The 51,767-nt window shown below is 43.8% G+C and carries 40 protein-coding genes, 2 tRNA genes, 1 other RNA gene, 1 pseudogene and 1 other annotated feature; of the genes and pseudogenes, 6 read left to right on the plus strand and 38 right to left on the minus strand.

The window, feature by feature from the left end; translation table 11 throughout:
- Positions 1-108 precede the first annotated feature (108 nt).
- The 6 genes from KVG29_RS09660 to KVG29_RS09685 form a co-directional block, all read right to left on the minus strand.
- A complete protein-coding gene (locus KVG29_RS09660; protein ID WP_252228219.1) occupies positions 109-1,488 on the minus strand; it encodes a family 16 glycosylhydrolase in 1,380 nt (459 codons plus the stop codon).
- Positions 1,489-1,605: 117 nt separating this feature from the next.
- Positions 1,606-3,141, minus strand: coding sequence for a response regulator (locus KVG29_RS09665; protein WP_252228220.1), 1,536 nt, complete (start codon positions 3,139-3,141; stop codon positions 1,606-1,608).
- Positions 3,142-3,166: 25 nt separating this feature from the next.
- Entirely contained in the window at positions 3,167-4,996 is a 1,830-nt protein-coding gene (locus tag KVG29_RS12520) for a sensor histidine kinase (protein ID WP_252228221.1), read from the minus strand.
- Positions 4,997-5,133: 137 nt separating this feature from the next.
- On the minus strand, positions 5,134-6,822 hold the full coding sequence (locus KVG29_RS09675; protein ID WP_252228222.1) for an extracellular solute-binding protein: 1,689 nt from the start codon (positions 6,820-6,822) through the stop codon (positions 5,134-5,136).
- A gap of 85 nt (positions 6,823-6,907) precedes the next feature.
- Complete coding sequence (locus KVG29_RS09680; RefSeq protein ID WP_252228223.1) at positions 6,908-7,804, minus strand: carbohydrate ABC transporter permease; 897 nt, start codon at positions 7,802-7,804, stop codon at positions 6,908-6,910.
- 11 nt (positions 7,805-7,815) lie between these two features.
- Positions 7,816-8,772: an ABC transporter permease gene (locus KVG29_RS09685; RefSeq protein WP_252228225.1), complete on the minus strand. Its 957-nt coding sequence runs from the start codon at positions 8,770-8,772 to the stop codon at positions 7,816-7,818.
- Between the two features lie 223 nt (positions 8,773-8,995).
- Here KVG29_RS09685 and KVG29_RS09690 point away from each other — a divergent pair, with 223 nt between their 5' ends.
- Together KVG29_RS09690 and KVG29_RS09695 are read left to right on the plus strand one after the other, a co-directional pair.
- A complete protein-coding gene (locus KVG29_RS09690) occupies positions 8,996-9,871 on the plus strand; it encodes a hypothetical protein (protein ID WP_252228226.1) in 876 nt (291 codons plus the stop codon).
- Between the two features lie 24 nt (positions 9,872-9,895).
- Positions 9,896-10,855, plus strand: a pseudogene (locus KVG29_RS09695) (glycoside hydrolase family 172 protein); the annotation flags it as partial.
- A gap of 58 nt (positions 10,856-10,913) precedes the next feature.
- On the opposite strand, the gene KVG29_RS09700 reads toward KVG29_RS09695, so the two are convergent.
- The 12 genes from KVG29_RS09700 to KVG29_RS09755 form a co-directional block, all read right to left on the minus strand.
- On the minus strand, positions 10,914-11,387 hold the full coding sequence (locus KVG29_RS09700) for a nitroreductase family protein (RefSeq protein ID WP_252228228.1): 474 nt from the start codon (positions 11,385-11,387) through the stop codon (positions 10,914-10,916).
- A gap of 165 nt (positions 11,388-11,552) precedes the next feature.
- The gene (gene glpK / locus KVG29_RS09705; RefSeq protein ID WP_252228229.1) at positions 11,553-13,052 is read right to left on the minus strand and encodes a glycerol kinase GlpK; all 1,500 of its coding nucleotides are present in this window, start codon (positions 13,050-13,052) and stop codon (positions 11,553-11,555) included.
- Between the two features lie 31 nt (positions 13,053-13,083).
- Entirely contained in the window at positions 13,084-13,647 is a 564-nt protein-coding gene (locus tag KVG29_RS09710; RefSeq protein ID WP_252228231.1) for a glycerol-3-phosphate responsive antiterminator, read from the minus strand.
- Positions 13,648-13,865: 218 nt separating this feature from the next.
- Entirely contained in the window at positions 13,866-15,527 is a 1,662-nt protein-coding gene (locus tag KVG29_RS09715) for an AMP-binding protein (protein WP_252228233.1), read from the minus strand.
- Between the two features lie 87 nt (positions 15,528-15,614).
- Positions 15,615-15,867: a binding site (T-box leader), on the minus strand.
- A 197-nt stretch (positions 15,868-16,064) separates the two neighbouring features.
- Positions 16,065-16,140, minus strand: a tRNA-Glu gene (locus tag KVG29_RS09720).
- Between the two features lie 9 nt (positions 16,141-16,149).
- Positions 16,150-16,223 (minus strand) — tRNA-Gln (locus tag KVG29_RS09725).
- 137 nt (positions 16,224-16,360) lie between these two features.
- Positions 16,361-16,541: non-coding RNA, 6S RNA (gene ssrS, locus KVG29_RS09730), on the minus strand.
- A 191-nt stretch (positions 16,542-16,732) separates the two neighbouring features.
- Complete coding sequence (locus KVG29_RS09735; RefSeq protein WP_252228234.1) at positions 16,733-16,957, minus strand: hypothetical protein; 225 nt, start codon at positions 16,955-16,957, stop codon at positions 16,733-16,735.
- 39 nt (positions 16,958-16,996) lie between these two features.
- Positions 16,997-17,197, minus strand: a complete 201-nt coding sequence (locus KVG29_RS09740; protein WP_252228235.1) for a hypothetical protein — start codon at positions 17,195-17,197, stop codon at positions 16,997-16,999.
- A gap of 72 nt (positions 17,198-17,269) precedes the next feature.
- On the minus strand, positions 17,270-18,268 hold the full coding sequence (locus tag KVG29_RS09745; protein ID WP_252228236.1) for an acyl-CoA dehydratase activase: 999 nt from the start codon (positions 18,266-18,268) through the stop codon (positions 17,270-17,272).
- Complete coding sequence (locus tag KVG29_RS09750; protein WP_420840551.1) at positions 18,237-19,358, minus strand: CoA protein activase; 1,122 nt, start codon at positions 19,356-19,358, stop codon at positions 18,237-18,239. Before KVG29_RS09750 ends, KVG29_RS09745 begins: the two co-directional genes overlap by 32 nt.
- Complete coding sequence (locus KVG29_RS09755) at positions 19,306-20,304, minus strand: acyl-CoA dehydratase activase-related protein (RefSeq protein WP_252228238.1); 999 nt, start codon at positions 20,302-20,304, stop codon at positions 19,306-19,308. Before KVG29_RS09755 ends, KVG29_RS09750 begins: the two co-directional genes overlap by 53 nt.
- Before the next feature lie 318 nt (positions 20,305-20,622).
- Here KVG29_RS09755 and KVG29_RS09760 point away from each other — a divergent pair, with 318 nt between their 5' ends.
- Both KVG29_RS09760 and KVG29_RS09765 read left to right on the plus strand, forming a co-directional pair.
- On the plus strand, positions 20,623-20,850 hold the full coding sequence (locus KVG29_RS09760) for an HPr family phosphocarrier protein (protein WP_025746889.1): 228 nt from the start codon (positions 20,623-20,625) through the stop codon (positions 20,848-20,850).
- Positions 20,851-20,986: 136 nt separating this feature from the next.
- A complete protein-coding gene (locus tag KVG29_RS09765) occupies positions 20,987-21,511 on the plus strand; it encodes a DUF4364 family protein (protein ID WP_252228239.1) in 525 nt (174 codons plus the stop codon).
- Positions 21,512-21,579: 68 nt separating this feature from the next.
- Here the strand turns inward: KVG29_RS09765 and clpB are convergent, their stop codons facing one another.
- The 6 genes from clpB to KVG29_RS09795 all read right to left on the minus strand — a co-directional run bounded on the left by clpB (position 21,580) and on the right by KVG29_RS09795 (position 30,345).
- The gene (gene clpB / locus KVG29_RS09770) at positions 21,580-24,219 is read right to left on the minus strand and encodes an ATP-dependent chaperone ClpB (RefSeq protein WP_252228266.1); all 2,640 of its coding nucleotides are present in this window, start codon (positions 24,217-24,219) and stop codon (positions 21,580-21,582) included.
- Positions 24,219-25,172, minus strand: a complete 954-nt coding sequence (locus KVG29_RS09775; RefSeq protein WP_252228240.1) for a J domain-containing protein — start codon at positions 25,170-25,172, stop codon at positions 24,219-24,221. Before KVG29_RS09775 ends, clpB begins: the two co-directional genes overlap by 1 nt.
- Positions 25,173-25,427: 255 nt before the next feature.
- Positions 25,428-27,152 (minus strand): ABC-ATPase domain-containing protein, encoded by a 1,725-nt coding sequence (locus tag KVG29_RS09780; protein WP_252228242.1) that lies wholly within the window; start codon positions 27,150-27,152, stop codon positions 25,428-25,430.
- Positions 27,153-27,159: 7 nt separating this feature from the next.
- Positions 27,160-28,341: a tRNA uracil 4-sulfurtransferase ThiI gene (thiI, locus tag KVG29_RS09785; protein WP_252228244.1), complete on the minus strand. Its 1,182-nt coding sequence runs from the start codon at positions 28,339-28,341 to the stop codon at positions 27,160-27,162.
- Between the two features lie 5 nt (positions 28,342-28,346).
- Complete coding sequence (locus KVG29_RS09790; protein ID WP_252228246.1) at positions 28,347-29,504, minus strand: cysteine desulfurase family protein; 1,158 nt, start codon at positions 29,502-29,504, stop codon at positions 28,347-28,349.
- A gap of 304 nt (positions 29,505-29,808) precedes the next feature.
- Positions 29,809-30,345, minus strand: a complete 537-nt coding sequence (locus KVG29_RS09795; protein ID WP_252228247.1) for a DUF6106 family protein — start codon at positions 30,343-30,345, stop codon at positions 29,809-29,811.
- Positions 30,346-30,523: 178 nt separating this feature from the next.
- Here KVG29_RS09795 and KVG29_RS09800 point away from each other — a divergent pair, with 178 nt between their 5' ends.
- Positions 30,524-32,059 (plus strand): hypothetical protein, encoded by a 1,536-nt coding sequence (locus tag KVG29_RS09800; protein WP_252228248.1) that lies wholly within the window; start codon positions 30,524-30,526, stop codon positions 32,057-32,059.
- A 72-nt stretch (positions 32,060-32,131) separates the two neighbouring features.
- On the opposite strand, the gene KVG29_RS09805 is transcribed toward KVG29_RS09800, so the two are convergent.
- The 3 genes from KVG29_RS09805 to KVG29_RS09815 form a co-directional block, all read right to left on the minus strand.
- Entirely contained in the window at positions 32,132-33,361 is a 1,230-nt protein-coding gene (locus KVG29_RS09805) for a S1C family serine protease (RefSeq protein ID WP_252228249.1), read from the minus strand.
- Between the two features lie 102 nt (positions 33,362-33,463).
- The gene (locus KVG29_RS09810) at positions 33,464-34,906 is read right to left on the minus strand and encodes a sensor histidine kinase (protein ID WP_252228250.1); all 1,443 of its coding nucleotides are present in this window, start codon (positions 34,904-34,906) and stop codon (positions 33,464-33,466) included.
- Complete coding sequence (locus tag KVG29_RS09815; RefSeq protein WP_252228251.1) at positions 34,907-35,593, minus strand: response regulator transcription factor; 687 nt, start codon at positions 35,591-35,593, stop codon at positions 34,907-34,909.
- A gap of 244 nt (positions 35,594-35,837) precedes the next feature.
- On the opposite strand from KVG29_RS09815, the gene KVG29_RS09820 reads away from it, so the two are divergent.
- Positions 35,838-37,943 (plus strand): methyl-accepting chemotaxis protein, encoded by a 2,106-nt coding sequence (locus KVG29_RS09820; protein ID WP_252228252.1) that lies wholly within the window; start codon positions 35,838-35,840, stop codon positions 37,941-37,943.
- 64 nt (positions 37,944-38,007) lie between these two features.
- Here the strand turns inward: KVG29_RS09820 and KVG29_RS09825 are convergent, their stop codons facing one another.
- The 11 genes from KVG29_RS09825 to KVG29_RS09875 form a co-directional block, all read right to left on the minus strand.
- Positions 38,008-38,457 (minus strand): hypothetical protein, encoded by a 450-nt coding sequence (locus KVG29_RS09825; protein ID WP_252228253.1) that lies wholly within the window; start codon positions 38,455-38,457, stop codon positions 38,008-38,010.
- Positions 38,458-38,487: 30 nt separating this feature from the next.
- On the minus strand, positions 38,488-40,035 hold the full coding sequence (xylB, locus tag KVG29_RS09830; RefSeq protein WP_252228255.1) for a xylulokinase: 1,548 nt from the start codon (positions 40,033-40,035) through the stop codon (positions 38,488-38,490).
- Positions 40,036-40,261: 226 nt separating this feature from the next.
- A complete protein-coding gene (locus KVG29_RS09835; protein ID WP_276576510.1) occupies positions 40,262-41,332 on the minus strand; it encodes an NAD(P)-dependent alcohol dehydrogenase in 1,071 nt (356 codons plus the stop codon).
- A gap of 112 nt (positions 41,333-41,444) precedes the next feature.
- Entirely contained in the window at positions 41,445-43,799 is a 2,355-nt protein-coding gene (locus tag KVG29_RS09840) for a glycoside hydrolase family 3 N-terminal domain-containing protein (RefSeq protein WP_252228256.1), read from the minus strand.
- A 90-nt stretch (positions 43,800-43,889) separates the two neighbouring features.
- The gene (locus tag KVG29_RS09845; RefSeq protein WP_252228258.1) at positions 43,890-44,033 is read right to left on the minus strand and encodes a hypothetical protein; all 144 of its coding nucleotides are present in this window, start codon (positions 44,031-44,033) and stop codon (positions 43,890-43,892) included.
- Between the two features lie 125 nt (positions 44,034-44,158).
- Complete coding sequence (uxuA, locus tag KVG29_RS09850) at positions 44,159-45,250, minus strand: mannonate dehydratase (RefSeq protein ID WP_252228260.1); 1,092 nt, start codon at positions 45,248-45,250, stop codon at positions 44,159-44,161.
- Between the two features lie 148 nt (positions 45,251-45,398).
- Positions 45,399-46,469, minus strand: coding sequence for a Gfo/Idh/MocA family protein (locus KVG29_RS09855; RefSeq protein WP_252228262.1), 1,071 nt, complete (start codon positions 46,467-46,469; stop codon positions 45,399-45,401).
- A gap of 26 nt (positions 46,470-46,495) precedes the next feature.
- Positions 46,496-47,653: a Gfo/Idh/MocA family protein gene (locus KVG29_RS09860; RefSeq protein WP_252228263.1), complete on the minus strand. Its 1,158-nt coding sequence runs from the start codon at positions 47,651-47,653 to the stop codon at positions 46,496-46,498.
- Positions 47,654-47,914: 261 nt separating this feature from the next.
- Positions 47,915-49,534 (minus strand): extracellular solute-binding protein, encoded by a 1,620-nt coding sequence (locus KVG29_RS09865; RefSeq protein ID WP_252228264.1) that lies wholly within the window; start codon positions 49,532-49,534, stop codon positions 47,915-47,917.
- A gap of 53 nt (positions 49,535-49,587) precedes the next feature.
- Positions 49,588-50,460, minus strand: coding sequence for a carbohydrate ABC transporter permease (locus tag KVG29_RS09870; protein WP_252228265.1), 873 nt, complete (start codon positions 50,458-50,460; stop codon positions 49,588-49,590).
- Between the two features lie 75 nt (positions 50,461-50,535).
- Positions 50,536-51,492, minus strand: coding sequence for an ABC transporter permease (locus KVG29_RS09875; protein ID WP_338084639.1), 957 nt, complete (start codon positions 51,490-51,492; stop codon positions 50,536-50,538).
- Between the last annotated feature and the right edge of the window lie 275 nt (positions 51,493-51,767).

Raw genomic sequence — 51,767 nt, forward strand, 5'->3', positions numbered from 1 at the left:
AATAGATCCACTCCCTAGCATTTATTTCCCTCCGATTCTTTGTAGGATTAATCAGAGGGATAATTCGCCAGGGGGTGGGTCAATTCCTTTTCGTTGCTCCTGGGTCAATTATACACCGGCGGTGACATCTACTTCCATCCTTGCCGGGAATAAATCATCAGGCGGCACACGCCCTCCATCAAAGTTTCCACCAATCGCAAGGTTAAGAATTATATAAAACTCCTGATCAAAAGGTGCTGGAAACGAATACTTGGCAGCTTGATTTTCTCCTTGGCTATACCAATTATTTAATGTGAGATAAAGTTCTCCATCTACATACCAGCGAATTTCCCCCGGCTCCCATTCTATTGCATATTCATGAAAATCAGTTATATCCTGGCCTTCGGGAAAAACATATTTTCCTCCATTATTAGTATTATTGGGCCAGCTTCCGCCATAATGAATGGTCCCCCACACTTCATTGGGGATTCTTCCTCGTGCTTCCATAATATCTATCTCGCCTGAAGCTGCCCAGCCACCGTACACACTTTTTGCCGGCATTAGCCAGAAAGCCGGCCAAAATCCTTGACCCGCAGGAAGCTTTATTCTTGCTTCAAACCTGCCGTATTTTTTTGTAAATGTTTTAGCAGTATATAATCTACCTGACGTATAGTTCATACCGCCAAAGCTTTCCTTCCTAGCTTCTATAATAAGTTTACCATCTTCCACAAAGACATTTTCTTTGCGGTAATACTGCTGTTCATTGTTTCCCCATCCAATAAGGCCGTATTGTTCACCCGTTCCTTCCTGGAAATCCCATTTATTTAAATCAACGCCATTTTCATTTAAGTTTTCCCCTGTACCATCAAATTCATCCGACCATACAAGTGTCCAGTCACCTTTCTGAATTGGCTGTTCTGGATTCCCTGGTTCCATAGGATCATCTCCCGTTTCATCATAAATTTCAAATCTCACATTGTCGATAAATATGTTATAAGGCGTATTAAATATTTCTTCATCAGGCTCTCTTCCCAATCCAAACATAAACTTGTAACTACCATCTGAAGGCACTTCTATAATCGCTTCATAGGTTTTCATTGCATTGTCCACAACAAACTCCAGTATTTCCGTACCCGAATTTACAAGCTCCACATACACTGTTCTTTTTATATCAGATCGCATATCAAAGGATATCTTATAAGTACCCGCAGCAACTTCAATCGGCTCTTGATACAGCTGTATGTGCCACCATGCCCAGCCCACCTGTTTAATCTCTACCTTTAATTCACCGTTCTCAACTGAAAAATCGGCCAATCCCGCCCAAGATTCATAAACTCCCTGGTTATGGATTTTCCATCCTTCAAGTCCTTCTTCAAAACCGCCGTTTAAGATTAAATTTTGTTGTGTGTCCAAATTTAATTGATCTGCATAAGTATTTCCCTTTAAAAAGAGAGATGCTATTAAAAATGCAAAAGTCAAAAGTAGCGAGACGCAAGCCTTATTCTTCATACAGCTCCCCCCATTTTATTCTCTTGTGTTGCGAAAATTATACATTAACCCACAAATAAAAGAAAAGGCATGAAATTTTAGATTGGGGTATATTTTTTTGCGATTTCTTTGAGATAATTATTCTTCCCAGAAACATCTTCTATACTGGGATGGAGTGATTCCCGTAATCTTTTTAAAGCTTTTAGCAAATCGTTTGGGATCTTGGAATCCTACTTTAAAAGCAATATCTGTAACCTTATCTTCAGTATTTTTTAACAATTCTTTTGCTTTATCTATACGTGTCTTTAATAAAAAGTCCATAAAACTCATTCCAGTTGTCTTTTTGAAAATATGGGAAAAATAGTAATAATTAAGCGAAACGTAATTAGCAACAACAGCCAAATTTAAATCCTCATTATAATGTTTTTTAATATATCGTATAGCCATATCTACCTTATATTCTATATTTTCATATAAAGATTTTACATTACGAATGTACTCGTTAAGTTCTAATATATAGGATTTAACAAAATTAAAATACTCCTCTATGGATTCAAAACAATACGGATTCCATACATTTGAATATTTACTCTCAAACTCTTTTCGTTTTTCTAGATTCAAAACCATAAGGCTGCTGTTAATTTTATGTTTAAACATATCAATGAAATTATTAAAATAATCAATACATGCCTTATAAAAAATCGATATATCAAATACTTCATCTAATTGCTTTTCTATTTCTTTATTACTCTCAATACCTAGCATATTACAAATCTTTTCAATTTTATCTACAGGAATAATATAATTATCAGTGCGTTTGAGTATATCCTCATAATAGATTACTCTACTTCCCTTTATAAATATTCTATACTTTAGCGCCTCTTTAGCTTGTATATAGGCTTTTCTTATATCGGTTAAGCTATTCCCTAGAGCACTAACCGCCACAATATAATTTTGATTACTAGAGTTCATTATACAATCTTTCAAAAGACCTTCCCAATTAATCCTGTCATTAGTAACTAATATAAGTTCATCATCTGCACCACGCAAACATAAAGCTTTTATATGCTTTTCCCTTAAAAATTTTTCAAGTGTATTTATATCTATACTGTTCACGATACTATTATTTCTAGAAGTAATAATACTTATATAAAATGGGTCATAAAATAAATCAATTTCCAAATCCTCCAGAACTTCACGAATCTCTTGCTCTACCAAATTATCGCTTAAAAATATGTAATGTAACTGATTCAGACATAGTTTCTTAATACGCTGGCTCTTCTTTTCTATATTTTCGCGCTGTATTATTTCATTTTTTACCTTATTTAGTACATTAAATAATTCATATCGATCAACCGGCTTCAAGAGATAAGCTTTAGCTCCGTATTTGATGGCTTCTACAGCATAATTAAAATCATCGTATCCGCTTAATATTATTATCGCTGGCGAATACGGTAACATTTGCATTTCTTTCATGAGCTCAATACCGTTCATTTTAGGCATGCGTATATCCAAAATAACCAAATCATACTTCTCCTGGCTAAGGCGCTCTAGAGCCTCACGACCATTTGCACATTCGGAGATTTCATTTATGCCAATACCAGATTTTTGAATCATAGCCTTAAGTCCAGACCTTATATATTTTTCATCATCGACAATCAGTACTTTTTTCATGGCAAATGGCTTAACCTCCCAAAAATTAACTACATAAATACGAATTTCTTATATACGGAAACACCAATCGCACTTTTGTATATTTTCCTTCTATACTGTCTATTGTAATACCATACTGAGGTCCATATGCAAGTTTAATCCTTTGATCCACGTTCTTCAACCCTATACCTCGCGAATGCTCATTTTCTTGTTGATTACTTTCATTTTCTGTTGATAAAACCTCTTTCAATCGTTTCAAATCAACTGGTTTAATACCTTTTCCGTCATCGAAAACTTCTACAATCAAGTGTTCTTCTTGAATCCAAGCCGTTATTTTTATAATTCCCCCCTGACCTTTAGGCTGAATACCGTGAATGACCGCATTTTCTACAATAGGTTGAATAGACATCTTACAGATTTCACAATTTAATAGTTCTTCGTCTACATTATAAACACATGAAATTTCATAATCATATCTTATATTTATTAATTTGATATAATTGTCTATGTAAGCAAGTTCATCACCTAAAGAAACCTTGTCTTTTTTCCAGCTCATGCTGTAACGCATTAATCTTCCTAAAGATGTAAGTGCATCTGCTACTTCATAGATACCATCAATTTCGGCCATCATCTTAATATTTTCCAATACATTATACAAAAAATGTGCATTGATCTGAGAATGTAGAGCCTTCAATTCGGTTTCTTTACTGATAAGCTCTTTTTTTACAACTATCGATATCAATTCTTTTATCCTTGCCATCATTTTATTAAAACATTGAGCAAGTTCAGCGACTTCATCACAGCCGTAAACAGGAATATCCACATCCAAGTTGCCAGCTTGTACCTTTTTCATGCAATTTACGATAATACGCATTTTTTTCAAAATAACTGATGTAAAGGTATAAGTGACAGCCGAGAAAACAATAAACCCACCTAATGTCACTAAAACAAGTAAGTTTCGGGTTCTATTGAGTCTATTCACCATATTCTCAATAGATACAATTCTATAAATCGTGCTGCTTATGGGATGTATAGTTGTATAGACCATAATAACGGGTTTATTATTAATTTTAAGTATATGTACTCCTTCTTCTTGATTATTAGCCTGCATAATCAACAAGGATTTTAATTCGTCAGCTTTTATTCCTATTCTATCTAAAAATGTATCACCATAGAAGAACATATCCTGATTATCTTGAATTACTGCAAATCCCCCATCAGAATTCGCAGTATTAGTATTCATGTTGCCAAAAAATTGACTGACCAACATGCTAATTTCAAGTGCTCCAAGATATTGATTCCCGGGTCCCCATATTTTACGATACATAGTTGTAACCCTACTACGTTCAGAATTCGCAATATTAAATGGTTGAAAGATATGATCAAGTTCCCAATACACTTCTCTGTCCCACTGTTCTTTGGTAACATACCAGTGTTCATGCAATACACGCTTATCATGATAAATTAACGGCCATATTTCCGGAAAATCATCCCTGTTAATAAATAATCTCAACCGGTAAATATCCGGGTTTGTATATAGTAACCTTTCAATCTGAGTTAGAAAAATATTCTTGAATTCTATAAACTCCTGAGTATCAAAACCATTATCTCTTGAAATAAATTCCAGTAACTCTTTGTTACTAGCAATAAATTGGGAAACTCTCTGGCAAATTTCAATATTACGATATATCTGAAACTTTATTTCCTGCAGATTTTGGACCTCATTTTTTATAAAGTCCTCCTGAGTAGTCTGCTTTATTTTATGAAAGGTGTACATGGCATATAAAATTAACGGAATGGCTAAAATAAATATATAAGAAACTATAAGTTTCTTGCTCAAAGAAAACTTCTGCCAACTTAGCAGACTCTTCACCACAATGATTCCGCCCTTTCAAAAATATTTGTTATTTCATCTTTTTTACTGCAACAACATTATATATTCTGAAAAACAAAATTTCCATACTGATGTATAAAAGAGGGAAGAACTCTGTTTTGTGTTCTTCCCTCTTTTTGTTATTTTATCCCTAATTTTTTCTTATTTTCCTCCAGTTTTTGCATCTGCCAAGCTAATAATTTTTCATATCCTGCCTCAGCTCTCTTTTTCAGAAAATCTTGATATATTTGATCAAATTCCTCATCAGATTTTGCAAGGAGAAGTTTTGGTAGAGTCTGCCCCCATAGGTCAGCTATCCTGCTAGCAATGATCCCTTCTTCACTATCACTTGGTGGGATTAAATTATCATATATTGCATAACTAACAGCCTTTCCATATGTCCACTCTTCCAATTGTCTGACAGCCGGCCCGGGTTCTGGTGCCCACCTCATCTGTATTAAACTATTACCCAACATCCAAAGAGGATCCTGTCCTACAACCTTATCAAACTGTTCGCGATTGTTTCGAGCCATTTCAGCATATTCTGGAAGATATTGTTCTTTCCCGTCTATGATATCCCATGTTTCACCTTGTCTACCCAAATACATATCACGTTGTCCCTCTTCGCTTAACCAATAGCTCACAAAACGAATAGCGCGATCAGGATGTTTACAATTCTTTGTAATCATAGTTAGGGTCCATCCTGATATCCCTGGCCCCGCTAATTTAGGAGGATCTAGATTGCTATTGGCCGGCCCATCCACTGCAATATATATACTATTGGGATCTCTTTCATATAATGCCTGTTGAGCCGCCACAAAATCCGTCCTCTGATAAAGCATAGCAAAATACCTGCCTTGAGCAATTTTCTCTTCCATTTGAGCTCGTTTATCTATAAATATATCAGGAGAGAGCAATCCCATTTCGTTTGCTTTTCTAAAAGTCTTCAGCCAGCGGATATATTCAGGGTCCTCCCTGAAATCATATAACTTTCCGTCTTTTTCTCTAGGTATAGCCAAAAAATTGGCCAAATATGATTCAAGGGAATAGTTTCCGGTATCTGTAAACTCATGCAACCCTATTGGAATTAAAGGTTGGCCATTAACCTCAGGAAATTTCTCTTTAGCAGCCTTCAAAGCTGCCAAAAATCCCTCAGGAGTTCTCATATCAGGTTTACCCAAAGCCTCATACATATCTTTCCTAACAACAAAAGTCTGATTAGAAGGAATTTTTTCATATTTATCATAATCTTCCGGGGCTACAGCAAAGTTGGGATAACCATAAGTTTTGCCATCATCCTGCTCATACCACTTTAAAACCTGTGGAGAAGCCACTTCGTAGAAATATGGGTCATATTTATCAGCCAATTCATTGAGAGAATAAACTAGACCTCCATCTATCATTTTACGTACTCCATCTTCCCACCATCCAAGCGTTACAAAATCCGGTAGCGTATTTGATGCAATCATGGTGTTTAATTTTTCGTTTTCATTTCCTGCTGGTACAATAAAATTAATAGATACTCCTGTTTTTTCCTGTACATATTTTGATATTAAAGTCTCTCCCCAATTATAGTTATACCATGAAAAATGAACATACCAATCAAATGTAACCGGCGATGTATCCTTTTTCCACCCAGGTTCAACCACTTTTTCGGAACCTTCTGAATCTTCAGAAGCTTTTTCTTGTGCAGCACTGTTTCCATTTTCACTAGAAACTTCTTCTTCACTATCGTTCTCTTTTTTATCAGAAGTACACCCAACAAAAAGCGAAGCCAATAATAGGATTACAGAGATACAAGCAATTAACTTTAAATAAACTTTTTTCATTAGACTACAACCTCCCTTTGATGATTTTTTAAGGTTTTATCTGGTATTAAAATATTTCACGTAAATGATTATTTCATACTAATCATCACCCCTTTATAGACCCTAAAAGCATGCCTTTAACAAAATACTTTTGTAAAAAAGGATATACACAAATCACAGGGGCAGTAGTTACTATCATGGTAGCCAATCTAATCGTATGTGATGTTACACTAGTTGTTCGTATGCCAGCCGGCATATTCTGAAGCATGTGAACCGAAGTAGTCTCTGCAATTACTCTGTAAAGAAAAGTCTGAATAGGCTGTAAATCTGGATTGTTTATAAAAATAACACCAGCAAAATAATCGTTCCAGTGATACACACCAGTAAACAATGCAATTGTTGCAAGCACAGGCTTCGAAAGCGGTATTATAATTTTAAAGAAGATATAGAAGTCATTTGCTCCGTCTATTTTAGCCGATTCTTCCAAAGCATCCGGTATTTCCCTGAAAAAAGCTTGAAAGATTAAAAGATTATAAAAGTTAAACATTGCTGGAATTATATATACTACAAAACGATCCAACAATCCTAGACTTCTATAAAGCAAAAACGTCGGAATTAATCCTCCACTAAAAAACAAAGTAACTGTTCCCATGGCCATAAAATACTTTCTACCCATAAGATATCTTTTTGACAGACCATAAGCAACCATAGACGTAAAAAATACATGAACGACTGTCCCAATAATCGTTCTGAAAAAGCTTACACCAAAAGCCCTAAAAATTTTAGAATCAGCAAAAACCGCTTTGTAACTATCCAGGCTAAAAACTCGAGGCCACCAATAAATTCCCCCGAGCATGGCATCAGTCCCATCATTTAAAGAATTTACTAATGTATACCATACAGGGTACAACATCATAAAACAAATAACTATCATGATAATTGTATTAACAATATCAAAGACAACTTCACCCTTAGTCCGTCTTGCCAAAAATTTTCTTCTCATACAACTTCCTCCTAGAATAACGATTTTCCTGTAAGTTTTCTGGTTACCCAGTTTGCTAGCAAGAGAAGCATTAAAGCAATAACTGACTTAAACAAGCCGACAGCTGTAGCATAAGAAAACCTCGCAGACTGTATTCCCATTCTATACACAAATATGTCAATAACCTCGCTACTCGATGCATTTAATGAATTCCGAAGAACAAGTATCTGATCAAAATTGGAATTAAGAAGACCGCTAACTGCTAATATAAACAAAATTGCGATAGTCCCCGAAATGCTTGGTAAGGTAATGCTCCACATCCGTCTAAATCGACCTGCCCCATCAACAATGGCAGATTCATACAATTCAACATCAACTCCGGAGATGGCAGCCAAATAAATTATGCTGTTCCACCCCAATCCCTTCCATATATCCGAAATTGTAGCTATCCACCAAAAATATTTTGGTTCCCCTAAAAAAGCAACTGGTTTATCCAATATACCCATATTTACCAATAACTCATTAATCATTCCGCTCTCGGACAACCACGTAATCATAATACCTCCTAAAACAACCCACGATAAAAAATGAGGAAGATATGAAATAGTCTGAACAGTACGCTTGAAAGTAGAATTTCTGATTTCATTTAAAAACAAGGCAAAAATAATTGGTAAAGGAAATCCAAAAACAAGCTTTAACAAGCTTATTCCCACAGTATTTTTCATGATAATGGGGAACCAGTCATCTTTAAAAAAATCTGAAAAATGTTTCAGTCCTGCCCATGGAGCCTCAAAAAATGACGAAATAATATTATAATCCTTGAAGGCAATTATTATTCCATACATAGGAATATAATTAAATATTAACATCCAAATTATGCCTGGAATTACCATCATGTAAAGGTATTTCTGTTCTTTCAATTTGCGAAAGAATCGTTTACTATTGCAGAAAATTGTGGCATTGTTTGATGCTGTAGATTTCACTCCCATTGAATGTTTGCCCCCTCTGCTTAATATTCGCTATTTATTGTAAAACAAAGTAATTCAAAACTAAAGTACAGCGATTTGTTTTTGGTGTCAATTTTTTAGTTGTCTTAAATGATTCATATTTTGAATCTCATAGCAAGATAATAAATAACATAATAGACCTTTGACTCCAAAGGAAATACTAATAATCGAGGTGATAGTGGTGCAAAAGCTTGGTCGTAAAACATTGGTAGTCATGTTGGCGATAATACTACTGATATTATCTTCGACATCATGCTCCCGAATGCTGGGCCAAAACAATAACAAGCAGCAAGGGCAAAACGAGCAACAGCAGCAGAAAAAGGATCTGCCCTCGGCCCTCACCGAAATGGAAAAGGAGACCGACAATATGATCCAGCAAATCCAAAAAATAAGGGACCAGCGCGCTCAAATGGTACGACAGCAAACGAGCGCTTCTCAAAAACATAATGGCGGAAATAAATCCCAGCAGGAACAGCAAAAGTCTAACCAGCGGCCTCAAAAACAAGGACAACAAAAGCAGGGACAACAAAAACAACAGAAGAGCCAAAATCAGGATGTACAGCAAACTCAGCTAACCATAAACTGGCAAGATTTTGAGAAGAGAATCAAAGCCCTGAATGAGCTTTGGAACAGCTACGAGCCACAGGCAAAAAAGGACGGCGCTCCTGATGTGTTGATTTCCCAGTTTGAGAAGCAGCTCAATACGCTCACCAGCACCATTATGGCGCGCAACGAAGAAGAAACGCTGGTTGCCGCCAACGGACTATACCAGTATTATCCTCAATTTTTCAATCTGTACAGGCACAAGGCTCCCCCCGAGATCAAGGAGATTAAATACTACCTGCAGGAAATCGTGATCAACGCCGAAGCCGGCAAATGGGAGGATGCTGCCGCTTTGCTAGAAAATATGGAGAAGGCATGGCAAACCGCTAAATCCCGCATGCAAAAGCCGGACCATGAGCTCAATGAGAGAATAGACCACGCAATGCAGGATTTCTCGCAGGTAGTCAAGCAAAAAGACCTTCAACTTGTAAAAATAAAGGGTGAAATACTGCTTAAAAATGTAGAAAAGGTAAAATAGTAGGGCGGCGGTGCAAGGGCGGAAGAAGGTTTAGGAGCCCATGCAGCCAGGGAGCTGGGAAAAGGGTGGAAAATTTCACCTGCTGTAAAGATACAGCCAGGTGAAACGTTTGTGCTGGCAGACATTGAAGGCCCCGGGGCTATACAACACATCTGGATGACCCCTACAGGACATTGGCGCCACAGTATATTACGGATATACTGGGACGACCAAGATATCCCATCGGTAGAATGCCCGGTAGGCGACTTCTTTGCATGCGGGTGGGGCGAATACGCTCAAGTTTCCTCCTTAGCCGTTTGTGTAAATCCTGGTAGCGGTTTCAACTGTTACTGGGAGATGCCCTTCAGAAAGAGATGCAAGATGACCATGACAAACATTGGGCTTCAGGAGATGGTTTTATACTACCAGATTGACTACGCCCTAACAGAGGTACCTGAAGATGCGGCATACTTCCACGCGCAGTTCCGCAGAAAAAATCCTCTCCCCTATAAAGAGGTATATACCATCTTGGATTGGGTAAAAGACAAAGGACATTATGTAGGCACCTATCTGGCTTGGGGCGTCAACAACAACGGCTGGTGGGGCGAAGGAGAGATAAAGTTCTACATAGATGGCGACGATGAATATCCTACCATCTGTGGCACCGGCACTGAGGATTATTTCGGCGGTTCATACAACTTTGAAAACCCAAAAACACACCAATATCAGGAATTCACCACACCATATTCGGGCTTACCCCAAATCATTAGACCAGATGGCCTTTACCGTTCACAGATGAGATTTGGGCTTTACAGATGGCATATCATGGACCCCATAAGATTTGAAAGTGACATCAGGGTTACGATACAAGCACTGGGCTGGAGGTCCGGTGGGAGGTATCTACCGCTGCAGGATGATATCGCATCGGTAGCATACTGGTATCAAACGCTTCCCACAGCCAAATTCCCAGAACTGCCCGATAGGGATTACCTGGAGGTTATCTGATGCCACAAATCTTAAATAAAACGGCGAATGTTCAACATTGAACATTCGCCGTTTCTGTTTACATGACCTTCACCAATTCTTCTAATGTTTTTCTAGGCCTGGCCGGTGGGCTTTCATCTGGGTATCCTATTGGAACCAATATGGGTACATCCATGTTGCGCTCTATACCCAAAATCTCTTTGACCGCATCCCTATCAAACCAACCAACCCAGCAGGTACCCAGGCCTTCATTGGTGGCTGCCAACACCAGGTGGTCAACCGCAATGGCCGTGTCAAACGCCCTGCCAGGTTCACAGCATGCAACCATGATAATTGGAGCATCATACAAAAAGTCTTGATGACACGCACGCTGCACAATCTCTCGCCTAACTCTTTCATCCTTTACAAATATGAACCTATACGGTTGACGATTATTTCCCGAAGGAGCAAGCCTTAATGCCTGGTAAAGTCTCTGAAGCTTGTCCTCAGGAATTGGGTCCTTTTTATACTTCCTGATAGCCCTTCTCTTTGAAATTACCTCCATAAACTCCATATTTTTCGTACCTCCAATCCTCTTTTCACAATATAAGCGGTTATTATATAGCGTAACGTCCTCCCCTCAATAAATTGAAGGGCATCCTTAAACGAATGCACGCAGGGGTTTATCCCCGCGCTTCGGTTCACTAAACACCCCTTTATTGGAATAGCTATAAAACAGTCAGTCCGCATCCATCCAACTCATGCTGCGCTGCACCGCTTTCTTCCATCCAGCATATTTCTTAGCCTTTTCTTCGGCGCTCATATTGGGATAAAATACCCTCTCTTCCACGCACAGGGCTTTGAGCGCATCTTTATCCTTCCATACCCCTGCTCCGAGGCCTGCCAAAAAAGCAGCACCCTGAGCGGTGACTTCGATGTTTTGCGGCCGAATAACCGGCACACCAAGGATATCAGCTTGAAATTGCATAAGAAAGTTGTTGGCACACGCTCCACCGTCTACTTTTAATGCTTTTAGCGGAATGCCGGAATCTTGCTTCATAGCCTCTATAACGTCCATGGTTTGATATGCTATGGACTCCAAAGCGGCCCTCACTATATGATCACGGTTCACCCCGCGGGTGATACCCAAAATAGCGCCCCGTGCATACATATCCCAGTAAGGTGCTCCCAACCCCACGAAGGCAGGCACTACATACACACCATTGGTGTCCTTCAATCTATTGGCATACGTTTCACTCTCAGCGGCATTTTCAATCAATTTCAGCTCATCCCTGAGCCACTGTATAACCGCACCCGCAATAAAAACGCTGCCTTCCAGGGCATACTCAACCTCTCCTTCAATGCCCCATGCAATGGTGGTCAGCAGGTTATTGTTTGATGCAATTCGGCTTTTACCGGTATTCATCAGTATAAAACAACCTGTTCCATAAGTATTTTTCACCATACCTCTCTCAAAGCATGCCTGACCGAAAAGGGCGGCCTGCTGATCTCCCGCCACTCCCGTTATAGGGATTTCCCTCCCCAAAAGTTTAGTGTCGGTTATACCAAAAAATCCGCTGGATTCCTTAACTTCAGGAAGCATTGTAGGCGGGATATCCAGTTCTTTCAGCAGCTCGTCATCCCAACACAGCTCATTGATATTATATAGCATGGTCCTAGAAGCGTTTGTGTAATCGGTGGCAAATACCTTGCCTCCCGTCAGCTTCCATACAAGCCATGTGTCCATTGTGCCGGCCAACAGATCTCCAGCCTGTGCCATCTGTTTTGCCCCATCGACATTCTCCAATATCCAGCAGATTTTGGTGGCAGAAAAATACGCGTCTATGATCAACCCCGTCTTTTTCTTGATAATATCCCCTAAACCCCTTTGTTTTAGCTCATCGCACAAAGGAGCTGTTCTCCGGCACTGCCAGACAATGGCATTATATATAGGCTTGCCGGTATGCCTATTCCATACCACAACAGTTTCCCGTTGATTTGTAATCCCTATGGCCGCAATGTCGTCTGCTTTAATACCAGTTGTATCCAGTACTTTGCGCAGCACGCTCAATTGGCATTCCCATATCTCTTCGGCATCGTGTTCCACCCACCCCGGCCTAGGATAAATTTGTCTGAATTCCCGGCCCTCTTTCCCCACAATTCTGCCGTAGCTGTCAAATACAACAGCCCGGCAGCTGGTTGTACCCTGATCCAGCGCCACAACATACTTTTCCCCCATATCATCTTCCCTCTCAATCTTAATAATTTAATTATAATTCCCACAGCTCCTTCTTGCTGGTTGATACAGCCACTGCACCGGCTCCCAATGCCTGTATGATGTCCTGTTTACTGGTGATCATCCCTCCGGCTATGACAGGCTGGGGGATCTTGTGCTTGAGCTCAGCGATGGCTTTGGGAACAATACCCGGCATCACTTCCACAAAGTCTGGGTCATAGCTTTGAACCATCTTGATCCCGCTTTCAAAAGATCTGGAGTCCACGAGAAACAGCCGCTGAACAGTAACAAGCCCTATTTCCTTCCCGTACTTCAGCAAATTGTTCTTGGTGGATAGTATGCCATCAGCTTGTATCCTGTATCGAAGATAGTCAACCGCAGCCAAATCCTTGCCCAGACCTTCAATCAAATCAATGTGAACAAAAACCTTCTTTCCTCTATCTTTTAGCTCATTGACAATATCCTGAAGTGTTAATATGCTACCCGATAGCAGAAAAACCACATTGACGTTTGAATGCAGTGCTTGCTGCAGCAACTCGGTGTGAGGTAGTGCCGCTATGATAGGATTTGCCTCAAGACATTCAATAATGCTCTCCATCACCTTTTCTCCTCTTTTAAAATTTTTAACAAATGCGCTGTGCAACCAGATGTCTGCATCTCGAATATGATTAATTTGCCTGTGCAGTTACATATAGACGACTGCTGGTATGAAAAACCGTACGACGTTTTTTATAGCAAATTCTCCTTATTTGGTTACATTATACCATAAAAAAAGCCCCATCTACAATATTGAAAGACAGGGCTAATATTCATCATTTATGCCGTTTCAATACGAGCCACATCGTGTAAATTCAGCTCTTCGATTGCCATCTCACGCAGCTTGTATTTTTGAATTTTTCCATTGGCCGTCATGGGATAGCTGTCGACAAAGCGAACATATTTTGGGCATTTAAACCTGGACAGGCCATTTCGTACAAACTCTATGATTTCTTCTTCAGTAGGGTATGATTCAAGATTATCTTTGAGTATGATATAGGCCATGACTTCCTCCCCGTATTTCTCGTCAGGGACCCCTACCACCTGCACATCCTTTACAGCAGGGTGGGTATACAGGAACTCCTCAATCTCCCTTGGATATATGTTTTCTCCCCCTCGAATGATCATGTCCTTGATTCTGCCGGTAATCTTGCAGTAGCCGTTTTCATCCATCACCGCCAGGTCCCCCGTATGCAGCCATCCTTCGCTATCAATGGCAGCAGCAGTGGCCTCTTCCATCTTATAATACCCCTTCATTATACCGTACCCCCTGGCCAAAAGCTCGCCTGGCACCCCGGGCGGAACATCCTTGCCGGTCTCTGGGGCCACTATTCTCACTTCTACTCCGGGGAGAGGCCTCCCAACAGTAGATACCCTGAGCTCAATCGGGTCATCCACCTTGGTCTGCGTTATGACTGGTGAAGCCTCAGTAAGGCCATAAGCAATGGTGATCTCCTTCATGTTCATCTCATCGATCACCCGGCGCATGATATTTATGGGACAGGGAGCCCCAGCCATTATGCCCGTTCTGAGGCTGGAAAAATCAAATTCCTTAAAATGGCTGTTTTCCAAAATTGAAATAAACATGGTGGGAACTCCGTGTAAAGCCGTGCATTTTTCAGCCTGTACTACCTCCATCACTTTAATTGGGTTGAAATGGTCCAGAGGAACCATTGTCGCTCCTTTGGTAACGCAGGCCATTACCCCAAGCACGCATCCAAAACAATGGAAAAAAGGCACCGGTATGCACAACCTGTCCTTATACGTCAGCTTCATGCAATCAGCCACAGCTGCTCCGTTGTTGATAATGTTGTAATGGGTGAGCATCACCCCTTTAGGAAACCCGGTAGTACCCGAGGTATACTGCATATTGACCACGTCGTGCGGGCTCAGCGACTCCTCAACCTGCTTCAACCTCTCGGGCGGCACATCTTCTGCAAAACGATAAAGGTCATTGAAATTGTACATTCCTGAATAGGATTCATTTCCAATATATATGACATTTTTCAAATACGGTAGCTTCGAACTGTTCAACTGTCCCGGTTCACAATCCTTAAGCTCTGGACACAGCTGATTTATGATCTGTACATAATCCGAATCCTTAAATCCCCGGGTCATTATCAACGTTGTGCTGTCGGATTGCCTCAGCAAGTACTCCAGTTCAAATATCTTATAATTGGTATTGACAGTAACCAGCACGGCACCAACCTTTGCAAGGGCAAACTGTGCAAGCAACCACTCAGGGACGTTGGTAGCCCAAACCGCAACGTGTTGGCCTTTTTTTACGCCTATTCTAATTAAACCCCTGGCGATCCGGTTGACCCTGTCGCAAAACTCAGAATACGTCCATCTAACATTTTCAAACGGATAGACCACGGCCTCATGGTCCGAATAGCGCTCAGCCTGCATATCGAGAAGCTGTCCCATTGTAATCTCCATCATAAACTCCCCATCTCCTCTCTTGCCCTATGGTGATAAACATCAATTACAACCAAAGGACACATACAATAAAAAAAGCCTTTCGCCTCTTTTAGAGACGAAAGGCCTATACCTCCCGCGGTACCACTCTACTTGGTGAGCAAATAACCCTCACCCTCTCTTTTCGGGTACAACCATACCCTATCCCTTGTCACGGTGGGCATCCGTCCAAGCCTACTCTCCTTTTTCAAGGATTTCGGTTGGCGCTCCAGGGGGAGGTTCAATCCTCGTATTTACTGCCTCGCACCTACCGGCAGCTCTCTTAAAAATACTTGGACCTACTAGTCCCTGTCATCGCTTTTCGGTATCAATCTACTGTCAAATCAGCCAACAGCACAAGTATACCAACCTATTTTTGTGAACTACCAACAACCTATAAATGCAATAGCCTCATAAGAAATTTAGCAATCCAAAAGAAGAAGAACATTCTTGCGAATTTTATAATAAAAAATAGGCTGTACAGCCGTTACGGCTCTACAGTCTATTTTGACTAATCAAAACTGGTAGCCCCTAGGGGAATCGAACCCCTGTTTCCGCCGTGAGAGGGCGGCGTCCTAGGCCACTAGACGAAGGAGCCACATAAAAATGGCTGCGGAACTAGGATTCGAACCTAGACCTTATGATCCAGAGTCACACGTGCTACCGTTACACCATTCCGCAGCATTATCTCTTTGTCAACTTGCGGGATAAATTATACCATATTCCAACAGAATGTCAAGAGGTTTTTCAATTTCTTTTTTGCTTTCTAGCAACAGTTTAATTTCAAATACATAAGCCCTCAAAAATTGAGGGCCTATACCCATCCCACGATGCCGTCTCTCTACGATTTTACAACCCGCTTCTCAGCAGGTGGGTGTCCTGTTGACTGCCTCTGCCTTCCATTCGACGATGGCCTGACATCGGTCAGCCAAACTCCGGACTCCCATATTATCTCCGTGGGTTAAAACCGGTAGAGATTCTCGCACACCCCAGGATGAGTATCAACCATCCAGTCGCAGTTATATAGTAATATAAATCTCGCATATTTTCAATACACAATATTAGCCAAATAGCATAAAAAACTTTTGATTAAATCCAGTACAACGAATGAAATCTCTATATTGCTGGCTTTTTCTCACTCTATAAGATAAATGGCACTTTTTTCTATAGGCTTTATATTTTGTATCACATCAAAAAAATCGTGGATGAACGGGCTTATGCTTCCAAACATTGCACCTTTCACAATAATATAAATGTACGCACAGGTGATCGCCCATTATTATGTTGTTATTCATATCATAAGCGAAGCTTTCCCTGTCAACATAAGGGCTGTAAGGGCCCTTATAATCCTCCATCTTTCCTTGGTCGATCATGGGCCTTCCACACCTGTCACACAGCTCGTATACAATTATCAACCCATTGCATAAAGGGCAAACCAGGTCCATATCTCTCCCTCAGGTCTGGTCAATGCCGGTCAATACTTCATCGAATATCACACATCTACCGTTGTTCCAATGTATGCACCCTTCACAGCTTACAATTTGCTCATGTGCATTGACGTTGTCGCTCAGCGCTACCATGCGAGAGCGATATTCAGGGCATACCGATGCCACATACCTCTTCTGTTCCATGCTGGGCGATTCCCGGTTTTCCATGACCTACACATCCTCCCTTGCTTAACCTTGTCCATAACTTATTATTCCTCCTCTCAAGGAGAATATTCTATTTTACATGACGGCAGACCTTTTCTCCGCTGTCTGGTTGGTCCTTGTCCACTTCCCGCACCGGCCACCCCATCGTGCCGCTACACTGTCTCCAGCTATAAGCTCCACTATTTCGCAATAATTAGCACATCCATTGCATTCAAAGCTTCTGGAGGTAAATTCTTTTTTCAGTATCTCCTCAAAACCTCTAAATTTTGTCTTATGCCCTTTGCTTACGTAGTCTTTGGCAAGGATAGCAGCTCCCAGCGCGCCCATAACGTCGTAGTGCTCTGGAACTGTTATTTCGTATCCCAGAGCCTCTTCAAACGCCTTTCGTATCCCAACGTTTGCCGCAACGCCCCCCTGAAAGACCACTCTAGGAAGGATTTCCTTACCCTTACCCACGTTGTTCAGATAATTCCTAACCAGAGCCTCGCACAGCCCTCTTATGATATCCTCACAGCTGCAGCCCATCTGCTGCTTGTGTATCATATCGGACTCGGCAAATACCGCACACCGCCCAGCAATCCTAACCGGCGACTTGGATTTAAGCGCCAGCTCTCCGAATTTCTCAATTGGTATGTTTAAGCGGGCTGCCTGCCGGTCAAGAAACGAACCGGTACCTGCTGCACATACTGTATTCATGGCAAAATCCGAAACCACTCCATCCCTGAGTATTATTATCTTTGAGTCCTGGCCTCCTATCTCCAGAATGGTTCTGGCATCGGGCACAAACGTCAAGGCAGCAATGCCGTGGGCAGTTATTTCGTTCTTTACCACGTCTGCGCTAACCACCACCGCCGCCAGTTCTCTGCCGCTGCCGGTGGTGCCAACGCCCCTTATCTCAACACCCACGGGAAGCATTGAAGCCATATCCTCCATCGCTTTCTTCAAAATCTGTATGGGCTTTCCTTCTGTGCGTACATATATCTTGCCCAGCACGTTGTTTCCCTGGTCTATGGCAACGACATTGATGCTGACCGACCCAACATCAACCCCTAAAAAGACTTTCTTTGTATTCATCGGCCTTGCTCCTCCTTTTTTGTTCCAGTAGATCCACGAAAGCCTCCAAGCGGGTAAAATAGCCGGCCTCACCCGTCATCTCATCCACCACAAGGGTCATTATAGGCGTACCGTAATCTTGGTAAACCTTGGGTAGTATACTTTCCGCCACAATTTCAGGCATACAGCCAAATGGCATTATTTGGATTACTCCGTCTAGGCCACATTCAGAGTAGTATATGCTGTTGGCTATGGTCTGCCATGCATGTCCCCCAACGCATAAATTCAAGTAAGGTGCCGCCTTTCTCAATATCCTCTTATGCCTCATCCTGTGTTTGACATCCAGAGAAAGGTGGACCTTCACCCATTCATGAAGCGTGATGCTCCTGTACACTTCCACCCCCAGATAACCAAGCTTTTTTTCAATGTGGAGGTTAACGTACGGCTCTACAAGGGTGTATATCTCGCCAACCAGGCCTATTTTTAGAGGCGACACCCTGGGTTTTTCCTCTACCTGGCTCAATATCCCCTTATATTTTCTAATAGTTTCCAGTATTTCCTGGCTGCCATACTTGCCCCACACTTCCCGTTCAAAACGGTACAGCCTGCTGTCGGTATCTCCCTTATTGACTTCCCTGGCCCTCTTCCTCAAGGCTATATCCAGCATCTCATCAGCCTCTTTCACAATGATCGACGCTCTCTTGAATGCCTGCGCTATGTTTACCCAGGAGTTTTTGCCGGCAAGCTTTCTAATCCTCTCTATAAATGCCCTATAGTCGGAATCGGGCGGGTCAAATATAATCATATCCACGTCATAACCCAGGTCTTTCAAGATTTCCTTCTGCACCACTCCATAATAGCCGAACCTGCAGGGGCCACAACTCCCAGCTATTATTATGGTATCAGCTCCCTTTTCTACACTTTCGATATAATTCCCTATGTTGATCTTCAACGGCAAGCACGCCATCTCGGGCGAAAGCTTGGTACCGATCTCCAGCGTCCTCTCGGTGATGGGCGGCGGTATTACAACTTCTATACCAAGGTCATCGAGCATTCCCTTAATGGCCAAATAGGCTTGCCCCATGTGCGGAAATGTAACCTTCACGGCCATCCCTCCATTCGATCATGTCTATAAACGCCTCCAGGCGCGTATTAAACCCTGCCTGTCCACTGTGCTCATCAACGGTAATCAAAGCGCTGGGAATCTGGTACAACCTGTGGTTATACCTTTGAAGCAGTTCAACGATAAAAGCATCAATGCCACAGCCAAAGCTGGATAAAAATATGACGCCGTCCACCCTTCTATCCTTCAACATGGTAAGCCCGCTGCCCAATAGTTTTTTCCCGTAGCTCCAAAAAAGCTTCTTGGGCAGCTCTGCGCATGCCATCTCAATCTGTGGCTGCGCAATGTTCTCTGGCACCAGGACGGCATACCCCCTGGCCCTGAGCTTGGATATAAGCCCCATGCTGATAAACTCATCGTACAGCAGATACGGGTGCCCTATCAGGCCGATAACTCCTTTGCCTTCTCCCTCTCTAGCGCCTTGATGTCCATTTAGCATATCAAGGGGCGTTTGTCCCTCCTTCAAAAGCGAGTCATAAACCTGCTGGCTTGCTGCAGCTTTTTGCAAAGCCCTGACTGCCTGGGAAGGCTTAGCGCCGATCATTTTACCCAGCTCAATGTAAGCCCTATGCGCATCCTTGAGATTGCGGTGAGCGTTATAATTCAGCACTATTAAATCGGACAACCCTTTTATCGAGCTTTTTATCATCTCGGGCAAACCTATAAACTTTGGGCATATATATTCTTCTGGACATATGCTGACCAGCCTAGGAATGAATATCGCATCGACCTTTCCTATAAGGTTGACGACGTGGCCATGAAACAGCTTGATCGGCAGGCAGGCATCATCAACGCAGCTCATTACCCCGCTGTCCAACACCGCCTTTGAAGTTATTGATGACGTAACCACCTGGTGTCCTAGCTCTTCAAAAAAGCTGTGCCACAAGGGATAGTAGTTATAGTACAGCAATGCTCTTGGGATCCCGATTCTCAAATGCTCGTCCTCTCCTTTCTTAGCTCGAAAAATTCACAGCTCATCATATCTATATATTATTGACCAATACCTTGTATCTTATAATAGGTGCATAGCCCAATTTGAAGCTCACAATCTTTACTTAACACTAAAAGATATGTATCGCCTTAAGACAAGCTTCGTCTGACATAATAAAAGCCTTGCCAAACAAGATAAAAGGGCAAAAGTGGAGATTGAACATTCATTGAATAACTGTAAAATTTATGAAAACCAGCTATTGCTTTAACAATAAAAATGTTATATACTAGAACTAGAATATAATGAAGGGGGATGATTACTGTGAAAACTGTAAATATAAAGCTAACCACGGCTGAGAGCGTAAAGAAATTCGTCAACATAGTCAGCAAGTATCCTTACGAGATAGACATTCGCTCGGGGCGCTATGTGGTTGATGCAAAGTCGATCCTTGGTATTTTCAGCCTGGACCTCAGCAAACCCGTGACGGTGGAGATATACTCGGATGACTGTGACGACTTCCTGGAAGAGATAAAGGAATACATAATCTAAAATCAAAAAGAACACCATGGAGGTGTTCTTTTTCTAAAATGTTGTGGGATCATGCGTAGAGAGATAATCACCGATATCGGGATGAAAGAGCTGGACAAAACCAATTTCGCTTAAAAAGTTTGTTTGAGGTGAAGAGATGCCGGACCAAGCTGCCCACCTGGCTGAAAACAAATTATCAATACTGTATTACCTTCGTTCCCTGGACATACCGCTCACCAACAGCCAGATCACCCAGTTTTTTCTGGAAAACAACGTGATGAACTATTTTGACCTGCAACAGCTGTTGGGCGAGCTGGTGTCGTCTCAACACATAAGCTGCTTGGATACCGGCCACAAGAGCTTTTATAGCCTTACCCCCATGGGGCTCAAGGCTTTGAACTTTTTCAAAAACCGCATTCCGGATTGGCTTCGCGAGTCAATAGATGTATATGCCAGACAAAATCGGAATCGGTTCAAGAGGGAAAACCAAATAGTAGCCGAGTACAAGAGGGTCTCCCCCGATGAATATGAAGTAACCTGCAAGGTGATGGAAAACGATATCACCCTCATCGAACTAAAATTGAGCGTAACTGACAGCAAGCAGGCCAGAATCATCTGCAATAACTGGGACACCAAAGCCCCCGAGATATACAAATTCATCATGCAGAACTTGAGCGTTTGATAATAAAAGCTCAAACAAAGATCCCCATGACATGGCATAGTCATCCATGGCATGGGGATTTTTTATGGTCAACTCGTCAACAAAGCGCCTGCCTTATTTCCTAAAGCCCCTGCTCGGTCTTCCATTCTAAATACCAACTCCCCATTCTCAGCATCTATCATTACTCTGCAGCCGCTATGCAGCTCTCCGGCAACTATCTTCCACCCCAGCTCGGTCTCTATGGTGTGCTCCATAAAGCGCTTTATCGGACGAGCTCCATACACCGGATCAAAGCTTCGTTCGGCAATGAGCTCTCTGGCAGCCTGGGACAGCTCAAGGTCTATTCCCTTTTCCCTTACCCTTTCTTTAATTTCATTAAACCTCAAATCCACAATCCTGCTGACCTCTTCTTTTCTCAAAGGTTTAAACATTACAATCTCATCGATACGGTTTAAAAACTCGGGGCGGAAGTATCTCTTCAGTTCAGACATTACCAGGCTTCTGGTATTCTCGTCGATATCGCCCCTGTCTTTTAGGCGTTCCATCAAAATGGGTCCTCCGATATTGGAGGTCATAATGATGACGGTATTCTTAAAGTCAACGGTATGCCCCTGGCTGTCGGTCAGGCGCCCCTCATCCAACAACTGCAACAAAATGTTGAACACGTCGGGATGGGCCTTCTCAATTTCATCGAACAGCACAACCGAGTAAGGCTTGCGTCGCACCGCTTCTGTAAGCTGTCCGCCTTCCTCGTATCCCACATAGCCCGGAGGTGCACCAATCAGCCTGGACACAGAAAATTTTTCCATGTACTCGGACATATCGATGCGCACCATGTTGTCCTCTGTGTCAAATAGCACGCTGGCCAAGGTTTTGGCCACCTCGGTCTTGCCAACCCCCGTGGGGCCCAGGAACAGGAACGAACCTATGGGGCGCTTGGGGTCTTTAAGGCCCGCCCTGGCGCGTATCACCGCATTGACCACCGCCTTTATTGCTTCATCCTGCCCAATGACCCTCTCGTGCATTATATCCTCCAGGCGCAAAAGCTTTTCCCTCTCGCTTTCCATAAGCCGCGCCACAGGTATTCCCGTCCATCGAGAAACCACCTGCGCAATCTCCTCTTCGGTTACCTCCTCTTTGAGCAATCGCTTGTCATAGTCCAGAGATTCAAGCTTCATCCTCTGCTCCTCGAGTTCTTTCTCCAGCCTGGGCAGTACCCCATACTGCAGCTCTGCCATCTTGTTAAGGTCATACTGCCGTTCGGCCTGCGCTATCTGCGCTTTGGTATCTTCAATCTTTTGTTTTATCTCCTTGACCCTGCGAATTATATCCTTTTCCATCTCCCACTGAGCCATCATGGCACTTGACTTATCTTTAAGCTCGCTTATCTGCTTGACTATGCTTTCAAGTCGTTGCTTTGAGGCATCGTCGGCTTCCTTCTTCAAGGCCTCCTTTTCGATCTCAAGCTGCATGACCTTCCTGGTTATGACGTCCAGCTCGGCGGGCATACTGTCAATCTCGGTACGCAGCATGGCGGCCGCTTCATCCACCAGGTCAATAGCTTTATCAGGCAGGAAGCGTTCGGTGATATAGCGGTGAGACAGCACAGCCGCAGCAATCAGAGCATTGTCCTTTATCCTTACACCGTGGTGAATCTCGAACCTCTCCTTTAGCCCACGCAATATGGATATGGTGTCCTCCACGCTGGGCTGCTCAATGAGTACCGGCTGAAACCTTCGCTCGAGGGCAGCATCCTTTTCGATGTACTTCCTGTACTCATCAATGGTGGTAGCGCCGATGCAGTGGAGCTCGCCCCGGGCCAGCTTGGGTTTGAGCAGGTTGCCGGCATCCATTGCCCCTTCTGCCTTTCCGGCACCCACGATGTTGTGGATCTCGTCAATAAAGAGTATTATCTCGCCGCCCGAATCCTCTATTTCCTTGATCACCGCTTTTAGCCTTTCCTCAAACTCCCCGCGGTATTTCGCCCCTGCAATCAACGCACCCATGTCAAGAGCAAATATCTTCTTGTTTTTGAGCGACTCGGGCACATCTCCTTTGAGTATGCGCTGAGCCAGGCCCTCCACCACGGCGGTTTTACCCACACCCGGTTCTCCAATCAGCACGGGGTTATTCTTCGTCCTGCGGCTCAATATGCGGATTACCCTGCGTATCTCCTCATCTCGTCCTATAACTGGGTCCAGCTTGTTTCTGCGGGCCTCTTCCACCAGCTCGCGGCCAAAGCGTTTTAAAGCCTCGTAGGTCTCCTCAGGGTTCTGGCTGGTTATCCTCTGGCTTTTTCTGATCTCCGCCAGCTTCTTGAGAAACTTTTCCCGGCTAATACCGTAACGGCTGATTATCCTTTTGGTGGAATAGCTGGTATCATCCAGTATGGCAAGGTACAGGTGCTCAACGCTTATATACTCATCCTTGAATTCCTTTGCCTGTTTCTCGGCTTTTATTAAGACTTGATTGAACTGAACGCTGGCATACGGCTGAACGTTGCCCATAACCTTGGGACGCCTCTCAACCTCGTCCCTCAAATCACGGATATAGGCATCTACATCCACATCCATGCCCTTCAACATCCTGGGGATAAGGCCGTCTTCCTGTGCTACGAGAGCCAGGTGCAGGTGTACCGTATCCAGTTCCTGTTGCCCGTTGTCTATCACCAGCTTCTGCGCTTCCATTAACGCTTCCTGGGCTCGCTGAGTGAACCTTTCAAAGTTAATCATTCCTCATCCCCCCTTGGATTCCACTGAGAAATCTCCTTTAGCTTCTGATATAGCTCCTTTTCCTTCTGTGTTATATGCTCAGGTATTACAATCTTTATCCTGATGTACAAGTCTCCCCTGTTACCTTTTCTGTCCCTGTAACCCATTCCGGAGATCCTCAATTTTTTGCCGGTTGAAGTGCCGGCCGGGATCTTTACCGAAAATTTTTGCCCGCTAAGGGATTTTACAGTAACAGTTGTGCCCAGCACGGCCTCCCAGGGAAGTACGGGCACATCCTTGATCAAGTCCAAACCTTGCAGTTCATAGCCCTCACCCGGGTTAATCCTTACGGTGACGAGGAGGTCACCACCATCTATGCCCTGTCCCCTTAGCCTTATCTTGTCACCATTGAGAACGCCGGCTGGTATCTTCATCCTTATCCTCTTTATCGAACCATCTCGTCCACTAACGGATAATATCCTATCGCCGCCATTGAAGGCCTGTTCCAAATCCACCTCTACCTCGGTCTCTATATCCTGTCCCTTCTGAGCTGTAGCCGTATTATAAAAGCGCCCCGAAAAGCTAAACGGGCCGCCACGCCTGGCAAACCCCTCTAAAATGCTGTCCAGGTCCAAACCGTTCTCGCCGAAGAACATCTCGAAGAAATCGGAAAACCCGCTACCTCCTGTGGTATACGTCCGCTTTTGCCATCCGAAGTCGGATGGATCAAAGTTCACGCCGTTTTGAAAGTCGTAATACTGTCCAAATGTATCATATTTCTTGCGCTTTTCCTCATCTCCCAACACCTGGTAGGCCTCATTTATTTCCTTGAACTTCTGCTCGGCCTCTTTATCCCCGGGATTGGCATCGGGATGATACTTCTTAGCCAAACGGCGATAGGCACTCTTTATCTCCTCCTGCGTAGCATCCCTGGATACACCCAGTATCTTGTAGTAGTCCTTGTATTCCATAGTGGATATTCCTCCCTGGACACATCGAGCCAGATTTTATACTTTGACTTTCTTTGACTTTATTGTAACATCAAATCCTTTTTAATACAATACCCTTTTGGGAAAATTTTAATGCCGCAATTTATAGAGGTATATCCACAATCCCATAAAATGCCCTTGGAAATAACGTTTGCTATTCAGGAAATTTCGTACGCCTAACCATTTAAATTAATCAGCCCGCTGTCATATGTCTGCAACCAATCATATATCCTTCCTTTATTTTACGCCTTCCTGCTTTACCTTCAGTATCCTCAACCTGTTTATGGCGGCGCCTATCTCCTGAGGACGGGGTTGCGCGTAGTCTCCCGGATGAAGCCCTTCAAAAGGCGATATGACGTCTAACCCCTTTTCCTCTATATCCCGGTGTACCTTTTGAATGATTTCCTTCAAAGTGGTCTTGCCATCCATATAATTCTCCATCGCATAGCGAATTATGTCACCAATAGCCCTGGTCTGATTTATGTCCACCAGCTGCTCAACATCATCCAATATCAAATTGGTGTGTCCATATTGTATGTTATCCAACCCCCGGGATTTTATCTTCTTGTTGCGGCCTTTAAGCGAAAGGCTATGCGGAATGGGTATCCTGTGAGTGACTCGAATGGACTGTCCACCAGCCTCTTTTTTTCTATCGATCCTATACTCTTGAGCGATCTCTTTGGCTTTGGCGGTGACGTCCTTGGGGACATACTGCTCCATCATTATGACCCGATGCGCCACATCGAAATAATCTCCCGAGCCGCCTACTACAATAATGGTGGATACGCCCAACTGCTCATACAGTTCCTCCACCCTGTCGATAAAAGGCGTAATTGGTTCTGAGTCCTTGTGAACCAGCTTTTGCATACGCGCATCCCTGATCATGAAATTGGTGGCACTGGTATCCTCGTCAATTAAAAGCAAGGAGGTCCCAATCTCCAGAGCTTCCATGATATTGGCTGCCTGGGATGTGCTTCCGCTGGCATTTTCGGTGGAAAAGGTCCTGGTGGACTCACCATTGGGGAGATTGTTGATAAACGGGCTTATATCCACCTTTTCTACCCTTCTACCATCCTCTGCCCTGATCTTGACCGCATCCTCGACGGTGACCACCAGCTCCCTTCCGTCGCCGGGTATGTGGTCATACACGCCGCGTTCAATGGCACGAAGCAGCGTGGATTTCCCGTGATAGCCGCCACCCACTATTAGCGTTATACCTTTAGGGATTCCCATTCCCCATACCTTACCCGCATGGGGAAGCTCCACCATGACCTCCAGTTCGGGAGGCGATTTAAAAGGCACCACTCCGCCTTCCATCGGTCGGTCGTCAACGCCGCTGCGCCGCGGAAGGATGGAACCGTTAGCGATAAAGGCCACCAATCCCATCTCCTTTATCTTGTTGCGCAGCACCCACTGGTCCTCCGCCAGGTTAACATGCCTCAACAATGCCACGTTGTCCAAATTCTTATACACAAGGGATTGCTCCACCAATCGCGGCAGCTCGCCAAAGAACATTTCCATTGCCTGCCCCGCCAGCACGGTCCTGCCGCGGGCAGGAAGCCCCATGGTTAGTCGTGCCTCAACGCTTGAATCGGTGACCAACACGGAAGTGCGGTTTAAAATCTCCTGTCCCACCGATATGACCGAAATCTGTCCGCTCTTTCCCGTTCCCCTGTTGCCCTTCACAATTCTGGCAATGTTTTTGGAGATCTGGCGAGTCAGAAAATCCTCAAGGCCTTTTTTCCTGGGCTTTGATGAATACAGCTCTTGCGGAAAACCTGCCACCTTTTGAGGCACTACCACCCTGATCCTGGAAGGCGAAGCAAAGGGGTCCCCCTGCACGTGGTCAATATGTAATATAAAATTGCCAAAATCATAAGACCCCTGTATGTCTTTATAGGCCTTGTAGCCCCTGCCATCAATCCTGCGCAGTATGTTCTCAAGCTGTATCCGGTTTTGCACTCCTCCATCACCTCTTTATATTTAGCACTTCTATGTTTGCTACCGCTTCTTCGATGAGCTTCTCGCCTTCCACCAGCTTTTCAGCTTCCCTCACCTTTTCCAGCTTTGGCCTGGTGACGGGATGTTTTGGCACAAATACAGTACAGCAGTCCTCGTAAGGAAGAATGGAGGTTTCGTATGTCCCTATCCTCCTGGCAAGGTCCATTATCTCTATCTTATCCATCCCTATAAGTGGCCTGAATACCGGCATCGAAACCGCATCATTGGTGGCACACAGGCTCTCTATCGTTTGACTGGCAACCTGCCCGAGGCTTTCCCCTGTTACCAAAGCCTTTGCATCCTCCTTATGCGCCACCACCTCAGCTATTCTCATCATAAAACGCCTCATGAGTATTGTAAGCATGTTATGAGGGCACTTTTGATACAATTCCTGTTGTATCTTAGTAAAAGGCACTACATGCAGCTTTATTTCACCACAGTACTGGCTTAAAATCCTGCACAGGTCAATCACTTTCTCCTTTGAGCGCTCGCTGGTATATGGGAAGCTGTGGTAATGGACGGCGGTGATCTCAACGCCGCGTTTTGCTATCATCCACCCCGCCACTGGACTGTCAATACCTCCCGAAAGCAGCAGCACGGCCCTCCCATTGGTGCCAACCGGCATCCCGCCTGCGCCGGGGATTATTTGGCAGTACACATAAGCCCATTCCCTGACCTCAACGTTAACCGTCATCATGGGATTGTGGACATCCACCTTCAAGTTGGGAATGCGCCTTAAAAGATAACCACCCACTTTACGGCTCAGCTCCATAGAATTCAAATAAAAGCTCTTATCAGATCTGCGAGATTCTACTTTGAAGGTAAACGTTTCCTTTTGACTGGCAGCCTGAGCCTCCATGGCCTCTCTCAATAACACCTCGGCCGCCTTCTGTATAGCTACCACATCCTTTTCGACCTTCAGCGCGGGGCTGAAAGAAATTATCCCAAAGACCTTCGCTATGCTGTCGAAGACCCTTGGGTCATCCCCGATGTTTTCCACGTAATACCTTCCTTCCGCCTTCCTTACGGTTATTCCCTCATAGGGTTCCAAAGCCTTTACTATATTGTTATACAGCGCCCTTTCAAAATACGGGCGATTCAGGCCCTTTAAGTGTATCTCCCCGTAACGCAATAAAGCCACTCTCTCCAATATATCTACCTCCTTACAAACCCCTCCAGTTCCTTTACGCACTGCCCTATAATTCGAGCCGTCTGGCGCATTTCATCCTCGGTATTCAAGTACGACAAGCTGAGCCTTATAGCCCCCTGGGCCACATCCTTTTTTGTGCCGATAGCCTCAAGCACATGGCTCATATGGCCTCTTCTGGACGAGCAGGCCGAACCGGTGCCGACATACACCCCTTTTTCTTCTAGGGCATGGAGCATGACTTCCCCTCTTATGCCGGGGAAACTTACGCTCAAAATATGCGGCGCTCCCTCCTCAGGTGGAGGCCCGTTGATAACCGCTGAAGGTACCCTCTCGGTCAGCTCGGCAACCAAAATGCCCTTCAACCTGTACAGGTAACCCCTGTCGACTTCCTCTTCAAGCCAGCGTACCGCCTCACCAAACCCGACGATGCCAGGCATGTTTTCGGTGCCGCTTCTGACGCCCTTTTCCTGACCGCCCCCCCACTGAAGAGGATGTATCTTCACCCCTTTTCTTATATACAGAGCACCTATTCCTTTTGGTGCATGAATCTTGTGGCCGCTTATCGAAAGCAGGTCAATGCCCCACTGAACTGGCTTTATATCCAGCTTGCCAAACGATTGAACGGCATCCACATGAAAAACAGGGGAATTCCCCTGAGCCTTCAATAGCCTACCGATCTCCTGAACTGGCTGTATCGAGCCGATCTCATTGTTTACATGCATTATGCTCACCAGTACGGTATCAGGGCGTATTGCCCGTCTCACGTCATCAGGTGAGACTACTCCATCCCTATTTACGGGGAGATAGGTTACCTCCCACCCTTCCTTCTCCAGGTATTTAAATGTATTCAAAACCGAGGGATGCTCAACCTTGGTGGTGATGCAATGCCTTCCTTCACGTTTTCTGGCCAGCGCCGTCCCTATAATGGCCAGGTTGTTTGCTTCAGTGCCGCCTGAGGTAAAAAAAACGCCCTCGGGATCCACACCCAGTGCAGAAGCAATCCTTTCCCTGGTCTCCTTAAGCTTTTTCTCTGCCCGCAAACCCATCCTGTGTAATGAGGATGGATTGCCAAAGTCATGGAGCATGCACTCCATCACAGCCTCAGCCACATCAGGGTGAACAGGGGTAGTAGCCGCATTGTCCAAATAAATTTCACGCTCCATAGTACAATGCCTCCTTATATCTTGCCTCAATCAACCATTATTTTACCCTTTCATTGACATTACTACAAGGGAATCCACACAGGATTTTAAAATTCTGTCAATCTGCTGAACCAGACCACTCTCGTCTTCCATACCAGTTGTCCATACTTTATACCTTGCTTTATACACAATACAAAAAACAAGCTGATTTCTGCATTTCAGAATATCGTAAGACATCTCCATTTACTCGGTTTTATGCAATTTATACCTAAATCTATTTTTTATAAATAAAAATCCCCTCTTAAACAAGGGGATTATATCATAGTTATCTAGTTTTGACATTCCGTGGATTGAATATCTTGAAAAGCTCCACCAGCTTGTCACTGGGTTCGAACACCAGCATCGATTTTACACCATCCTGGGTGAAAATGCCGTAGTAAAGCCCTGGACCGCGGTTGAGGAAATAGTTGTACCTGTTTTGAATCCCCTTGTGGTGAAGCATGCGCTTAAAACCCTCATCGCTTATGGGTGCAATCACCTCAAATTCCCTTACATCCACCGACAGGAGTTTTTTCCTTTTGCTGTTATTGGTGATTTTAGCTATATCGAGGATACCGTTTGTAAAGGTATAATCGTACTCAATCCGCTGATTGTTCTTAAGGACAAAACACCCGTATGCCAGCGCTCCGCATACCAGCGTAATGGCTATGACAGGTATGTTTATGATGCCGTTCATTATGGTAATAAGTCCCTGTAAGGCAAAAAGCACGAATATGACCATACCGATATAGCATATAACATAGATTATTGAATTTAAACCGGCGTTGACCTTGGTCACCGATTCCTCATGAAAGTAATCCATTGAAGGCCTATCCCCCTTTGCAAATTATCTTTATATCGCTTTTTAAATAATTGTAACATGATTTCGGCTATATTAAAACCCCCTAATGAAAATTCAGGTTCTCTAAAATTTTTATCGAAATGGAAGGATTTTTGATGAAACTTGCGAATTTTTATTATTAAAGAAGGGAGGCATTTCCATGCTGTGTCCAAGTTGTGGTACTAGAAATAATTATTATCACCGTTACTGCTACAATTGCGGGTATAAACTAATAACCGACCAGGAAGAAATAAAACCCCATGAAAAAGAGCAGCCACAAAAACCTGAGGTTGAACAGCCATCAATCGATGAAAAAACAGCTGACCAGGACCTCGATCTCGATTATCTGTTCAAAGCCGATAAAAAAAGTGTATGGGATGACGAGGACTTAGATTGGTTTTTCGAAGAGCCTGACTACACACAGCAATTTCCCCTGAGGCGGCATCGTAAAGATAAAGGCTCCTCGTTGGCCAAGTGCACTGCCAAGATATGCGCAACCATCATCGTGCTGGCCGTACTTCTATTCGTAAGCTATATAATCGTGGATCAGATTTCGCACACAAATGATAAGGCTACCGGTTACGGTTCAAGGATTATGGCATCCACCTTTGTGGAAGCTACAACTATTGATGGAAAACCTGCCCACAGGATTATTGTAAACACCAGCAACGGGGAAAAAGTAGAGGCTCTTGACAAGGTATATCCTGTCATAAACGGCAAAGCAGAAATAGTATATGAGGACGCCTTTTTGTGTTCATACTTCTCACAGGGCCAGCAAAAGGACGCAATCGAAGTACAGCTTGACATCACCATCTATGGAGAAGGTTTGCTAGAGGCAAAAGAAAGAGTAACATTCACCTTAAACACGCCCTTGTCGCCTCTAACTTTGATTCAGCCCGCATCGGGCGAAGCTCTTGTGGAAGGTAAAAAGTACCGAATAATACTTAAGGTGGAACCGGGCTCACAGGTATTCATAAACGGCAACAACTACAGCGACCTCGTTGACCAGGAAGGCAGGCTGGAAAAAGACGTTGAAGTGCCCGATGCTCCTGAAAACATATATGAAATCCGGGTGTCCACCCGGGGATACGCCGACCACATACGCAACATCGTTTTAAAGAGAGAGAGTATGGAATTCCCATTAACCATAAATCAATCTATACCAGTACAGACAACTGACGAATGGGCAAAAATCACCGGCACTACCCATCCGCAAGCCGTGCTGGAAGTCAGCCTTGAAACGAGGTCGCAACCCAGAGTTGACCCTGAAACTGGCAATTTCACCCTATACGTAAGGGCTGACGCACCCGGATATACCCCCTGCACCATCACGGCACATGTAGAAGGCAAAGATGATGCAAAACTGAATCTGGTAATTGAGCGCCAGACAAACGAATCGGAATACACCAGGCGCGCCTGGGCCCTCAATTATAACCAGTTAAAATCCAACCCCGATCTCCAAAACGGCAGGATATTCGTATTTGAAGGAGTTGTAAAGGATATAATCGCCCTGGGAGAGAAGAACGTGTTCACCGTTGATGTATCCGGCAATGGTTCTTCTCCCCAGCTGGTATACGTGGAACACTGGGGCAGCTTATCTATCAGGTCAGGAAACAAGGTGAGAATATTCGGCAATCGATGGGGCAATCATGAAGACATGCCCCGCATACTGGCCAAATACGTATATCGCTATTGAAATTAAAGCAAAAACAACTACCTGCATAGCAATAAAATTGAAAAAAGGAGTGCTCTTTTCGGGCACTCCTTTTTATTCTTCTTGCAGCGGTTCAAGCGTCACAGGCAGAGTGAACTCTTTCCCATCACGCCATATCTTTATTTTTACCGTATCGCCGACTTTGTGCTGGTTTATGGCATCTTTCAATTCCCGGAAAGTCTTTATCTCTTTGCCATTAATTCCCGTAATGACATCTCCTGGTTGTATACCTGCTTTGGACGCAGCTCCGTTTTGTACAACAGCCCTTACCAGTATACCGCGTGGATAATTGAGTTGCTGAGCCTCGGCTTCGGTTATTTCCTGTCCCAAAATCCCGATACCCGGTTTGTCCCCTTCTCTCACCACAACGCCTTTTTTGATTAGCTCCTGAACTATGGGCAAAAACTCGTTAGTGGGTATGGCAAAGCCCAGCCCTTCAGCTCCGCTTCCTTTCAATGTGTTCATGCCGATGACCTCGCCCTTGGTGTTAACAAGCGCTCCGCCGCTGTTGCCGCGGTTTATAGCCGCATCGGTCTGTATAAGCTTCATTGGCCTTTGATCAACCACTAGGGTACGATTTACAGCGCTTATTACCCCCACCGTTATGGTCCCTGCAAGATCATGGCCCAGCGGATTTCCTATGGCCACAGCCAACTCCCCAGGACGGACCTTGTCCGAATCTCCCAGCTTTGCTACAGCATACTTAACTTCTTTAAAGACCTGGGGATCAACTTTCACAACGGCCACGTCGCTGGTGGTGTCCATTCCGACGAGCTGAGCCGGTACCTGCTTTTCCCCTTGGAACACCACATATAATTCCTTGGCACCTTCCACTACGTGCGCATTGGTAACTATATATCCTTCATCGCTGAGTATTATGCCCGACCCATACCCTTCCTGCTCCTGCATGTACACATCGCCAAAGAACCAGTCCCTATAGGTTATAATGCTTTTGTTGGTTATGCCGACCACAGCCGGACCGACCTTTTCGGCGATCTCTACCACCGGATTATCAGAGGTGATAAATAAGTCCCCTTTGTAGCCCAGCTCGGGAAGTTTAGCTTTATCTTTTTCCTGGTTAGCCTGATCATTCTCGGCAACCTTCTGCTCTTGCTCATTTGGTGTAACAACAGCATTTTCAGAATAATCATCGCTGATGTAAGGCAGCATATAATACATGCCAATAGCACCCAGCAAGGCAAAAACCACTGCCACCGCGATATATTTCCATATTCTACCTTTACCTTGGTATTGCTGCTCATCGAATTCATAGAATTCCCTCATACTCTACACCTCCCATGTTCATTAATTAATCTTTCATTTATCCTGCAATTTTAATTATAAACTTTCTTTTTTAATAAAATATGAACGCCTTGTAAACAATTTTTACCGCGAAGTCCTGTCTGGCCGTTTGGCTGCCTTCAACGAAAATATAAATGCCGTACCCTCGCCCAGGCGGCTATTGACCCATATATTCTGTTCATGCTGCTCTATGATCTTTTTTACGATAGATAGCCCTAGCCCTCTCCCCCTGTTTTTGCCACTTCTCGATTTATCGACCTGATAGAAGCGCTCCCATATGTGCACAATATCTTCTTTCGGAATACCCGGTCCCTGGTCCTGAATCTTTACGTAAGCTTTATCTCTGTGTTTCCAGGTCTTTATAATCAACTTGCCATTTTCACGATTGTACTTTATCGCATTATCCAGCAAGTTTATGATGACCTGCTGAATCCTGTCGGCATCGGCTTCCACCCAGCAGTGTTCATCCTGAAAATCCACCTGCACCTCTATGCCCTTCTGATTTATCCTCTCTTCCTGCGAAATGAGCGAACGCCTGATCTGCTCGTTGACATCAAATACCGAAAGATTGAGAGGGAATTGCCCCGATTCGATTTGCGTAAGGTCCAAAAGCTCGTCGATCAACTTGCTAAGCCTTTGGGCTTCCGACAGGCTTATGCTCAAGTATTTTTCCCTATCCTCTGGCTTTATGGTATTATCCAGTACTCCCTGGATATAGCCCATGATGGAAGTAAGCGGTGACCGCAGTTCGTGTGACACGTTGGCCACAAAGCTTCTGCGCATATCCTCCAGCTTCTCCAAAGAATCGGCCATGGCATTGAAGTTGACAGCCAGCTGGCCTATTTCATCCTTTGTAACCACTTTAACCCGGCGCTTGAAATTGCCCTGGGCAAACTCGCGGGAAATCTCGTTCATCTGAATCAATGGATTGGATATACGGCGCGACATCCAATAAAGCAGCACCACCGAAAGGCCGGCCGAGATAAATGCAGCCCACCATATGTTCCTGTAGATGTCATACAAAGTACGCCTAATTCCCTCAACAGGTGAATGCAGGAATATCGCCCCTCTAATCCTGTTATTGATCCTCAAAGGCACTCCCACGGTTAAAACCGGGGTGTTAAAACGCCCACCAAAACGCCCGGTCTTGGTGATGATGTTCCCTTTCAGTATCTGGATGAACTCCTCTTCGGTGAGCTTTTGTTCCTGCCACCTCTCTTGGTCTTCTTTTGAAGGGCTGTAGGCAATCCAGATATAGCCCAGCCCATCGCTTACCCATATGGTGGTATTTAAAAAACGATCGATGATCTTAAAATAGCTGTACAATGACCGTTGATCGATAAGGCCCATGCTGTACATTTCGATGTACGGGTTAAGCTCTTGGGCCTCCCTTATGAGCTCCCGGGCTTTGGTGCTAAAAGCATAATCCATAAAAAAAGTTGACAAAAGCAATCCCAATATTACAATGGTAACGACTATGATCACAAAATAAGTGACCATCAAACGGGTAAAAATCGAACGGAACATCTACTTCACCTCAAATTTGTACCCCACACCCCAAACCGTCTTTATATGCCATACGTCGGTAGGGTCTGAAAACTTTTCCCTGAGCCTCTTTATATGGACATCTACAGTACGGGTATCGCCGTAAAAATCATATCCCCATACGCGGTCCAGCAGCTGCTCCCTTGTAAATACCTTATTAGGATGTGAAGCCAAAAAATACAGAAGTTCCAGCTCCTTGGGCGGAAGCTCTACGGTTTTCCCGTGATATTCAACAGTATAGTTGCCAATATCAACGGTTAAATTGGGATAAGACACCACCTTCTCTCTGATGCCCATTGCCCTTGATCTGCGCAAAACAGCCTTTACCCTCGCAATCAGTTCCTTGGGGTCAAACGGCTTCACGATGTAGTCATCGGCCCCTAGCTCTAATCCCAGGACCTTATCGAAGGTTTCACCTTTGGCGGTAAGCATTATAATCGGGATATCGCTTATCTTGCGTATCTCCTTGCATACTTCCCAGCCATCCATTCCAGGAAGCATTATATCCAGTATTACTAGATTGGGTGGATTATTCTTAAAGGCTTCAATACTCGAAATCCCGTCAAGGTAGTGCTCAACCTGATAACCCTCTTTTTCTAGATACAGCCTTATAAGCTGACATATATTGGGATCATCGTCCACTACCATGATCCTCTGCTGTGCATTCATTCATATCGCACCCTTTCCAAAAAATTTCTACCCTATAAATTATACACAAAAAGAAAAACATGAAAAAGGCTCTTTGATTATTAATTATAGGTCTTTTTTCATATTTTTTTAACTCAAGAAGGATTTTGGCATTTTATGTAGAAATATTACCAGAGTCATAACAAAATATGACAAAAGCAGGACAAAATAATCCAATACACACAGAAAGGAGGGAGAGCAAGGGTATTGTACCCTTGCAAGCAACGTGGCAAAGATATCAAGCACTATAAAATTTTCTCGTTTAAACAGCATAAGCAACAAACTCATAGCAGCGTTCCTTATAATGATCATCCCTATTTCCATCTTGGGTTACTATTCTAGGGACAAGGCAGAGAAGGCCATACAGCAAACAGCTGCCCAGTCTACCATTCAAACCATGGAGCAGATGTCGCAATATCTTGGCCTGGTTTTCTCAACTGTAGAGGAAGTGTCTATGCAGATATTTACAAACAAGGACATCCAAGATTTCCTTTTAGTCAGAGAAGACCAGTTAACTACATACGATTACCATCAAATGAGGCAAAAGGTTCAATCTGTTCTAAGCAATTATACCATGAACAACAAATTTATCGACAACATCATCCTTTTAATCGATGAAAGGCGCAGCATAGCCACGGGAAATATCTCCCTATTCAATTTGAATTTTGAGGACATAAAAAAGGCAGAATGGTATAAAGCCGCCATCGAAGGAAACGGCAAGATCATCTGGAGAGGTAGCCATCCTGAACTGGATACCAGTGCCACATCTAAAACCGCATCGTATTCCATGTCGGGCATTCGGGCAATAAAACACCTTTCCAGCGGTACTATCTTTGGTGTGCTGTTGATAGACGTGAAATACGAGCCTATCATGGATATATTGAAGAAGGCAAACTTGGGTTCAAGGAGCGAAATCCATTTAGTCGGCCCAGGCGGACACGCCTTGAGTTCAGAAACTGGGGAGCAGATAAATGAAGACGAATCGGTAACCACCCATAATATAACAGAACACGATTTTTACCAGGAAATAATGTCATCTGAGGAACCCGCAGGTTACAAAGAAGTCGACCATCACGGCGAAAAGTGGTTGATGATCTATAACAGGGTTGGGGGAACAGGATATACCCTCATTGGGCTCATCCCAAATTCGGTGCTCTTGGCTGCCACGCAGGAGATCGCAAGGACTACCATCATGCTTATGGTATTGGCCTGTATATTTGCATTGATAGTCGGGCTGTACATGTCCAACAGCATGGGCCGAACTATAGTGCGAATCATCAATGCCGCTGAAAAAGTTGCCATGGGCGATCTAACAGTAAATCCGGTGTCAAAGCGCAGGGATGAGCTGGGCGTACTGACCAGAAGCATCAACTCGATGATAGCCAACATGCGCCAGCTCATACATCAAACCGCTGCTCTTGCGCACAAAGTCGTTGAGTCTTCGTCAACGGTAGCCTCAACCTCGCAGCAGCTATCGGCATCATCGCAGGAAATCGCCAAAGCTATTCAGGAAATCGCCCAGGGAGCAGCAGAGCAGGCAGCTGATGCAGAGCAAGGCGTTCAGAAGATGGATATGCTGGCCGCCAAAATAAACAGCGTTTCAGACAATGCCAGAGAAATTCACAATCTGTCCAAAGAAACGATGAATTTAACCCAGCAAGGGCTCGATGCGGTGGATCAGCTAGAACAGAAAGCTCGACAAACCACTGCTATCACTCAGGAGATATTGGCAGACATAGATACCCTCAACCAGCATTCTCAGGCCATAGGCAAGATAATAAAAGTAATTGACAACATAGCCGACCAGACCAACCTTCTTGCTTTAAACGCAGCCATAGAGGCTGCACGGGCAGGGGAGATGGGCAAGGGATTTGCCGTAGTGGCCAACGAGATACGCAAGCTCGCCGAGCAGTCGATGTCTGCCACGCGTGAGATCACCGCTATTATCAAAAACACGCAGCAGCAAACTGCTCAAACCGTCAAGCGAGCCAAAAGCGCAGAGGATATTGTAAAATCTCAAAATGAAGCGGTGGTCACCACCATCTCGGCTTTCAAACAGATAGCAGCATCGGCCGAAACGCTAGTCAACCGGGTTGAGCAGATAATACAGGGCGTCAATGAAATGGAAAACGACAAAAACCAAGCAGTATTGGCAATGCAGAACATATCCGCTGTGTCGCAAGAGGCAGCCGCATCATCCCAGGAGGTAACGGCATCCACCGAGGAACAGCTGTCGGGCGTAGAACAGCTGGCCTCTTATGCTGAGGAACTGAATTATGCCGCACAGGAATTGATGCAAGCCATCAGCAAATTCAAAATAGAGCAAAATTAAAAGGGAGCAGCAAACGCTCCCTTTATTTTTTATATTTTGTGTTTACATTTTTACATTTCCCTTATCATTTCTGGTCCAGCGAGCCAAGCCCCACCATGACAGGAGCCACAAAGGCAATCATGCTTATCATGGTGAACAAGACTCTCCACACCTGAGGGGAGATATACCTATATAGTTCACCATTGATTGCCACTGCCAGCAACAACACGGAAGGCAACTGTCCCAATAAGCCCACCGCAAAACCGGCAGCAGGCTTTTTTGAAGCGCACAAAGCCCCAAATGCCTTACCATACTGAAACATCAACACATAATACGGCATAACCAAAAGCACCATGACAAGCCATACCGGAAGAGGAATCGGGATGCCGGCCTTTCTCAGCAGATCCACTGCTTCAAACAGCAAAAAGATAGCCATCCCGCCCCCTGCCAGCAAAATCGCATTCAAAATGGCCAGTCGTATTCCTTCAATGACGCACCTTCCTGTACGCGGAAACCACTTCTCAATCCATCCCATCTCAAATAGAGCTCCCGACATACTTAATAATTATGCCTGGCCGCTCAACTCTCGCTCGATTTGGGCAACCTTCAAATAGCTGTCCTTTAAAGCGTAATATAGCCCTTTATACACCTCATAATATTTATCGTATACCCTTACATTGGACTCGATGGGCTGCTGTACTCCCACCCGTTTGATGGCTGCTTCGCATGCCTCAGGTACACTGCCATAGACGCCGGTTCCGACCCCAGCAAGCAGCGCCGCACCAAAGGCAGGCCCTTCAGTGGAATTGATGGTAGTAATAGGGCTGTTGAACACATCGGCCTGTATCTGCCGCCACAGCTTGCTCTTGCCGCCGCCACCAGAGGCCCGTACTTCAGATACCTGTACACCCATTTCTTTTATTATTTCAAGACAGTCTCTGAGGCTGTAAGCCACTCCCTCCATAACGGCGCGGATCATTTCATTTCTGCCGTGCTTAGCAGATAGACCAAAGAATACACCTTTAGCATATGGATCAAGATGAGGCGTACGCTCTCCCATGAGATACGGGAGGTATATAAGCCCTTGGCAGCCTGGCACAGCCTTTTCAGCCTCAGCATCCATAAGCACATAGGGGTCAATGCCCATAAACTTAGCCAGCTCACGTTCCATGCCACCAAAATTATTACGCATCCACTGAAGCGAGAGGCCCGCACCCTGGGTGACCCCCATAACATGCCAGGTATTGGGCACAGCATGGCAAAATGTATGTACCCTTCCCTTAGGGTCTATCTTTACCTGATCCATGTATGCAAAAACCACTCCCGAGGTCCCAATGGTGGACGAAATAACCCCTGGCTTGACTATGCCATTGCCCACAGCACCAGCGGCCTGATCCCCACCACCGCCTACAACCGGCGTTCCATGAAGCAACCCTGTCAGCTGGGCAGCCTGCCGGCTCACCTTACCGCTCACTTCCGGTGACTCATACACGGCCGGCAACCAATTAAAATCGATCCCCAGTTTATCCACTATCTCACGACTCCAGGTCCTCTTTGGCACATCCAAAAACTGCATACCACTTGCGTCGGATACCTCGGTAGCAAATTCTCCCGTAAGCCTGTACCTTATGTAGTCTTTCGGAAGCAAAATCTTATTTATTTTTTCAAATATCTCGGGCTGATGGTTTTTTACCCACATCACTTTTGAAGCGGTAAAACCGGTTAAAGCAGGGTTAGCGGTAATCTCGATAAGCCTCTCTTTCCCTATAATCTCGGTTATTTGATTGCACTCCTCCTGCGTCCGCTGATCGCACCATATTATTGCAGGTCTAAGCACTTTACCCTCTTTATCCAACAGTACCATGCCATGCATCTGGCCCGTCAAGCCTATACCCTTGATATCCGATGGATCAACACCACTCTTCGATAATACCTGTTTAATGGTCTCAACAGCTGCATTCCACCAGTCCTCCGGTTCCTGCTCGGCCCACCCTATCTGCGGCTGATAAAGCGGATATTCCTGCATTGCGCTAGCCACCGTATTGCCCTTTTCATCAAACAGCGCAGTTTTTGTCCCAGAAGTCCCAATGTCGATTCCAAGCAAATAAGCCATAGGTAAACCCTCCTGTCGTTTTGTTATAGTAATTTTCATCTCTAAAGCTTTTACAGATTTATTCTACAAAAAAAGCTGTTTTCCTTTATATCCTTAAACAAAATTTCTAAATTTCATCCGCTATTCATTCTTATTCCTTTGTCAATAGTCAGCTTTGCCAATACAGCCTAATTATGGGCAGGCCACCCGACTATAGACCATATAACTCAGCCGGATGGCCCTAATCTTACATTTCATTAGGATAAACCATAATCTTTATATGCTTTGCTTTGTTAATACGCGCTTCTTCAAGGGCTTGAGCAGTTTGATCCAGAGAAAACCTTCCAGTAACAAGTGACCTTACATCAGCTACACCTGAAGATAATATATCAATCCCCTTGGGATAAGTATTAGCATATCTAAATATCCCGTATATATCTACTTCTTTATCAGCGATTTCGGGAACATTGAGAGGAATATTATCCTGGGCCGGCAACCCTACAACAGCAAGTTTCCCCCCACGGCATAGACTGGCCAATGCATCCTGAAGAGTTTTGGGATGGCCTGCCGCCTCTATAGCCACATCCACTCCTCGTTTATCTGTAAAATCCAAAATCTCCTTGAGCACATCGGTCTCCTTGGCATTGATGGTCAAGGTCGCTCCCACTTTCTCCGCAGCCTTCAACCTGATTTCTTCAAGGTCAACCGCTATTATCCTGCTGGCACCAAAGGCTTTGGCTGCAACCACTGCCATCAATCCCACAGGCCCTAATCCAAATATGGCTACCGTACTACCAGGTCTTATGCCCGCTCTGGTGGCAGCATGTATACCTACCGAAAATGGCTCAATCATGGCCGCTTCCTCAAATGTCAGGTGATCGGGTATATGGAACACAAAGTCTTGCCGGTGTTTAAAATACTGAACAAACGCCCCATCATACGGCGGAGTGGCCAAAAACTTCACGTCAGGGCACAGGTTATACCGCCCTTGCTTGCAATACTCACAGGTACCGCAGGTAACACCAGGCTCAACAGCCACCCTGTCACCTACTTTAAAACGCGTGACATTTTCCCCTACTACAGCGATGATGCCGGCACATTCGTGCCCAAGTATGATTGGCTTTTCCACCACATACCTGCCTATTCTGCCGGTTTCATAATAGTGCACATCCGAACCGCACACGCCCACCGCCATAACCTTTATGAGCACTTCATCGGGACCCACCTCTGGGACAGGCCTGTCTTCAAGCACGATCTCAAAAGGCTTTCTCAAAACCGCCGCTTTCATTCTGTCAGGCAAATCAGCTGTTATTGACATAAAAAACCACCCCCTAATTGCCTCTCATAAAATTTACATAAACTCAAAATACCCCTTTATATAATCTAAAATTCAATGTCCTCCCTCGAAGGAAAGCATAAAACTGAATCCACTATACTACCGTAACCTTTGTGGTAAATTTCTTATCATTGCCACCGATGATAATCTTCTTACCCACCAGCTCAAATTGACCTTTAGCCCGTATATCCTCCGAAGAACTGCCAATGAAAACATCAACCTTACCCGGCTCTACCACAAAGTCCATATTTTCATCGTAAAACCCTAATAGAGAAACAGGCATATCAAATATCACTGTCTTAGTCTGGCCAGGCTCAAGATGAATGCGTTTAAATCCTTTAAGTTCTTTCACAGGCCTAGTTACATTTTGCGCCGGAACATGGACGTACAGCTGCACTACTTCGTCTCCCTTTATTTTACCGGTGTTTGTTACATCAATCTGTATTCGCACCTCTCCCTTTACATCCACATTTTCAGGCGATATCCTGAGGTTGCTGTACTCAAAAGTTGTATAGCTCAGTCCGTAACCAAATGGATACAAAGGCTTTGTGCTGCAGTCTACATAGTCGCCCAGCCAGTGCGAGCGTCCTCCTGAGGGTTTATGTCCATAATACACCGGTACCTGTCCTACTGTACGCGGGAAGCTAATAGGGAGCTTACCCCCTGGATTGTAGTCCCCAAACAATACGTCTGCTACAGCTCTTCCTCCCTCTTCGCCGGGAAGCCATGCCTCAACTATCGCAGGAATATTTTCATGCAACCAGGTTATGGAAAGCGGTCTCGCGTTAACCAATACAACCACAACAGGAGTACCAGTAGCATACACCGCTTTTATGAGTTTCTCCTGTTTCCCTGTCAAATTCAAATCAGCCCTGTCTCTGGCTTCTCCTGACGTGCAGCCAGGAATAAGCCCTGACCTATCTCCAACAACTACAATAGCTACATCGGCTTTCTTAGCTATTTCAACCGCTTCATCAAAGCCACTTTCATCATCACCTAAAACGTCACAACCTTTTGCATACAAAACCTCGGTATCAGCAGACACTTTCTCCTTAATCCCATCAAGCACGCTGACCATGGGTACAAACAGGTCTTCATCATTCAAACTTGCATAGGTAGGCTTTGCGGTGTCAAAGGTATCAGCCATCCTTTGCAGGGTTTCAATATGGCAAGGATAAGCATAATCTCCTATCATATTCCGGATATTGTGAGCATTGGGACCTATAACCGCTACTTTGCGTATCTCCTTGCTCAACGGTAATAGATTATTCTCGTTTTTGAGCAATACTATTGATTCCTGCGCCACTCGACGGGCAAGCTCACGCTGCTCGGGTATATCAAATACCGATTTAGCCTTTGAAGGCTCAACATAGGGATTTTCGAACAATCCCAATCTAAATTTGTGCTCCAAAATGCGCGCCACTACTTTGTCGATCACATCTTCAGAAACAAGCCCCTGTTCCACAGCTGCCTTTAACGGCAAACCGTAGCAATCAGTGCTTGGGAGCTCTATATCGACTCCTGTTTCAATGGCTTTTTTGGCAGCCAGTATCTTATCCGGGTTGAGCTTATGATATTCATACAACATGTTAATAGCAAAATAATCGGACACTGTAAGGCCTTCAAAACCCCATTCATCCCGCAATATACTTTTCAAGAGTCGGCTTGAGGCGTGACAGGGTATGCCATCTATTTCATGATAAGCAGGCATAATACACGCTAATTTTGCTTCCTTGACCGCCGCCTCAAATGGGAATAAATAAACCTCTCTTAACTCCCTTTCCGGGATATGCGCAGGCGCCCAGTTCATGCCACCTTCTGACATTCCATATCCAACAAAGTGCTTCCCGGTGGCCATGATTCCATCATGCAAGCCTTCACCCTGTAGACCCTTGATATACGCAATACCCATTTGAGCTACCAGATAAGGGTCTTCTCCAAATGTTTCCTCCGTCCTCCCCCATCTTGGGTCTCGTGTTACGTCCAACAATGGTGCCAACGCTTGGTGTGCCCCCGCTGCCTTCATCTGTATCCTAATTACCTCTCCTATGGCCTTGGCAGCCTCGGTATCCCATGTACTTGCCACACCGATGGTCTGAGGAAAACATGTGGCCCCTTTGGCCATAAAACCACTGCAGGACTCCTCATGTACAATAGCCGGTATGCCCAGGCGAGTGTTGTTTACAAGATAGTCCTGTATCTCATTTGCTATTTTGGCACAGGATTCGGGGTCAAGGTTGCTGGCGCCGGCTATCCTGGTAATCTGCCCTATTCCATGCCCAATCTTACAAACTGCTTTCTCAGGGGAAAATTTTGTATCATCAAGTATTTCATACACCCAAACAGCACTCAGCTGAGCTATCTTTTCATCCAGTGTCATTCGTGATAACAAATCTTTTACTCGATCTTCAACCGGCTTACTCTTATCTTTATATAAGGCTTCTGCCATACATGCCCCTCCCTCGTTTTAAAAGACCATGACGTCCCTGGTACACAATAAACTTATCTTTTTGAGTAAGTGTATTTTAATTGATAACGCTCATTTAACATTTAGCAGATACTCATTTATCAACGCCTTTATTACTTCCTGCCTACCAGAGCGGTTTTTGATCACCGGATTTTGCATCGCATACTGCTCAAGGGTTTCGTATGCAATTGGTTTGATGCTATCAAAATAAGCCATATAGTATACTCTCCTTTCTTAAGCACTTATAGAACTGAAACATCCTTTAAAATTCTTATTAAACTCTATTATATCATTTGTTTTACAGCATTCAAATATTACACCTGTATTTTTTACCAAAGCCCCTAACAAACCGCACCGTCATTCGTACCCATCTTATCAATGGCTTCCCAAAGCCCAAGCAGATACATTATCCCCAGCGCCCTATCATATAAACCGTATCCCGGCCTTGCCTTCTCTCCCCATATCATCCGCCCATGGTCCGGACGCATATATCCCTCAAAGCCTATATCGTAATAGGCCTTTATGATTTCAAACATATCAAGCGAACCATCACAAGACAGATGGGATGTTTCGTAAAAGACCCCCGGCTTTTCTATTTTGATATTCCTTATGTGGGCAAAGTGTATTCTACCTTTACTGCCAAAGTATCTTATCATCTCAGGCAGGTTGTTTTCCAAATTGGCCCCAAGCGAACCAGTGCACAGGGTAAGCCCGTTATATGGACTATCGACGAGATTGATTATCCTGTCTAGGTTTTCCTTATTGGTAACAATCCGCGGCAGCTTAAATACTGACCATGGTGGATCATCGGGATGAATAGCCAGCTTTACATCGTATTCTTCACAAACCGGAACTATGCTTTCAAGAAAATACTTGAGGTTATTAAACAGTTTCTCCTCATCAACATCCTTGTAAAGCTCAAACAGCCTTCTTATCTCCTTCAATCGGTAAGGCTCCCAGCCGGGTAGCGAATACCCCCTTGACCCCGATTCCATCTCGTTGATCAATTCAATAGGGTCCAAATCCCTGATCACATTATCGTCATATGCAATGACTTCAGAACCATCGGGTAACTTCATGGCCAAATCGGTGCGTATCCAGTCAAACACCGGCATGAAGTTGTAGCACAATACCTTGATTCCAGCTTGTCCCAGGTTCTTTATGGTCTCCCTATAGTTTTCAATATAGCGATCTCGGGTGGGCAAACCCAACTTTATATCCTCGTACACATTAACGCTTTCTATCACTTCCAGCTTCAAGCCATAATCTTCAACCTTCTTTTTCAATGCCAGTATTCTTTCAAGGGGCCACACTTCTCCCACGGGAATATCAAACAGTGCAGAGACCACACCGGTTACCCCAGGTATTTGACGTATCTGCTCTAAGGTTACGCTGTCGTCATTTTCCCCAAACCATCTAAAAACTACCTGCATTCAATTCACTCCTTTCCGTAGTAATTTCAAACCACATTTTCAGGGTATCCCAGACGGGATATCCTGTTTAAAGACTTACTGCTTAATTGCATTTGCACTGCAATAATGTAAGACAATTATCAAAAACCTCTAAATACAATATTTAAGCTTATTCTAATTTTATTGCCTTACTTTGCGCTTCCAAAGCCAATTCTATTGCCTTGAAAACATGTTCTTGCGTCATGGCATATTCCGTCCTATTCAGGCAATCCAAAATCAGTTCTCCAAAGAAGGGGAAACCCACTTTACCTTTTACATTGATATAATGTTCTCCATCTTTGTTTACAAGATAAACATGGTCTGTGTTCTCATCTCTAGATATATCAATATATTTTCTTATCTCTATGTATCCCTCAGTGCCTAATATAAATAACCTGCCATCTCCCCACGTTCTCAATCCGTCGGGAGTAAACCAATCCACCCTGAAATATCCCGTCGCTCCGTTGTCTGCGATTAACGTAACATCGCCAAAATCCTCAAAATTAGGATATTGTTTATGGTTATAGTTAGCCACCTTTGCTGCTTGGACCTTTGCATCTTTTGCTCCTGTAAAGAATAAAAACTGTTCTATTTGATGGCTCCCTATATCGCACAATATACCGCCAAATTTATCCTTTTCATAAAACCATGCAGGCCTTCCTTTGCCTTCCCTGTGCGGCCCCAACCCAATTACCTGCAATACTCTTCCTATTTCCCCGTTTTGTACCAACTGACCTGCATATACTGAAGCCTCATTGTGGAGACGCTCGCCATAATATACCATATATTTTCTCTTGGTCCTTTGTACTGTTTCCTTTGCCTTTTCAAGCTGTTCCATGGTAGTCATTGGAGGTTTGTCGGCAAAATAGTCTTTCCCTGCCTCCATAGCTTTCAGTCCTATGTTGCACCTTTCAAAAGGAATAGCCGCACTTGCCACTAAGTGGACAGAAGAGTCCATCAGCACTTCGTCCATGCTACGTGCAACCTTGACCTGCGGAAAAACCTTGCAGAACTCCTCGACTTTTAAAGGATCCGGATCGTAAACCCACTTTATTTGCCCGCCGGCCTCAATAAGGCCTTTAGACATGCCATAGATATGGCCGTGGTCTAAGCCTATGGCGGCAAAGATAAAGTCGCCCTCATCGCACACCTTTTCAGCTGGCGTTTCTGGCATATAATACATACCACTAGCCTTGATCATTGGGGAAATACCTCCTTTGCACAAAATTAATTCACTTTCCCAAAAGTTATATGGTCTTCTTTGAAGTTTTCAATCGAAATTTTCTTTTCGTTAAAACGCGGCACATTAGCCCTAATCCCTGCCACCGTATAGAAAGGGTCATCTTTTGACAGCGGAAGCTTAACCAACTGCTTTAAGCTTGCAGATTTATAGATGACAGTAATGAGTTCAAGGGCATTTCTGCCGTCCTCACCTGATATCAGCAATTTCTCTTTATTCTCTATTGCATTCAGTACATCATTGATCTGCCCAGTATGTCCCGTATATTTTAGTTCAGGGATTCCATTGTATAGTTCATTCAACTCCCTTTCGAGTTTCTCATCTCTACCCGTCGGGAAACCGTTACTGGCGGCAAGAGAGGCATAAACCTTCCATGGCGCCGAAACCCTGGCCTTTTCCCCCTGCACTATGATTTCCTGTTCCTCGCCGTGATGGACAACAGAACTAGTGATTTGCGCTATCGCTCCGTTTTCATATTTCAGCACCGCCACCGATATGTCTTCAACCTCTGCGTTGTTGTGTACTGCATTGCTCATCAATGCCATAAGCTCTGCCGGCATACCCATTAGCCAGATCAGCAGGTCTATATGATGAATTGCATGGTTTAAAGTGCATCCCCCTCCTTCCTTTTCCCAGGTCCCCCTCCACCACAAATCATAATATGAATGACCTCGCCACCAAAATGAATTGACCTGCGCATGTGCAATTTTCCCTGCCAACCCAGAATCAATGACTTTCTTTAACTTCATAAACCCATTAGTAAATCTATTTTGCGCTATCACCGAAAGATATCTATCAGCTCGTGAAGCAGCTTCAATCATAAGGTCACACTCCTCAAGTGAAGCCGCCATAGGCTTTTCAACCAACACATGCTTTCCAGCCTTTAAAGCATTTACTGCTATTTCAGCATGCGTATAAGGAGGGGTACATATATCAACTAAATCTATATCATCTCTTTCAAGCACTTTGCGGTAGTCATCATAGACCTCTGCATTTGTTAAATTAAACCTCTCTTTTTTTTCAACGGCTTTCTCGGGATATATATCCACAAGTGCAACGATCTCACATCTGTCGGGAAATTCCAAATACCCCTTGATATGCTGTGGTGAAATATTTCCAGTACCTACAATAGCAACCTTTATCATGCCTTTAACCTCCCATCATTTAAAAAATTCCACTTCAAACCCTGTGAAAATATGCCTAAACATGTCGTTTCTCAAGGTTTCCCTTCAGTCGCTTTGGTTGTACTGTCTAGCTTTTAACCTTGTTTTTAAAAGATACAGATGAGCCCCGCTGAAACACCTTGTACTTTAAAAAGGCATACCTCAATCTTCTCAGCGGGGCTTCTAGTGATTTTCATTTCAATTGTTTAATAAAAAGGCTATTTACAAACAATTTCAAATGCCTTATTTGCCGTACATCTCATCCCATAAAGCAGCCCTTTGGTCCAATACCTCCTGTCCACCAGCGGCCAGATACTCCTGTATTAAAGAATCCCATACTTTATCAAAGTCCTCGGGTTTGGCCGTAATGGCTTTTGCATATATCTCCAACTCTTTGTCATCTAGAACTTTTCCGTATTTAGCCTCTGCCTCGGTAGGAATTAACCCTGCACCCGGATTGACGTAGCCACCCTGCATAGCAAGATTGTAAGCTGATTCATACAGATGCTCATTGCCGGGGTAAGAAAACGCATTTGCTTTGATGGTTTTCTCTTTGTCAGCCAGGTATATCCCGTTTACAATAAGGGTATAATCGATGTTCTGCGATGAGGGCATCATCTTTTCACCTTCTACAGCTTGAAGCTTGGGCAAACCGTCAACTACAGTATGGTGAACGCCTTCTTCACCAAACTGCAAGAAGAACAACACCTGAGGGTCAGCCATCCAGTTGAGGTATTTTATGACGGCATCGGCTTTTGCCTGGCTGGTCTTGGGCACTATAATTCTTATACCCGTTGGGTTGTACAACTCCTTTCTGTGCTGGCCAGTATGCACATTGGTATATGGGTCACATGGTATAAACTCTGCCCCAGGAATATTCTTCTTTAAATTGTTGTTATGGCCTGGTACGTTTCTGAGCGCCATATCATAATTTCCGCCGTAAGCTCCCACATAGCCTCTAACTATATCTTGATCCATCATTTTCCCATCCTTATCAAGCGGGAATTCTGGGCTGATCAAACCTTCATTGTACATCTTGTTGAGGAATCTAGCCCCTTCTTTCCAGCCAGGTAAGAACAATCGATATTTTACATAGTAATCTTTGTCAGGCACATCTTCTAAAAACGTCTCAAAGAAACCATAAGCCATATAGTCCACATCCGCTGTCATTGCAAAAGGAATCACTTTATCAACATTTCCAGGATTTTTCTCTTTAAACGCTTTTAAGGTATTATAGAACTGTTCGGTTGTTTCGGGTACGGGCAGATTAAGCTTTTCCAGCCAATCCTTTCTTATAAATGTTCCAGTTCTTGCCTGTATTACCCTTCTGGCTGGTATGACATATTGTTTGCCATCATATTGACCATATGCTAAAAGCTCTTCACCTAAGAATTCTTTTAATTGTTGCCCATGTTTATTAAGGGCGTCCGTCAGGTCAGCCAATCCACCTTCTTTGTAGTACTTGTAAACAGTAGCAACGTCGTAAGTCAAGCAGATATCAGGGGCATCACCTGTGGACATCCAGATATTGAGCATTTCAACTTCTTGAGATCGAGGGCATGGGACAAAAGTCAATTTTATATTATTCTTGTCGCCAAATTGTTCCTGAATCCATTTCGTCCAGTAGTTATTGTCTACCGGCGTCTGTCCAGGGGTACCTCTGTCAAAGACTTCCACTTTTAACTCGACAGGTTTTTCAGGTTCTTTTGTCTCCCCTGAACTCTCAAAGTTGTTGTTTTGGCCCTGAGAACTTGGCTGTTGTTTTGGTTCGCTATTGCTCTTTGAAGAGCAGCCAGATAAAGTAACAGCAGCAATTGCAAAACACAACAACAGGCCTATTAATATTAGTGTTCTCTTTTTCATTGACTCTTCTCCTCCTTTATTTTTTGTTTTATATTTTATTATGAAAATTGAAATTAACCCTTTATAGCCCCAATCATAATGCCAGAGATAAAATACTTTTGTAGCCATGGATATATCATAATTATAGGGATAATTGCAAACATAACCGAAGCAGCCTTTAAGCTCTCAGGCAACAAATTTGATGATAGATTCCCCTCTATGGCAGAAATCTCGGGTTGCATATTGTTGAAAATTATTTGATATATTTTCAACTGTATGGGGTACAATTTAGAATCTGTAATATAAAGCAGTGCATCCATAAAGTAATTCCATCGTCCCACCGCGTAAAACAAGCTCAAAGTGGCCAATACCGGCAACGACAACGGCAACACTATTCTTACCAATATCGTGAGGTATGATGCACCATCTATGAAAGCTGACTCCTCTAAGCTTTCTGGTAAGGTTGAGAAAAACGTCTTTAATACAATCATATTAAATGCGCTAACAAGCCCTGGCAATACCAATGCCCAGAAATTGTTCAGCAACCCCAGATTTTTTACGAGTATATAGTCTGGTATCATTCCTCCGCTGAAATACATAGTAAACACTATGATCAAGAGGAAAAAATTCCTTCCCTTAAGCCCCTTTTTAGAAAGAGGATAAGCAGCCAATATAGTCATTAACATGCTCAACACAGTGTATATAATGGTCAGTTGTGCTGTAAACACAAGGGATTTTATCATGGTCTTATCGGCAAATACCACTTTATAAGAGTCAACATTTAACTCTACTGGCCAGATATAAACTCTTCCACCAAGTATGGCTGAATTTGAGCTCAAGGATATCGATGCCACATGCAAAATCGGAATCAAACATACCAGTACCGCGACGAAAATCAATATGTTGAGGACTATATCAAAGATTTTACTCCTTGTATCTGCTACCATTACACTTTTACCTCCTAAAAACCCCTTTTGGCTTATTTTCGACCGCTTATACACAAGAGTGACAGTATAATATATTTACCATATTCCTTGTTCGCCAAACTTCTCAGCAATATAATTGGCCGTCAACAAAAAGACCATGCCCACTACGGATTGGAAGAAGCCCACTGCTGTAGCCGTTGAAAATCTACCTGAGCGTAAGCCAACTCTATACACAAAAGTACTGATAACATCCGAGACCTCGGTTACAAAATAGTTCCCCATAGCATAAGGCCGATCAAAACCAATTTGCGCAATTCTACCCACATTGAGTATCAACAGAATTATTATAGTAGGTTTAATGCAAGGAAGGGTGACATGCCATATTTTCCTCAACCTTCCTGCACCATCAACAGTAGCTGCTTCATATAGTTCTGGATTTATACCTGCTATAGCAGCTAAGTATATTATTGCATTCCAGCCGGCGCTCTGCCATACTCCGGAGGCCACATAAACCAAAAGCCAATTATTTTTTTTACTCAAAAATTCTACAGGTCCCATACCCATCTTCTTGAGAAGTACATTAATTAAGCCTGTTTGTGTCGAAAAAAGCTGTATCACAATACCACCAATAACAATCCATGACAGGAAGTGAGGAAGATATAGTATAGTCTGTGATATCTTTTTATAGGTTTTATTTTTAAGCTCGCTCAACATAATCGCAAGTATAATAGGAGCAGGAAATCCCGCTATTAAATCCAAGGCGTTTAAAAGAAGAGTATTCCGCACAGCCCGATAAAAATCTTTCATTCCAAATATTTCTTTAAACGTCGCAAAATTGTTCCAAGGACTTCCCCATATCCCTTGAAACACGTTATAGTCTTTAAAAGCTATTAGCAAACCATACATGGGTATATATTTGAATATGAAGAAGTAAGCCATAGGCAATATCAAAAAAATGTAGAGCAAGTAATGTTGAGACATATAAGCAATAAATTTTCTCTTTCTCTGCTTTACGCCCGTATTTTTTACTGCGATATTGGGTGCTAAATTCATAATAAATGGCCCTCCTTTAAGCTAAAAACAATACAACTTAGCACATCAATGCCTTTTGTTCTGAGTTGATTTTACATTAACACAACTCCGCACATCAACAATTAATTTTGATTTTGAACTTTCAATTTTGATTATACTTAATCATTAAAACCTACATTTCGCATGTTAAAAAATGGGATTTATCTTTTTCGTGTAAATGTCAGGACTAAATCCCAACCATTCTAGCATCTTCAATATCTTTGGTGAAGTATCATTTGGCAAATACAGATCACCAT

It is taken from the genome of Caldicoprobacter algeriensis (assembly GCF_023838525.1).
Lineage (GTDB): Bacteria > Bacillota > Clostridia > Caldicoprobacterales > Caldicoprobacteraceae > Caldicoprobacter > Caldicoprobacter algeriensis.

Coding starts and splice junctions, on each gene's coding strand:
- KVG29_RS09660 (WP_252228219.1), bottom strand. CDS start 1,488: ATGAAGAATAAGGCTTGCGTCTCGCTACTTTTGACTTTTGCATTTTTA.
- KVG29_RS09665 (WP_252228220.1), bottom strand. CDS start 3,141: ATGAAAAAAGTACTGATTGTCGATGATGAAAAATATATAAGGTCTGGA.
- KVG29_RS09675 (WP_252228222.1), bottom strand. CDS start 6,822: ATGAAAAAAGTTTATTTAAAGTTAATTGCTTGTATCTCTGTAATCCTA.
- KVG29_RS09680 (WP_252228223.1), bottom strand. CDS start 7,804: ATGAGAAGAAAATTTTTGGCAAGACGGACTAAGGGTGAAGTTGTCTTT.
- KVG29_RS09685 (WP_252228225.1), bottom strand. CDS start 8,772: ATGGGAGTGAAATCTACAGCATCAAACAATGCCACAATTTTCTGCAAT.
- KVG29_RS09700 (WP_252228228.1), bottom strand. CDS start 11,387: ATGGAGTTTATGGAGGTAATTTCAAAGAGAAGGGCTATCAGGAAGTAT.
- glpK (WP_252228229.1), bottom strand. CDS start 13,052: ATGGGGGAAAAGTATGTTGTGGCGCTGGATCAGGGTACAACCAGCTGC.
- KVG29_RS09710 (WP_252228231.1), bottom strand. CDS start 13,647: ATGGAGAGCATTATTGAATGTCTTGAGGCAAATCCTATCATAGCGGCA.
- KVG29_RS09715 (WP_252228233.1), bottom strand. CDS start 15,527: ATGATGGAGATTACAATGGGACAGCTTCTCGATATGCAGGCTGAGCGC.
- KVG29_RS09740 (WP_252228235.1), bottom strand. CDS start 17,197: ATGGAAAACCGGGAATCGCCCAGCATGGAACAGAAGAGGTATGTGGCA.
- KVG29_RS09745 (WP_252228236.1), bottom strand. CDS start 18,268: ATGAATACAAAGAAAGTCTTTTTAGGGGTTGATGTTGGGTCGGTCAGC.
- KVG29_RS09750 (WP_420840551.1), bottom strand. CDS start 19,358: ATGGCCGTGAAGGTTACATTTCCGCACATGGGGCAAGCCTATTTGGCC.
- KVG29_RS09765 (WP_252228239.1), top strand. CDS start 20,987: ATGCCGGACCAAGCTGCCCACCTGGCTGAAAACAAATTATCAATACTG.
- KVG29_RS09775 (WP_252228240.1), bottom strand. CDS start 25,172: ATGGAATACAAGGACTACTACAAGATACTGGGTGTATCCAGGGATGCT.
- KVG29_RS09790 (WP_252228246.1), bottom strand. CDS start 29,504: ATGGAGCGTGAAATTTATTTGGACAATGCGGCTACTACCCCTGTTCAC.
- KVG29_RS09795 (WP_252228247.1), bottom strand. CDS start 30,345: ATGGATTACTTTCATGAGGAATCGGTGACCAAGGTCAACGCCGGTTTA.
- KVG29_RS09800 (WP_252228248.1), top strand. CDS start 30,524: ATGCTGTGTCCAAGTTGTGGTACTAGAAATAATTATTATCACCGTTAC.
- KVG29_RS09805 (WP_252228249.1), bottom strand. CDS start 33,361: ATGAGGGAATTCTATGAATTCGATGAGCAGCAATACCAAGGTAAAGGT.
- KVG29_RS09810 (WP_252228250.1), bottom strand. CDS start 34,906: ATGTTCCGTTCGATTTTTACCCGTTTGATGGTCACTTATTTTGTGATC.
- KVG29_RS09815 (WP_252228251.1), bottom strand. CDS start 35,593: ATGAATGCACAGCAGAGGATCATGGTAGTGGACGATGATCCCAATATA.
- KVG29_RS09825 (WP_252228253.1), bottom strand. CDS start 38,457: ATGGGATGGATTGAGAAGTGGTTTCCGCGTACAGGAAGGTGCGTCATT.
- xylB (WP_252228255.1), bottom strand. CDS start 40,035: ATGGCTTATTTGCTTGGAATCGACATTGGGACTTCTGGGACAAAAACT.
- KVG29_RS09835 (WP_276576510.1), bottom strand. CDS start 41,332: ATGTCAATAACAGCTGATTTGCCTGACAGAATGAAAGCGGCGGTTTTG.
- KVG29_RS09840 (WP_252228256.1), bottom strand. CDS start 43,799: ATGGCAGAAGCCTTATATAAAGATAAGAGTAAGCCGGTTGAAGATCGA.
- KVG29_RS09845 (WP_252228258.1), bottom strand. CDS start 44,033: ATGGCTTATTTTGATAGCATCAAACCAATTGCATACGAAACCCTTGAG.
- uxuA (WP_252228260.1), bottom strand. CDS start 45,250: ATGCAGGTAGTTTTTAGATGGTTTGGGGAAAATGACGACAGCGTAACC.
- KVG29_RS09855 (WP_252228262.1), bottom strand. CDS start 46,469: ATGATCAAGGCTAGTGGTATGTATTATATGCCAGAAACGCCAGCTGAA.
- KVG29_RS09860 (WP_252228263.1), bottom strand. CDS start 47,653: ATGATAAAGGTTGCTATTGTAGGTACTGGAAATATTTCACCACAGCAT.
- KVG29_RS09865 (WP_252228264.1), bottom strand. CDS start 49,534: ATGAAAAAGAGAACACTAATATTAATAGGCCTGTTGTTGTGTTTTGCA.
- KVG29_RS09870 (WP_252228265.1), bottom strand. CDS start 50,460: ATGGTAGCAGATACAAGGAGTAAAATCTTTGATATAGTCCTCAACATA.
- KVG29_RS09875 (WP_338084639.1), bottom strand. CDS start 51,492: ATGAATTTAGCACCCAATATCGCAGTAAAAAATACGGGCGTAAAGCAG.